General features: G+C 62.5%; 50 protein-coding genes and 1 pseudogene. 33 read left to right on the forward strand and 18 right to left on the reverse strand.

All coding sequences use genetic code 11. The features are described 5' to 3' along the window. The 3 genes from CHB90_RS16910 to CHB90_RS16920 all read right to left on the reverse strand — a co-directional run. Positions 1-281, reverse strand: a 281-nt coding sequence (locus CHB90_RS16910; RefSeq protein ID WP_170941098.1) for a transposase, incomplete at its 3' end; no start/stop codon positions are given. A 23-nt stretch (positions 282-304) separates the two neighbouring features. Beyond that, positions 305-664 carry an acyltransferase family protein gene (locus CHB90_RS16915; protein WP_089279038.1) on the reverse strand — a complete coding sequence of 120 codons (360 nt, stop codon included), beginning with the start codon at positions 662-664 and terminating at the stop codon, positions 305-307. A gap of 325 nt (positions 665-989) precedes the next feature. After that, on the reverse strand, positions 990-2,765 hold the full coding sequence (locus CHB90_RS16920) for an SLC13 family permease (RefSeq protein WP_089279039.1): 1,776 nt from the start codon (positions 2,763-2,765) through the stop codon (positions 990-992). 345 nt (positions 2,766-3,110) lie between these two features. Here CHB90_RS16920 and CHB90_RS16930 point away from each other — a divergent pair, with 345 nt between their 5' ends. After that, on the forward strand, positions 3,111-4,127 hold the full coding sequence (locus CHB90_RS16930) for a class 1 fructose-bisphosphatase (RefSeq protein ID WP_089279041.1): 1,017 nt from the start codon (positions 3,111-3,113) through the stop codon (positions 4,125-4,127). Between the two features lie 58 nt (positions 4,128-4,185). Here the strand turns inward: CHB90_RS16930 and tal are convergent, their stop codons facing one another. The 5 genes from tal to CHB90_RS16955 all read right to left on the reverse strand — a co-directional run bounded on the left by tal (position 4,186) and on the right by CHB90_RS16955 (position 8,610). Further along, positions 4,186-5,133 carry a transaldolase gene (gene tal / locus CHB90_RS16935; RefSeq protein ID WP_089279042.1) on the reverse strand — a complete coding sequence of 316 codons (948 nt, stop codon included), beginning with the start codon at positions 5,131-5,133 and terminating at the stop codon, positions 4,186-4,188. Between the two features lie 164 nt (positions 5,134-5,297). After that, positions 5,298-6,044 carry an amino acid ABC transporter ATP-binding protein gene (locus CHB90_RS16940; RefSeq protein ID WP_089279043.1) on the reverse strand — a complete coding sequence of 249 codons (747 nt, stop codon included), beginning with the start codon at positions 6,042-6,044 and terminating at the stop codon, positions 5,298-5,300. Positions 6,045-6,056: 12 nt separating this feature from the next. After that, a complete protein-coding gene (locus CHB90_RS16945) occupies positions 6,057-6,950 on the reverse strand; it encodes an amino acid ABC transporter permease (RefSeq protein ID WP_089279081.1) in 894 nt (297 codons plus the stop codon). Between the two features lie 4 nt (positions 6,951-6,954). Further along, positions 6,955-7,710, reverse strand: a complete 756-nt coding sequence (locus tag CHB90_RS16950) for an amino acid ABC transporter permease (protein ID WP_089279044.1) — start codon at positions 7,708-7,710, stop codon at positions 6,955-6,957. Between the two features lie 66 nt (positions 7,711-7,776). Then, on the reverse strand, positions 7,777-8,610 hold the full coding sequence (locus tag CHB90_RS16955) for a transporter substrate-binding domain-containing protein (protein ID WP_089279082.1): 834 nt from the start codon (positions 8,608-8,610) through the stop codon (positions 7,777-7,779). Between the two features lie 754 nt (positions 8,611-9,364). On the opposite strand from CHB90_RS16955, the gene CHB90_RS16960 reads away from it, so the two are divergent. From CHB90_RS16960 to CHB90_RS16980, 5 genes are all read left to right on the forward strand, one after another. Continuing rightward, on the forward strand, positions 9,365-9,898 hold the full coding sequence (locus CHB90_RS16960; RefSeq protein ID WP_089279045.1) for a phage tail protein: 534 nt from the start codon (positions 9,365-9,367) through the stop codon (positions 9,896-9,898). 84 nt (positions 9,899-9,982) lie between these two features. Further along, on the forward strand, positions 9,983-10,522 hold the full coding sequence (locus CHB90_RS16965; protein WP_089279046.1) for a phage tail protein: 540 nt from the start codon (positions 9,983-9,985) through the stop codon (positions 10,520-10,522). An 89-nt stretch (positions 10,523-10,611) separates the two neighbouring features. Then, complete coding sequence (locus CHB90_RS16970; protein ID WP_089279047.1) at positions 10,612-11,142, forward strand: phage tail protein; 531 nt, start codon at positions 10,612-10,614, stop codon at positions 11,140-11,142. 29 nt (positions 11,143-11,171) lie between these two features. After that, positions 11,172-11,642: a DUF6916 family protein gene (locus CHB90_RS16975; protein ID WP_089279048.1), complete on the forward strand. Its 471-nt coding sequence runs from the start codon at positions 11,172-11,174 to the stop codon at positions 11,640-11,642. 10 nt (positions 11,643-11,652) lie between these two features. After that, positions 11,653-12,132: a GNAT family N-acetyltransferase gene (locus CHB90_RS16980; protein WP_089279049.1), complete on the forward strand. Its 480-nt coding sequence runs from the start codon at positions 11,653-11,655 to the stop codon at positions 12,130-12,132. On the opposite strand, the gene CHB90_RS16985 is transcribed toward CHB90_RS16980, so the two are convergent. Further along, positions 12,125-12,427, reverse strand: a complete 303-nt coding sequence (locus CHB90_RS16985; protein WP_089279050.1) for a DUF6916 family protein — start codon at positions 12,425-12,427, stop codon at positions 12,125-12,127. The genes CHB90_RS16980 and CHB90_RS16985 overlap by 8 nt on opposite strands. Before the next feature lie 146 nt (positions 12,428-12,573). On the opposite strand from CHB90_RS16985, the gene CHB90_RS16990 reads away from it, so the two are divergent. From CHB90_RS16990 to CHB90_RS17000, 3 genes are all read left to right on the forward strand, one after another. After that, a complete protein-coding gene (locus tag CHB90_RS16990) occupies positions 12,574-13,602 on the forward strand; it encodes a Hint domain-containing protein (RefSeq protein WP_089279051.1) in 1,029 nt (342 codons plus the stop codon). A 95-nt stretch (positions 13,603-13,697) separates the two neighbouring features. Beyond that, positions 13,698-15,536, forward strand: a complete 1,839-nt coding sequence (locus CHB90_RS16995; protein WP_170941099.1) for a tetratricopeptide repeat-containing sulfotransferase family protein — start codon at positions 13,698-13,700, stop codon at positions 15,534-15,536. Positions 15,537-15,539: 3 nt separating this feature from the next. Then, positions 15,540-18,371 (forward strand): tetratricopeptide repeat protein, encoded by a 2,832-nt coding sequence (locus tag CHB90_RS17000; RefSeq protein WP_089279053.1) that lies wholly within the window; start codon positions 15,540-15,542, stop codon positions 18,369-18,371. Between the two features lie 21 nt (positions 18,372-18,392). Here CHB90_RS17000 and CHB90_RS17005 read toward each other — a convergent pair whose 3' ends face one another. From CHB90_RS17005 to CHB90_RS17015, 3 genes are all read right to left on the reverse strand, one after another. Next, the gene (locus tag CHB90_RS17005) at positions 18,393-19,763 is read right to left on the reverse strand and encodes an MATE family efflux transporter (RefSeq protein WP_089279054.1); all 1,371 of its coding nucleotides are present in this window, start codon (positions 19,761-19,763) and stop codon (positions 18,393-18,395) included. Positions 19,764-19,852: 89 nt separating this feature from the next. Further along, positions 19,853-20,545: a GntR family transcriptional regulator gene (locus CHB90_RS17010; RefSeq protein WP_089279055.1), complete on the reverse strand. Its 693-nt coding sequence runs from the start codon at positions 20,543-20,545 to the stop codon at positions 19,853-19,855. Between the two features lie 82 nt (positions 20,546-20,627). After that, entirely contained in the window at positions 20,628-21,878 is a 1,251-nt protein-coding gene (locus CHB90_RS17015; protein WP_089279056.1) for an enolase C-terminal domain-like protein, read from the reverse strand. Between the two features lie 178 nt (positions 21,879-22,056). Here CHB90_RS17015 and CHB90_RS17020 point away from each other — a divergent pair, with 178 nt between their 5' ends. The 9 genes from CHB90_RS17020 (at position 22,057) to CHB90_RS17060 (ending at position 32,180) form a co-directional block, all read left to right on the forward strand. After that, positions 22,057-23,160 carry an ABC transporter ATP-binding protein gene (locus tag CHB90_RS17020; RefSeq protein WP_089279057.1) on the forward strand — a complete coding sequence of 368 codons (1,104 nt, stop codon included), beginning with the start codon at positions 22,057-22,059 and terminating at the stop codon, positions 23,158-23,160. Then, the gene (locus CHB90_RS17025; protein ID WP_089279058.1) at positions 23,157-24,152 is read left to right on the forward strand and encodes an ABC transporter permease; all 996 of its coding nucleotides are present in this window, start codon (positions 23,157-23,159) and stop codon (positions 24,150-24,152) included. The genes CHB90_RS17020 and CHB90_RS17025 overlap by 4 nt, the downstream gene beginning before the upstream one ends. A 13-nt stretch (positions 24,153-24,165) precedes the next feature. Then, on the forward strand, positions 24,166-25,047 hold the full coding sequence (locus CHB90_RS17030; RefSeq protein WP_089279059.1) for a carbohydrate ABC transporter permease: 882 nt from the start codon (positions 24,166-24,168) through the stop codon (positions 25,045-25,047). A 34-nt stretch (positions 25,048-25,081) separates the two neighbouring features. Further along, positions 25,082-26,644, forward strand: coding sequence for an extracellular solute-binding protein (locus CHB90_RS17035; RefSeq protein WP_170941100.1), 1,563 nt, complete (start codon positions 25,082-25,084; stop codon positions 26,642-26,644). Between the two features lie 105 nt (positions 26,645-26,749). Then, a complete protein-coding gene (locus CHB90_RS17040; protein WP_245823284.1) occupies positions 26,750-29,050 on the forward strand; it encodes a DUF4962 domain-containing protein in 2,301 nt (766 codons plus the stop codon). Between the two features lie 70 nt (positions 29,051-29,120). Then, on the forward strand, positions 29,121-29,453 hold the full coding sequence (locus tag CHB90_RS17045) for a cupin domain-containing protein (protein ID WP_089279061.1): 333 nt from the start codon (positions 29,121-29,123) through the stop codon (positions 29,451-29,453). Between the two features lie 39 nt (positions 29,454-29,492). Further along, positions 29,493-30,374, forward strand: coding sequence for an NAD(P)-dependent oxidoreductase (locus tag CHB90_RS17050; RefSeq protein WP_089279062.1), 882 nt, complete (start codon positions 29,493-29,495; stop codon positions 30,372-30,374). 96 nt (positions 30,375-30,470) lie between these two features. Beyond that, complete coding sequence (locus tag CHB90_RS17055) at positions 30,471-31,214, forward strand: SDR family NAD(P)-dependent oxidoreductase (protein WP_089279063.1); 744 nt, start codon at positions 30,471-30,473, stop codon at positions 31,212-31,214. A gap of 45 nt (positions 31,215-31,259) precedes the next feature. Beyond that, positions 31,260-32,180: a sugar kinase gene (locus tag CHB90_RS17060; protein ID WP_089279064.1), complete on the forward strand. Its 921-nt coding sequence runs from the start codon at positions 31,260-31,262 to the stop codon at positions 32,178-32,180. 11 nt (positions 32,181-32,191) lie between these two features. On the opposite strand, the gene CHB90_RS17065 is transcribed toward CHB90_RS17060, so the two are convergent. Next, positions 32,192-32,896, reverse strand: a complete 705-nt coding sequence (locus CHB90_RS17065; protein ID WP_089279065.1) for a winged helix-turn-helix domain-containing protein — start codon at positions 32,894-32,896, stop codon at positions 32,192-32,194. Positions 32,897-33,362: 466 nt separating this feature from the next. On the opposite strand from CHB90_RS17065, the gene CHB90_RS17075 reads away from it, so the two are divergent. The 13 genes from CHB90_RS17075 to CHB90_RS17130 all read left to right on the forward strand — a co-directional run bounded on the left by CHB90_RS17075 (position 33,363) and on the right by CHB90_RS17130 (position 46,432). Next, positions 33,363-33,683 (forward strand): hypothetical protein, encoded by a 321-nt coding sequence (locus tag CHB90_RS17075; RefSeq protein ID WP_089279066.1) that lies wholly within the window; start codon positions 33,363-33,365, stop codon positions 33,681-33,683. 268 nt (positions 33,684-33,951) lie between these two features. Continuing rightward, positions 33,952-34,428 carry an SsrA-binding protein SmpB gene (gene smpB, locus CHB90_RS17080; RefSeq protein ID WP_089279067.1) on the forward strand — a complete coding sequence of 159 codons (477 nt, stop codon included), beginning with the start codon at positions 33,952-33,954 and terminating at the stop codon, positions 34,426-34,428. Positions 34,429-34,512: 84 nt separating this feature from the next. Continuing rightward, on the forward strand, positions 34,513-35,784 hold the full coding sequence (locus CHB90_RS17085; RefSeq protein ID WP_089279068.1) for an alpha/beta fold hydrolase: 1,272 nt from the start codon (positions 34,513-34,515) through the stop codon (positions 35,782-35,784). 105 nt (positions 35,785-35,889) lie between these two features. Then, positions 35,890-36,180, forward strand: coding sequence for a hypothetical protein (locus tag CHB90_RS17090; RefSeq protein ID WP_212591615.1), 291 nt, complete (start codon positions 35,890-35,892; stop codon positions 36,178-36,180). A gap of 112 nt (positions 36,181-36,292) precedes the next feature. Beyond that, a complete protein-coding gene (sseA, locus tag CHB90_RS17095) occupies positions 36,293-37,153 on the forward strand; it encodes a 3-mercaptopyruvate sulfurtransferase (RefSeq protein ID WP_089279070.1) in 861 nt (286 codons plus the stop codon). 12 nt (positions 37,154-37,165) lie between these two features. After that, positions 37,166-38,350, forward strand: coding sequence for an amino acid aminotransferase (locus tag CHB90_RS17100; protein ID WP_089279071.1), 1,185 nt, complete (start codon positions 37,166-37,168; stop codon positions 38,348-38,350). A gap of 185 nt (positions 38,351-38,535) precedes the next feature. Beyond that, positions 38,536-41,532: an error-prone DNA polymerase gene (locus CHB90_RS17105; RefSeq protein ID WP_089279072.1), complete on the forward strand. Its 2,997-nt coding sequence runs from the start codon at positions 38,536-38,538 to the stop codon at positions 41,530-41,532. Positions 41,533-41,606: 74 nt separating this feature from the next. Continuing rightward, on the forward strand, positions 41,607-41,849 hold the full coding sequence (locus CHB90_RS26610) for a hypothetical protein (protein ID WP_170941101.1): 243 nt from the start codon (positions 41,607-41,609) through the stop codon (positions 41,847-41,849). Then, positions 41,846-42,460, forward strand: coding sequence for a CDP-alcohol phosphatidyltransferase family protein (locus CHB90_RS17110; RefSeq protein WP_089279085.1), 615 nt, complete (start codon positions 41,846-41,848; stop codon positions 42,458-42,460). The genes CHB90_RS26610 and CHB90_RS17110 overlap by 4 nt, the downstream gene beginning before the upstream one ends. 72 nt (positions 42,461-42,532) lie before the next feature. Further along, positions 42,533-43,714, forward strand: coding sequence for an ABC transporter substrate-binding protein (locus CHB90_RS17115; RefSeq protein WP_089279073.1), 1,182 nt, complete (start codon positions 42,533-42,535; stop codon positions 43,712-43,714). Further along, positions 43,711-45,417, forward strand: a complete 1,707-nt coding sequence (locus CHB90_RS17120; RefSeq protein ID WP_089279074.1) for an ABC transporter permease — start codon at positions 43,711-43,713, stop codon at positions 45,415-45,417. Before CHB90_RS17115 ends, CHB90_RS17120 begins: the two co-directional genes overlap by 4 nt. Beyond that, positions 45,414-46,064 carry an ATP-binding cassette domain-containing protein gene (locus CHB90_RS17125; protein WP_089279075.1) on the forward strand — a complete coding sequence of 217 codons (651 nt, stop codon included), beginning with the start codon at positions 45,414-45,416 and terminating at the stop codon, positions 46,062-46,064. The genes CHB90_RS17120 and CHB90_RS17125 overlap by 4 nt, the downstream gene beginning before the upstream one ends. After that, on the forward strand, positions 46,061-46,432 hold the full coding sequence (locus CHB90_RS17130; RefSeq protein ID WP_089279076.1) for a hypothetical protein: 372 nt from the start codon (positions 46,061-46,063) through the stop codon (positions 46,430-46,432). Before CHB90_RS17125 ends, CHB90_RS17130 begins: the two co-directional genes overlap by 4 nt. On the opposite strand, the gene CHB90_RS17135 is transcribed toward CHB90_RS17130, so the two are convergent. The 3 genes from CHB90_RS17135 to CHB90_RS17145 are packed head-to-tail and all read right to left on the reverse strand — an operon-like array spanning position 46,421 to position 48,865. After that, positions 46,421-47,242, reverse strand: a complete 822-nt coding sequence (locus CHB90_RS17135) for a C40 family peptidase (protein WP_089279077.1) — start codon at positions 47,240-47,242, stop codon at positions 46,421-46,423. The two genes, CHB90_RS17130 and CHB90_RS17135, sit on opposite strands and share 12 nt — an antisense overlap. Before the next feature lie 59 nt (positions 47,243-47,301). Beyond that, positions 47,302-48,291 carry a YeeE/YedE thiosulfate transporter family protein gene (locus CHB90_RS17140; protein WP_089279078.1) on the reverse strand — a complete coding sequence of 330 codons (990 nt, stop codon included), beginning with the start codon at positions 48,289-48,291 and terminating at the stop codon, positions 47,302-47,304. A 31-nt stretch (positions 48,292-48,322) separates the two neighbouring features. Then, a complete protein-coding gene (locus CHB90_RS17145) occupies positions 48,323-48,865 on the reverse strand; it encodes a hypothetical protein (protein WP_089279079.1) in 543 nt (180 codons plus the stop codon). A gap of 395 nt (positions 48,866-49,260) precedes the next feature. On the opposite strand from CHB90_RS17145, the gene CHB90_RS17150 reads away from it, so the two are divergent. Both CHB90_RS17150 and CHB90_RS26615 read left to right on the forward strand, forming a co-directional pair. Then, positions 49,261-49,794 carry a hypothetical protein gene (locus CHB90_RS17150; protein ID WP_089279080.1) on the forward strand — a complete coding sequence of 178 codons (534 nt, stop codon included), beginning with the start codon at positions 49,261-49,263 and terminating at the stop codon, positions 49,792-49,794. Further along, the gene (locus tag CHB90_RS26615; protein ID WP_170941102.1) at positions 49,791-49,934 is read left to right on the forward strand and encodes a hypothetical protein; all 144 of its coding nucleotides are present in this window, start codon (positions 49,791-49,793) and stop codon (positions 49,932-49,934) included. Before CHB90_RS17150 ends, CHB90_RS26615 begins: the two co-directional genes overlap by 4 nt. 30 nt (positions 49,935-49,964) lie before the next feature. Here the strand turns inward: CHB90_RS26615 and CHB90_RS17155 are convergent, their stop codons facing one another. Both CHB90_RS17155 and istB read right to left on the reverse strand, forming a co-directional pair. Further along, positions 49,965-50,543: a patatin-like phospholipase family protein gene (locus tag CHB90_RS17155; RefSeq protein ID WP_212591616.1), complete on the reverse strand. Its 579-nt coding sequence runs from the start codon at positions 50,541-50,543 to the stop codon at positions 49,965-49,967. 162 nt (positions 50,544-50,705) lie between these two features. Then, positions 50,706-50,923: pseudogene (gene istB, locus CHB90_RS17160) on the reverse strand (IS21-like element ISPkr1 family helper ATPase IstB); the annotation flags it as partial.

Raw genomic sequence — 50,923 nt, forward strand, 5'->3', positions numbered from 1 at the left:
CTGAAGTCGGGCACCGCCCAGTCGAGGCCGACCAGGCTCAGTAGGCTTTCAACGAACCCGGTCGTCTGCCGGAGCGCCATGCCGAAAAGGACTTTCATCGTCAGGCATGCCTGGATCGCGGCGTCGCTATAGAGCGGCTGCCGGCCTCGCTTGCCGGTCGGCGGTGGCACCCAGACCATGTCCGGGTCGAACCAGATCGTCAGGGAGCCGCGCTGCTTCAGCGCTTCGTTGTAGGCCGGCCAGTTCTTGGTCTTGTAGCTCGGCGGGATCGGTCTGCTCATGCAGGACAGCTACCACGCTGGATTCACGAGATGAATCCCTCAACCAGCCTTTGCGCAACAAAGCCGGTTGCGACTATTGATCTGCCGACCTCTTGTCGCTCTGCGTCGAACAGGAGCAAGTGGGATAGAAAGAAGGTTGCAATCAGAACGGCCGCAAGGGCGGGCAGTATTCTAAGGATGCGTCGTTTGTAAAACTTGAGAAGGGAATAATTTCCAGTCTCCACCTCATTCAGGAGAATTCCGGTAATCAGAAATCCGCTGATGACGAAGAACACGTCAACGCCAACATATCCGCCAGGAATCAAGGGGCTGCCCAGGTGGTATATCAAAACAGGCAGGACCGCGACGCTGCGCAATCCATCAATATGCGGTTGGTATTTCATTCAATTCGTCCGGGGAAAATTTCAAGAATTTGAGATTCAGGTGCTTATCCAATGGAGAGTGACGCGTTTCAAGGTTCGGCCTCGGCCTTTCACGGAGGGGTGGTGCACGATTGTCGCAAGCAGCCAACGCCTCTGTGTGCCGAACAAGGCCTCAAATCAAGGGATTTGGACGGTTTTTGAACGCATCGACAACGGTGGCACGAAAATGCGCAGTACCCGCCAAGGTTTTAGGCCGTCCCTGCCACATGGATACGGTCAATCGTGCGGGCCGGTTGCGTGCCAGCCGTGTGACGTGACCTCCACCCAAGGCCCATTGGGTCTGATCCTAAAGCGGCCAGACTACAAGAAGGACAGGCACAGCCACTGCAAGCACAAGCACCTCGAGCGGCAGCCCCATGCGCCAGTAATCCGAAAAGCGATAGCCGCCCGGACCTAGGATGATCGTGTTGTTCTTGTGTCCGATCGGCGTGAGGAACGCGCAGGATGCCGCCACGGCGACGCCCATCAAATAGGTGTCTGCGTTGGTCCCGGTCGCAGCTGCGATCGACAGGGCAATCGGTGCCGCGATCAGTGTTGTCGCAACATTGTTCAGGAAATCCGACATCGTCATCGTAACGACCATCAGAGCGGCCAGTGTGACCCAAGCGGGAAATCCCTGTGTCAGATTGGTGATCTGGTTGGCCAAAAGCTCTGCGCCGCCGGTGCGCTCAAACGCTTCGGCCAGCGGTATGAGGCTGGCCAGAAGAACGATCACCTTCCATTCGATAGAGGTGTATACCTCTCGTCCGTTCACCAGCCCCAAAAGAACGTAGGCGATCACGGCCGCCCCCAGGGCAACGGTCAACGACATCAGCCCCGCAACAGCCAGACCGACTGCGGCGAAGAAGATGCCAATGGACAATCCGGCCTTGGTCCTCTGGATCACCTCTGTCCGCCGACCCTCGATGGGCAGGACACCCAGCCAGTCTGTTGCCGCCAAAAGCCGTTGCGGCGTGCCCAGCAGCAGCAGAACATCGCCCGCCCGGATTGTCAGCAGGCGCACACGGTCGCGAAACCGCTGCCCTTCGCGCGCGACCCCAAGCAGCGTTACCGAGTGCCGGTTGAGCAATTGCAGGCCGCGCGCGGTCCTGCCCTCGATGCGGGCACCGTCGGGTACGATGGCTTCGGTCAGGGCCAGACCGGGGGCGGTGACGCCGCCTTCGTGTTTTTCGGAACCGGCAAATTCAAGCCCGGATTGCCCGGTAAAGGATTCGATGGCCTTGGGATCCCCCTCGACAACAAGGAAATCCCCCGCGCGCAATGTCTCATGCATGCTCAGGCCCGGCCGCCGCTTGCCGTTGCGAATGAGACCAAGGAGATGGACGTCGGCGGCGTCTGCCTTGGGATACAGATCCCGGACGATGAATTCGTCGCTGGACGACTGCTCACCGACCCGAAGTTCAGCCACATAGCGGCCTTGGCGGATGTCCTTTTCGAACTCTGCAATCGACCCGTGCGATGGCAGCAGACGCCAGCCAATGATGGAGACAAAGGAAATCCCGACAATGGCAACCGCCAGACCGACGGGAGCAAAGTCGAACATCGCAAACGGCGCGCCAACGGTGTCGTGCCGATAGGCAGAGATCACGATGTTCGGCGGTGTGCCGATCAGCGTGATCATCCCGCCTAGAATGGTGGCAAAGGACAGCGGCATCAGGCTTTGGCTTGGCGGGCGTTTTGCCTTGTTCGCGGCCTCGATGTCCAACGGCATCAAAAGGGCCAGCGCGGCGACGTTGTTGATGATTGCGGACAGGCCCGCGCCCATCGCGGCGATGATGGCGATATGCAAGGGCAGGGGGCGTTCGGGATCGACAAGTTTTGATGCAACCAGTTCCACCGCGCCCGACGAGGACAGTCCGCGGCTGACAATCAGGACCAGTGCAATGATCGCAACCGCCGAATGGCCAAAGCCTGAAAACACCTCCTCTGTCGGGATCAACCCAAGGGAGGCCGCTACGATCAGCGCGCCGAACGCCACGAGATCGTAGCGAAACCGCCCCCAGACAAGCAGGACGACGACGGATACGAGAAGGATGAAAATCTGAGTCTGATCACTTGGCATGAGGGTGAGCCTAGCACAAAGAAAAGGGCGTCGGCATCAAGTGTCACGCGCGGATCAGGAATGTCCATGGATCTCGAAACAGGGGGCCGCGTTTCGGGCATTGCCGCAGGACTGCGCCTGTCCATATGGCACGGTCCACCCGGGGGCCAAAGCCTGTTTGGTCAGGCAAACTGGCGGCGACAGGCCCGAGGGTGGCCTTGAATTGATGCCCAAAGGGGGGCAAGAAAGGGAGCCCGATCACGTCTCTTGGGTCTGCGACGGCAATGAGCGGCGGCGATGTGATCAGCATCGGGTCCGCGCAACGCCTTTGGATTTTGGTCAACCCTTACAGAAAGTGCGCCTCCCTTGGATGACAAAGCCCTTACACTCCGCGAGACCTTGCTGAACGCCTGTCGTTCCGACGGTCTGGACCCTGATCTTCTTCCGCTGCTCGAAGACATCGCCACCTCCTGCCGGGTGGTGTCGCATCTGGTGCAAAGCGGGGCGTTCACCGGCACCCTTGGCGGGGCCGGATCGACAAATGTGCAGGGCGAGGCACAGCAACAGCTGGACGTTCTGTCGAACGATGTCTTTGTGCGTCACTGCTCCAGCAGCGACCGCGTCGCTGCGCTGGTGTCCGAAGAGGTGGAAGAGGTCTATTGGCTCAAGGACAATCCGGGTCCGGGCGATTACATCGTCTATTTCGATCCGCTCGACGGGTCGTCGAACCTGGCGGTCAACATGTGCGTTGGGTCGATCTTTTCCGTGGTGCGTCTGGATCGTGAGATCGACGCCAGCGATGACAGGTCGGTGTTGTTGCCCGGTTCCAGCCAGATCTGCGCCGGGTATTCGGTCTACGGACCATCGACATCCTTTGTCCTGACCACGGGCAACGGGGTTACGGGGTTCACCCACCAGCCGGGCACCGGGGAATTCCGGGTGACGCACCCGGACATGAAGATCGGCGACACCGCCACCGAATTTGCGGTCAACGCTTCGCGCTACGCACTGTGGGACGCCCCCCTGCGGCGCTATTTCGACGAATGTCTTGCAGGGGAAAGCGGACCGCGCGGCCAGCGTTACAACATGCGTTGGGTCGCCTCGATGGTGTCCGAAGTGCACCGCATCCTGACCCGCGGCGGCGCGTTCATCTACCCTTGCGACGATGGCAACCGCGAACAGGGCGGCAAGCTGCGCCTGATGTATGAGGCCAATCCGATGAGTTTCATCATCGAACAGGCGGGTGGCCGCGCCTCTACTGGGCTGGAACGTATTCTGGACGTTGTGCCCACCTCACACCATCAACGAGTCCCGGTTTTTCTGGGGTCGAAGTCCGAAGTTGATGTCTTGGATCAGTATCACCGAGAGGCGCAGCAGGGCTGACGCCGGGGCTGTGGTGGCGGGGGCCGCCACCACAGGGCTCTGACGTGTCTAGGTGACGTCAGGCCGTCATGCGATCCGCGATCAACGAGATCAGCGTGTTGTGATCCTTGTCAAAGTTGCGGATGCCTTCGGCCAGTTTTTCGGTCGCCATGGCGTCGGCGTTCATGTCCCAACGAAACTGCGCCTCGTCCATCTTGATCGGGGCCACGCCGTTGGCGGAGTCGGGGGACAGCGCGCGGGGCAGGTCTGATGTGTCGGCGGCCAGCGCGTCCAGCAGCTTGGGCGCGATGGTCAGGTTATCGCATCCCGCCAGCGCCTTGACCTGATCGGTGTTGCGGAACGACGCGCCCATCACGACGGTCTTGATGCCGTTGGATTTGTAGTAGTCATAGATGCCGCGCACGGATTTGACGCCGGGATCTTCGTCGGGGGCATAGCTGTCGCGGCCTTCGGCCTTTTTGTACCAATCGGTGATCCGGCCCACAAAGGGCGAAATCAGAAAGGCCCCTGCGTCGGCACAGGCCACGGCCTGCGCCATCGAGAACAGCAGCGTCAGGTTGCAGTCGATGCCTTCGTTCTGAAGGATCTCGGCGGCGCGGATGCCCTCCCATGTCGAGGCCAGTTTGATCAGGATGCGGTCCTTGCCGATCCCACGCGCGGCATAATCTGCAATGATCTCACGCGCGCGCGTCACCGAGGCCTGCGTGTCAAAGGACAGCCGCGCATCGACCTCTGTCGAGACACGTCCCGGCACCAGTTCGGTCAGCTTGGCGCCAATCGCCACCGTCAGGGTGTCGGCCACGGCCTTGGCATCCAGCCCCTTGTCGCGCCCGGCGGCGATCTCGGCCGAGACCAGCTCCTCGGAGGCCGGGTCTTTCATTGCCGCCAGCACCAGCGACGGGTTGGTCGTGCAGTCCACGGGTTGATATGTCTTGACCGCCGCAACCTCGCCGGTGTCGGCGACCACGGTGGTCATCTCGCGCAGTTGATCCAATACGGTTGTCATGGTGTCTTGCCCCTTGCTGACCCGGGCGCTCTTTTGCGCCTGCGATGTTAGCGCCCTAAATGATACCGGATATAGGGTAAAGCGCGTTGCCGGTGCCGACAAGCGTCCGCGACCGGCCAGAGGCCGATCGCACCCCCCTCCAGACGGGGCCTTTGAGACCGTTCTCAGAGGATCTGGCTCAGAAATTCCTTGGTGCGCGGGTCCTTGGCATTGTCAAAGAAGGTCGTCGGCGGGCCATGTTCGACAATCACGCCCTTGTCGGTGAAATAGATGTGATCGGCGACCTCGCGTGCAAATCCCATTTCGTGCGTGACAAGGATGCAGGTCATGCCTTCGGCGGCCAGATCCTTGATCGTCACCAGAACCTCTTTCACCGTCTCGGGGTCCAGCGCTGCCGTGACCTCATCGAACAGCATGACGTCCGGATTCATGGCAAGCGAGCGCGCGATGGCGACACGCTGTTGCTGTCCTCCGGACAGCTCTCCCGGATAGCTGTCTTCCTTGCCCTCCAGCCGGACCTTTTTCAGCAAGGAGCGGGCGCGCTCGGCCACTTTGGCCTTGTCCTCTTTCAGCACCTTGACGGGGGCCATCATGATGTTTTCCAGAGCGGTCTTGTGCGGAAACAGGTTGTACTGCTGAAACACCATGCCGACCTTTCGGCGCAGGGCCAGCTTGTCGAGTTTGTGGTCGTGCACCTCCTGGCCCTCAACAGTGATCGACCCGCCCTGAATGTCGTTCAAGGCGTTGATGCACCTGATGAGCGTGGATTTCCCGGACCCGGAAGGACCGATGATGCAGATCACTTCGCCCTTCATCACGTCCATGGAAATACCCTTGAGAACCTTCAGGGTGCCAAAACTCTTTTCGACGTCGCGAATGGAAACAATGGGGTGGTCGGGTGTCCAGGTCATGTTCGGCCTCACTCAGAGTTTCACGGCAAACCTGCGTTCCAGACGGACCGTCAGACGGGCGATCGGATAGCAGTATGCAAAAAAGATCAGCAGCACGAACCCGTAGAACGGGATCAGCAGTTCGGGGCGGTTGTTTTCGGCCTCGATCGCCTGCCGGGTCAGGTTCAGGATCTCCTCAACCCCCAGGATCGACACGATGGGTGTGGCCATGGTCAGGATCGCGTACCAGTTCATCCAGGGCGGGATCATGCGTTTGATGCACTGGGGCAGGATGATCTGATACAGGGTCTGACGGCGCGTGAATGCCAGGCTTTCGGACGCTTCCCATTGCGCCGACGGCACAGACCCGATGGCACCCCGCACGATTTCAGAGATGTTGGCCATGACCGGCAAGGCCAGACCGATGACCGCCTTGGACCAGTCCGGCACCGGGATGGTCAGGCCGAACACCTCGATCCTGAACGGAAAGCTCAGCATCACGATGAACAGCAGGACCAGCCAGGGCGAATTGCGAAAGATCTGGGTGATCCAGTAGGACACCGACCGGATCGCCCTGTTCGGGTTGACCTGACCAATCCCCAGTATGACCCCAAGGATGGTGCCCAACAGCATCGTCAGCACCGAAATCAGTACGGTGTAGACAAATCCCTTGGTCACAAGGAACGGAATCCAGCGCAACAGGACGGTGAACGGGCTGTCCTTGGTCGTCGCGCCGTCCTGCGCCAGTGCAAGCGACGGCAACAGCATGGCCACCAGCACCAGCACAAAAGGTGCCCAGGGCGGGATCGATGCCAGCCAATGACTGAAATTCAATACGCCTGCGTGATGTCTTGGCGCAGGGGGCGGCAACAGCACGGGCAGATCGGTTTTCGCAGCAGCGGACAGCCCGGGAATATGGCGTTTCATGGCATCACACTCCATAGCCGGGGATGCGCATGGATCGCTCCCAAGAGTTCATGCCCATCACCAGAATGCCCACCAGCGACAGGTAGGCCACAAACAGAACCAGCATCATTGGGTTCTGCGCAGAGGGGAAATCGTTCCAGATGGTGATGGATTCATACAGCAGTTCGGGGACCGCAATGACAAAGGCCTGCGTGGTCGTCTTGACCAGGTTGACCAGATTGTTGTTCAGCGACGGGATCGACACCCGCAGCGCCAGTGGCAGCACGATATAGCCAAAGGTCTGCATCCGGGTGAACCCCAGCGCCTCGCTGGCTTCCTGGGTCGATTCCGGCACTGCCTCGACGCCGGCGCGAAAGATCTCGACGTTGAAGGCACCGGCGAAGAACGACAGGGAAATGATCGCCCAGCCGACGTTCGAGATGATGGGGATCTCCAGCCAGCCATCCGGGCTGTAGGTGGGGGTAAAGCTGCCCAGCGCAAAGTAAAAGAACAGCAGCTGCACAAAGGGCGGCGTGTTCCGGAAGAACTGGATGTAGGCATTGACGATGCCGCGCACGACCCGGCTGTTGGACCCCTGCATCGCGGCCCCGACAATCCCGATGATCACGCTGAAGATCACGCAGACAACTGACAGTTTTATCGTCATCCACAAGCCGCTGATGACCTGACCCCACTGGCGTTCTTCGTAGAAGAAGACAAAGTTCCATGCGGGATGGTCGGCAGCAAATGCGCGGAAGAAGTCCTGGAACGCGTCCAGCATGGAGGCCCCTCCTGATTGTGTGCCTGCCCCGGCGAACCAAGGCAGGCGAAAGCGTGTGGATCAGGATCAGTCGGACAGCCAGTCCTTGAACCGCTCATGCTGGCTGGCGGTATAGGCGGTGGACTGAATGCCCCACTTCTTCTCAAGCTCGACCAGGGTGCCGTCCTTGTGCCAGTTGTACTGCATGCCGGACATGAAGCGGCCAAAGACACAGTTCTCTTCTGCCTTCGGCACAGCGAGGCCCCAGGGGTTGTCGTCCTCGGTCGGCATCGGCATGCCGTAGTCTTCCCAATCACCCGACGCGAGATCGGCCATGATGGAACTGTCGTCATAGACAAAGCCCACGCATTTCTTGTCGCGCAGCGCCTGTTTGGCTTCGGCGTTGCCGATAAAGGCGACAACTTCGGCGCCGTAACGCTCTTCGACAACCTGATTGTAGAACGCGCCCTGCTTGCCGCAGACCGGGCGGCCGCGCAGTTCTTCCCATTCGGTAAAGTTCAGCGCCTTGGGGGCCAGCATGTTGGTGCCAGAGGTGTAGTAGTTCGGGCCGACGATGCCGACGATTTCACGGCGGTCCGCGCGGTCGGACATTGTCGCGATCATCAGGTCGATCTTGCCCTGCTCAAGGAACTGCATCCGGTTGGACGATTGCACCGCAACCAGTTCCAGATCGACGCCCATCGTGTCGGCGACGTCCTTGGCCATGTCGATTTCCATGCCGATCAGGTCGCCGTCGGTGTTGCGATAGCCCCAAGGCTTGTAGTCGGCCTTGACGCCAACGGTCAGCGTGCCGGACGACATGATGCGGTTCCATGCGTCGTTGGTGCATTCCTGTGCCGAAGCGGTGATGCCGGTCAGGCCGGTTGCCAGTGCTGTGGTCGCTGCAAGTAGTTTTTTCATGTAGTCCTCCATGTTGGTATCTTTCGCCCCATTCATTGGCAGAGCGAAGGTTTGCGCCGGGTGTTCCCCCGACCGGGCTTCGATTATCCCGTCATGTCCGGCTTAGGACACGGCGGTCTCGAATTTCCTTGAAAATTCCGCATTGGCTTGCGGTTTTTTGCGCTTTTCAAGTGGTATGCCATAAATTCCGGCAGCGCGGTGGTCCTCTTTTGGCGTTAACCCAAGACATGTGGTTTCCGGGTACTTGCTCTGCCTGTTGTTGATCGACGGGCGGCGTGAGTATTCCATAGGCGCCTGCCCGATGTGGTGCCCTTCGGTTGGGTCTGGAAGGTGAGGCGAAACAATCCGGGTGTGCAAGACCGTTCTTCCGGGGAGGCGCGCGCCCCGAGGACGAGGCTGTTCTGTCGTGGAACCGGGCGGACAGATACAGGTGTCGCTTGACACCTGCGGGGCAGGCGCGCCCGGACGGCCCGCCGCGCTGTCTGCCGCGTCAACCGGGGTGCAGGTGCCATCACTTCTGCCAGTCCGCAGCGACCCTAACGCATAAGTTGCGCATTTGTCCGGTCCAGCGCGGGGTTTGCGGTATTGAACCAGATCGCCGTTGGACGCGTGTCAAAATTGAGGGGCAGGGGCGTCCTGTAAGGCTGCTCCGCGCGTGGCGGTCCGATGTAACGTGCGTGTGATAGTTCTTTACAGAACGCTGTTCCCAGCCGTAGGCTTTCAGGAGACAATATTTAGAGCAGGGGATATTCACATGCCGGCAAACCCGTTTATAGCCCAAGTCATTCCTTTTGCGGGGAATTTCGCGCCACGCGGCTGGGCGTTTTGCGATGGGCAACTCTTGCCGATTAGCCAGAACACGGCGCTCTTTTCGCTGATTGGCACGATCTATGGCGGCGACGGCCGCACCACCCTTGCGCTGCCGGACCTGCGCGGTCGTGCAGCCATACATCCGGGACGCGGCCCGGGCCTGTCGACCTATCGGCTGGGTGAGAAGGGCGGGCAGGAGCGTGTGACGCTGAATACACTCGAGATCCCGCAGCACAACCATAGCGTCAGGTCGCTTGCGGAATCGCGTGGCGGCAACCTGACCGATCCGGGCGGCAACATGCTGGCTTCGGGGACGCCGATCTATCGCGCCAATACTCCAGCGGATGATGTGGATATGGACCCTTCGATGATCCGGCAGAACAATGTCGGGGGCGGTCAGGCGCATGAGAACAGGCCGCCCTTTCAGGCGTTGAACTATATCATTGCGTTGGTCGGCGTCTTTCCGTCGCGCAGCTAGGTCCGCCCGGACCGTCAGCCGCGCGTACCTAGGCCGCCGGGTCAACGACCCAAGAGAGCCATTCCAGATACAGAAAGTTCCACCATGTCCGAACCATTCCTTGCCGAAATCTCGATGTTCGGGGGCAATTTTGCCCCCCGCGGATGGGCCTTTTGCGACGGTCAGATCCTGCCGATCAACCAAAATCAATCGCTTTATTCGCTGTTGGGGACGACCTATGGCGGAGATGGGCGCACATCGTTCGCGCTGCCTGATCTGCGCGGACGTATCCCGGTGCACTCGGGAAACGGATCGACCGGGCCCGGCCTGTCGCCCTATGTGCTGGGGCAAAAGGGCGGCGTGGAGACGGTGACGTTGATCGTGAATGAGTTGCCTGCCCACAATCACGGTGTTGCGGTGCGCGCGGAATCCCGTGGCGGCAACCTCGCCGATCCGGGCGGCAACATGCTGGCGGCGGGGTCTTCGGTCTTTCGCGCCAATACGCCAGCGGATGACGTCGACATGGATGCGGCGATGATCCAGCAGTTCAACGTCGGCGGTGGTCAGGCGCACTACAACATGCCGCCGTTTCAGGTGGTCAACTACATCATCGCCCTTCAGGGCCTGTTTCCGTCGCGCAACTGACGGAACGCGGGGGCCGGTTGCGGCGCGGCAGGATGGCCGCTCAGCCCGATTCCCGCAGGATCGCACATATATAAAAAGGGAATTGCAAGATGTCTGAACCGTATGTCGCCCAAATCACGATGTTCGCGGGCAACTTTGCGCCACGCGGCTGGGCTTTCTGTGACGGTCAATTGCTGGCGGTCTCGCAGAACGATGCCCTGTTCTCGTTGCTGGGAACGATCTATGGCGGGGACGGGCGCACGACGTTTGGTCTGCCGGATCTGCGCGGACGCGCTGCCATGCATGCCGGCAGCGGACCGGGCCTGTCGACCTATCGCATTGGCCAAAAGGGTGGGCAAGAGCGGGTGACGCTGACCACGAACCAGATGCCCTCGCACAACCACGGCGTCACCATGCGCGCGGAATCGCGTGGCGGCAATCTGACCGATCCGGGCGGCAACATGCTGGCGGCGGGGTCGTCGATCTTTCGCACCAATACTCCAGCAGACGACGTGGGCATGGATGCCGCGATGATCCGGCAAAACAACGTCGGCGGAAGCCAGTCTCACAACAACTTGCCGCCCTTTTTGGCCGTGAACTACATCATCGCCCTGGTCGGCATTTACCCGTCGCGCAATTGATGCAACCCATTGACACAAAGGAGAGCGCCATGGGTGTTCTGAACAGTCTTTCACGGCGCGCCGTTCTGGCGGGCCAGGCGGCCTTGGCGGGCCTCACCGCGCTGCCAGGTGTCGCAATGGCGCGCACCGGGCCGGTCACACAAGCGCCCGAAGGGGCGGCCCCGATTGTCGCCCGCGCACCGCGCTGGCACGATGCCACCGCAGAGGAACTGGCCAGCCTGGTCGGAGAACGGTTCCGCGTCTCGACCAAGGCGCATGGGGACGTAGTCCTGAAGCTGGTGGCGCTGGAACCGGGCGCATCCGGCCCTGCGCGACCCGGCGATCTTGCCCGGCGCGAAAGCGTCACGGCATTGTTCGACAGCCCGGATGCCGGGCCGCTGGTGGCGGATGGTGACGGGCTGCACCGGGTCTGGCACCCGCGTATGGGCGCGGCGGATCTGTACATGACGGCAGTGCCGCGCCGGCATGGCGGTGCCGATATTGCCATCGTCCTGAACTGAGCCCGATTTCGTGAGCCTGATCTTGCGCCCGGTCCGTGCCGCGGACCGGGCGTTTCTATTGCAGCTGTTCATCCAGGTGCGTCCCGATCTTGCCGCGTTGCCATTGCCGGTCGAGGCGCGGCAGCACATGATCGACATGCAGTTTGACGCACAGGATCGCGGTTATGCGGACGGCTTCCCCCATGCCAGCCACGACATCGTGGTGGCCGGAGGGCAGGACGTGGGCCAAATGCGCGTCGACCGGGGCGCAAAGGCAATTCACCTGATTGATGTGTCCGTGCTGGTGGCGGCGCAGGGGCGGGGTCTTGGCACCAGCCTTCTCCACCAACTGCGGGACGAGGCGACCCGTGCCGGACTGCCGATCAGGCTGAGCGTTCAACATGGCAACCGTGCCGTGGATCTGTATCGGCGTTCGGGGTTCATGGTGACCGGGGACAGCGGCGTTCATCTGGTGATGGAATGGCGCCCCGCCGGTCTCGCGCCTAGTTGAAGATGATCTCGTAGCGGGTGGCGGTGTCGGTCTGGTCAAAGGGCGACAGAAACAGCGCGGCCGCGCCGAGGCCGGGCAGGGTGATCTCCCATGCGCCCTGTTCCAGCATGGGAGACTGCGGCCCACTGAGGGTCACGGTGAATCCTCCGCGCACTGCCGCGTCGGGGCGGCTGTCGCCGGAATGGGGCGCAACCGAATCGACTGTCAGCGCCAAGGCACCCTGAGACGTGGCGACCGAAACGGGCTGGCCGATCAGGGGTTCAACCTGTTCGGCGGTCAGTGTGGCAACGTCCATGGTCGATCTCCGTGCATCAGGCGACTTGGCTGGCCATCTTGCAACCTTATGAGGGCTTTTCAAGTTCCTGTTTGCAGCTTATTACTCGCATAACAGAGTTACTGTTAGTCTTTATTGACATAAGCACGGCGCAAAGGGTGGGCACCATGGCAACATTTGATTTCAATGATGGAGGCGTGGTGGTCAATGCCTCTTCGGTGGCGTTCAACGACACCGGCGTCAATTTTACAATCAGCACCGTGGCCAACCCGGGTGGCAACCAGATTTCCTACAGCCCGACAATCGCCCCGGACGGCTCTTTTACCATGTCCGACTTCGGCACACTCGGCGCGTTCACCTTTGACGTCGCAGGAACCGAACCGAGCCAGTTTTTTCAGGGCAACGGCCTGCAACTGGAGATCGGCACGATTTATTCTGGCAACTGGAACGTGACGTTTGTGTCCACCGCTGGCGACAACGTCACCAACAACGTCACTGTCGTCAATGTCACCAGCAACCAGATCATCGATCTGGGCGCCAGCTCCAAGGTGTTCTCGGAAATCCGCTTTACCCCTACCTCTGCGGGCGGCATGACCGTTGACAGCCTGAACGCCACGCTGCTGTGCTTCCTCGAGGGCACGATGATCGCCACCCCGGACGGGGAAAAGGCGGTTGAGGCGTTGCAGGCAGGCGACGTGGTCATGACCGCGACCGGCGGCACCACCACCGTTGCATGGCTGGGCGAACAGCCGGTGGCGACGGCAACGACAAACCCCGCCAAGGTCAACCCGATCCGCATTCGCGCCGGTGCGCTGGGCGACATGATCCCCGCGCGTGATCTGCTTGTGTCCCCCGACCACGCTATCGGCATCGACGGGTATCTGGTCAACGCCAGCGCCCTAATCAATGGCAGCACGATCACCCGTGAGGGCCAGATGCCCGGCGCGGGCTTTACCTACTTCCACGTCGAGACCGGCACACATGAGTTGCTGCTGGCCGAGGGCTGCCCGGCAGAAACCTATGTCGATTTCATCGGCCGCGACGGCTTTGTGAACTGGGCAGAGCGTACGGACGCACCGGCGATCGCTGAAATGGCCGCACCGCGCATCAGCGCCGCGCGTCACCTGCCGGCACCGATCCGCGCCCGTCTGGAAGGCCGCGCAGAGGCGTTGGGATTGAACACCCGCGCCGCCTGACAGCGACTATTTCAACGTGACATGCGCCGCGCCCGGGGGATTGACTTCGCCGGGCGCGCTTGCCTTTCTCCGGGTGCCGAATGGGAGACCCCGACATGACCAGCCCCGCCGCGCCGACCGATGCTGCCGCCGTCGAAACCGTCAACGCCGAATTGGCCCGCATTGCCCGTCACCAGAACGCTGGGCGTTTCGCCGAGGCCGGTGCCGCTCTGGACCGCTTGCTGGAACAGTACCCCGGACACCCCCGGTTGGTGCATCTTCAGGGGCTGAACCTCGTCCACCTTGGGCAGACCGAGGCGGGCATGGCACTGCTGGATGAGGTGGTGGCGCATAATCCTGAGGATGTGACCGCGCTGGTCGATATCGGCACGCTTCTGGCGCAGCAGGGCAAGATGGATGACGCCCGAGAAAAGTTCCAGACCGCGGTTGAGGTGGCACCGAATTACGCGCTGGCCCATGCCAACCTGGGGGCGGCCCTGGTCGTGGCCAGGGACTATGTGCGCGCCATCCCGCATCTGGACCGCGCCATCGCGTTGGACCCGGGTGTTCTGGACGTGCATCTGAACCTTGCACAGGCCTGCCTGCGGACCGGGCATTTTCAGCGCGCAGTCGATGCTCTGTTCAGGGCACTGGCCATTGATCCGCAGTCGGCCGCGGTGCACGTCAATCTGGCGCAGGCGCTGTTCCGGCGCGAACGGCACGAGGCGGCGGAACACCACGCCCGCCGCGCCATCGAACTGGCACCGCAGGCCGGTGAGGCCTGGCTGCATCTGGGCAATACGCTGGCCGCCTCGGGACGGATGGACGAGGCCGCGCAGGCCTTTCTAAAGGCGGCAACGCTGCCAGGCATGGCGCTGACGGGCTTTTCGCGGCTTGCGAATTTGCGCAAGACCACGCCCGACAGTCCCGAATGGCAGGGGTTGCAGTTGCTGGCGGAGAAGGCTGATCAATTGCCCGATGAGCCGCGCGTGACGTTGGAATTCTCTCTTGGCAAGGCGCGCGATGATCTGGGCGATCACGATGCCGCCTTTGCCCATTACGCCGAAGGCAATCGCCTGACCCGCACCCTGTATCCCTATGACCGCGCCGTGAATGTCGCCCGCGCCGAACGGATACGCGCGCTGGTCACGCCTGCGCTGCTGACGCGGCACGCCAAAGCCGGGCTGCGTGGTGTCGCGCCGATCTTTGTCTGCGGGCTGCCGCGTTCTGGCACCACCTTGATGGAGCAGATGCTGTCGCGCCATCCGGACGTGCAGGCCGGGGGAGAGTTGCCAGCGGTGCAGCGTGCCTTTCAGGCCAATGCGCCGCTGCGCGCGGTGATGGAGGAACGCAGCCCCGATGACGCCCTGACCGATGATGACCTGACCCGACTGGGCGAAGACTATCAGGCCTATCTGCATGGCGAAGGGCTGCGCAGCCTCCATATCACCGACAAGATGCCGGGAAATCAGCTATACGCCGGTCTGCTGGCGCTTGCGCTGCCAGAGGCCAAATTCCTCATCATGCGGCGGCATCCGCTGGACGGTCTGGTGTCGAATTACCTGCAAAACTTTGGTCAGAACCAGCCGGTCTCGACCGATCTGGAGGATCTTGCGGAATCCTGGCGCCAGTTCGATCAGAACGCAAAACACTGGGCGGCGCTGTTGCCGGACCGCGTGCATGAGGTGTCCTATGAGGCGCTGGTTGCCGACCCGGAGGGGCAGGCCCGCGACGTGCTGGAATTCCTCGGACTGGACTGGCATGCCGACGTGCTGGACCACACCGCGTCCTCGCGGCAGGTCAATACCGCCTCCGTGGCGCAGGTGCGTGCGCCGATCTACGGCACCTCGGTCGCCCGCTGGCGGCGCTACGGTGCGCATCTGGCCCCGCTGGCGGCGGCGCTGGGGGACGCGCTGACCGAAGAAGAACGTATCGCGTGCGGGCTGGACGCCTGACCCTTGAACGCAAAGAGCATCCCTGAACTTCTGGCCCAGGCACGGACGCTACATACCGGCGGCGACCCTGACGGCGCGGACCAGTTGTATGATCAGGTTCTGACTCTGCGGCCCGCTCACGCCGGGGCCTGGCTGGAACGGATAGAACTGGCGTTGGGGCGTGGCCTGGCCGGTCAGGTGCTGGACCTGTGCGATAGGGCGGCGCCGCTCTGCCCCGATCATCGGGTGGCGCTGCAATCCAAGCGCGCCCGCGCGTTGGAGGCACAAGGCGCGCGTGAGGCGGCGTTGGCCTTGTTGTCCGATCTGCGCAGCGATGCGCCAGAGGATCTGCCGCTGGCCGCTGTCACCGCAGGGATGTGGCACCGGGCGGGTGAATTGGAACAGGCCGAACAGGTCTATCGAGACGTGCTGACCCTGCGGCCCGATCACGCGGGGGCGTGGCTGACCGTGGTCGAGATTGCTCTGGTCCGTGGCAACGCCGAACAGGCGCTGGCCCTGTCCACGGAGGCAGAGAAACATTGTCCCGCGCATGTGGTTCCGTTGCAGATAAAGCGGGTGCGCGCGCTAGAGGCGGTGGGGCAGGCGGATGCCGCCCTGGCGCTGACCGTGTCACTGCGCGCCACCGCTCCGGAGAATGCCCAACTTGCGCTGATAGAGGCGCGGATCCGGCGCAAGTCCGGCGATCTGGTTGCAGCGGATGCCGCCTATCGTGATGTCTTGCAGCGGCAACCTGATCACTTCGGGGCCTGGCTGGGCCGGATCGACATTGCCCAGACCGAAGGTGATCCCGATCGCGCATTTGCCCTGGTGGTCGAGGTACAAGCGATCCGGCCCGGTGATCCCGCCCTGATCGCCCGACAGGCCGGGTTGTTGTTGCACATGGGGCGGCCAGAGGCCGCCATTGACCGTCTGACCGCCGCCTTGGTCGAGGTGCCGCAAGAGGCGCGCCTGCATCTGGAACTGGCCCGCGCAATGATGCAGGCAGGCCGAACCGAAGAGGCCGAAAAACGCTTTGCCGATTGCCTGACCGCCGCCCCGGACAACGCTGACGTGCGGCTGGAACTGGCGCAGGCACAGGCGGCGCGCGGGGCACCAGAGGCGGCGTTGGCCACATTGGAGGGGCATGCCGACGGCAGTCTGGCGCTGGATCTCAAGACCGCCGAGCTTTTGGCGCTTGCAGGGCAGGGCAGCCGCCTCGCCGCGCTGCTGGATCGTCTGGCGGCTGCGGTCCCCCGGATGAGCGAGGCAGAGCTGTTGCGGCTGTTCAAGCTGGGGGAGCAATCCGATCATTCCGCCGCTGCGGTGGCCGTGGTGGGCAATGTCGCCGCCCGCACCGCGCTTTCGCCGCTGATCGCGCGGTTTCTGCTGACCCGGGCGCGGGTGATCCTGCCGCCCGAGACGGTGACAGGGGTGCAGGATGCGCTTGAATCCCGACTGCCCGCGTCACGTTTGCCAGAGTTTCGCGCCTTTGCCACCGGGTTGCTGTTTGGCCCCGAGGCAGCGCTGACACGCGCCCGCGCCGATCTGCCCGCCCGCCGTGACACGCAGGGCGCCGTGCTGTTGGGCGAACGTCTGCTGGACGCCGGTGAGCGGCAGATAGCGTTTCGATATCTGCGCGCCTGCGTCCGGCGTTGGCCTGGTGCGCCGCGTCTGCGCCGTCAGTTCCTGCGCGCGGCCATCGAGACCGGACACCTTGAGGCAGGGCACGCCTGGCTGGACGCGCTTGAGGCGCGCTTTGCCGGGCTGGACCTGGGGTTGGACCGCATGCATCTGATGGTGCAGGAGGGGCGGTTGACGGAAACCCGCGATCTGGCAGAGACCCGCGCCCGCGCCGGTCTGGCCACGCCGCCGCCGCGCCAGTTTCTGGATGTGGCGCTGGCGCTTGGCGATGTTGAGGCCTCTGCCGATCTGGTCCGACAGGTGCAGAGCGACCCCGAGGCCGGGCGGCAAAGCGCGGCGCATTTCTCGACCACGCTGCACGGTGCGCAGTTCAATGAATTGCGCCTGTTCTGCGACGCGCGGGATCAGGCAGAGGCCACGGGCGAGGCGCCTGAACAGGCGCGCGCCCGTTTGGCGCAGGATTTCTTCTTTCCTGCCGCGCAGATCGTTGCCGGGCATGTCGGGCGGCTGGGGCCACGGCCCGGGTCATCAACGGTGCCGCGAAGGATCTTTCAGTACTGGAACACGCCCAAGGTGCCCGAAGAGGTCGCCAGCCTGATGCAAAGCTGGCAGGGCGCGGCGGGGTTCGATCATCAGCTTTATGACCGGTCCCGGGCGATGGTCTTCTTGCGCGAACACTTTGGCCCGCGCCATGCCCGCGCCTTTCAACTGGCGAACTCCCCGGCGGAGGAATGCGATTTCCTTCGGTTGTGTCTGCTGTACCGCCATGGCGGGATCTATGCCGACGCGGATGACAAGCTGGCCGGAAACCTGGAGGCGCTGATCTCCGAAGGGCCGGGGATGATCGTGACGCGTGAGCTGTGGGGCGCTGTCGCCAACAACGTGATTTGCGCGCCCGAAGGTCATCCGCTTGTGCTCTGGGCGTTGCAGTCGGCAGGGCGGTCCTTGTTGGCGCGGGAAAACGATGGCACCTGGTTCAAGACCGGACCGGGGCTGATGACCCGCGCGGTGGCCAACTGGCTGGGGCAGGCCACCCCGGCAGAGGCAGAGGCGGGTCTGACAATCCTGACGCAGGCGCAACTGGCGGCCCACGTCCAGCCTCATGTGCGCCTCAGCTACAAGACCTCAGGCCAATACTGGAACGCGCGGGACCGCCACGCGCCGCAGGCGTTGGTTGCCGCCTTTGGCAGGTTGGCGGACTCGACCCGCGCGTAGCGGTCCGACGCGCCTGACCCGCTATCCGAGATCCAGCAGCGCCGCGCGTTTCCAATCCCCCCGGATCAACCGCAGGTGAAAGGCGGGAAACTTCACCAGCTCCTCCAGCAGCAGAACCGCCAGAACCCAAAAGGCAGGTACGTCGAAATACAGGATCAGGATAGCTGTTGCCGGGACGCGGAACAGCCATTGCGACCAGACAAAGACGTGCATGACATAGACCGTCTCACCCGCCGCGCGCAGCGTGTTGCCACAGATCGCATTCGATCCCTTGGGAAAGGGCAACAACAACAGGATCGGCCAGTAGCCAACAAATGTGGCCAGCGTTTCCGCGTGCAGATCTGGATAGATCCACGGCGAGAGCGCGCAGATTGTCATGTAGAACAGGGCCACCAACCCTGCTGCCACAACCGCCGCGCGCCATGCCCCGGCAAGGAAGGCGTCGAGTGCGTCCCCGGAGACGTTGCGCCCCAGCATTTGCGCGACGTAGATGCCGGTCGCCTGCGCCCAGGACATGCCGAATGTTCCGGCGACCATGATCCAGGGCATGATCAGCGTCATGGCCGCAAATTCATTCACGCCCAGACGGGCATACAGCAACATGCAGACGTTGCTGGCCACCGTCGCGCTGATAAAGGTCGCAGCAATAGGCGCGGCAAAGCCGAGGTGGCGTTTGACAGAGGCGGCGAAAGTGCCGTTGCGCCAGCCGATGACATGCCGGTAGGCGCCGGTGCGGCGCAAAACGCTGTAGGTCAGGAACCCCGCCTGCAGCAGCGCGCCAGTGGCGCTGCCGATTGCCGCGCCAACCACGCCCATCGCCGGGACACCCAGCCAGCCGTTGATAAAGATCAGGCTGACCACGACGTTGACCGGCACACCGATCATGTAACCAAACAGCGGAATGCGGGTGTTTCCGGTGCCGTTGAAATAGCTCGACAGGCATTGCCCCACCGCCTCGGCGGCGATGACGATCGCAAAGACCGTCAGATAGCGCCGCGCCTCTTGCGCGATCCAGGGATCATGGGCCAGAGCGTCCAGCAGATGGCCACCGCCCGCCCCCAGCGCCAGCAAGCCAACGGCACAGATGGAAAGGCTGATGGCCATCCCGGAATAGAGCGCGGATTTCAGGAACACCGGGTCACCGCCGCCATAGGCCTGTGCAATCCGGATCTGGGTTGCATTGGCAAAGGACAGCAGCACTCCCAGCAACAGGCCCGCCACGGCGCCTGCCAGTCCCAGCGCCGCCAGCGCCGGTTCGCCCAGGGGCGACACAAGGTAGGCGTCGATCACGACAATACCGTGCAACATGATCGCTTTGAGGGTCATCGGCCAGGCAAGGCCAAAGACGTCCCAGGTTGTGGGGACCGCCACAGCGGACGTGGAAGCGCGCATAGGGTGTAAACCAATCAGATACAGCGCACGCCACAGCGCGGGGGCGGGCCGCGCATCAGCGCCGCACCATCCCTGCGCCTATGGCGGACTCAGGCGGTTTCGGAATCGAAATAGTTGGCGTTGGTGGACGAAATCCGCTCGATCGTATCGTCCAGTCGGGACAGGTGCAGCATGCCCGCCGCGATGGCGCGATCCGGGTCATGCGCCTTGACGGCTGTTGCGATCTCTCGGTGATCCTCGACCAGTTGCGGCATGCGGTCCTCTTTCGACAGACCCAGTGTACACAGGCGGTCGACCTTGACCTTTTCGCTCTGGATCACGTCAAAGGCGAACTCTGCCTTGGCGATCTGGCACAGCGCCTGGTGGAATTCGTAGTCGAGTGCGCCGAACGCGCCGAAATCCCGCGCCTCGATTGCCTCGGTCTGGCGAGCAAGGCAGGCGTCCAGCAGCGCCGCGTCGGATACGTCGCAGAACTCTGCGGCGCGACTCAGCACCTCTTTTTCGATGGCCGCCCGGACAAAGCGCGATTTTTCGATCTCACGAGAGGAAAAGCGTTTCACCTCTGTCGCGCGTTGCGGGCGGATCAGCAAAAGGTCAAGGTTTGCCAGCCGGTTGAAGGCGTCGCGCACGGGTTGCCGCGACACGCCGAACCGGGCGGCAATGTCGGCCTCCGAGATCTTGTCGCCGGGGCGCAGCCGCAGCGAAAGGATCTCGTCATGGAGATAGTCGAAAATATCGTCGACCGCCGTCCGGCGATCCCGAATGTTGTTCACCTGAGCCATTGCTCGTCCTCCATGACGTTGTCCCAATAACGATGTTCTTGCAGATTTGCCAGTTCAAGCAGCGGCCGGGGCGTGTCGTGACCTACCATCGCGGCACTTTTCGCACATAATCGGGCACATACTTTAACATCTCGTCGGTGTCGTCGCGGTCCCGCACCATGGCCTGGTTGTAGAGGTCATGCAGCTCTGCGACCGCCTCATGGTCCAGGTCGACACCCAGTCCCGGCCGCTCGGGGACGCGCAGCGTACCGTTCTCGAACACAGGCCGCCCGGACGTGACGATTTCCTTGGTCGACCACGGGTAATGCGTGTCGCAATCATAGGTCAGGTTCGGCGTGGCCGCCGCGACGTGGCACATGGCGGCCAGCGAAATCCCGAGATGAGAGTTGGAGTGCATCGACACCCCCAGACCCGCCGCGCGGCAGACCTCTCCCAGATGGATCGCGCCGGTCGGGCCGCGCCAGTAGTGGTGGTCTGACAGGATGATCTGCACGGCGTCCTTGCGTACGGCCTCAAAGATCTGCTCGAACTCGACAACCACAAGGTTGGTGGCCAGCGGCATGTCGATCTGCGCTGACAGTTCCGCCATGGCATCCATGCCGCGACAGGGGTCCTCAAGGTATTCCAGCACCCCGTCCAACTGGTCGACGATCTTTTTCGCGGTGGGCACCGTCCATGCGCCCATCGGGTCAATGCGCAGCGCATGATCGGGAAAGACCTCGCGCAGTTTCAGCATGGTCTCGACCTCGGCGTCCGGCTCCAGCACGCCGCCCTTCAGCTTGAGCGACCGGAACCCGTAAGCGCCGACAAATTCACGCGCCTGCGCCACCATCGCGTCGGGCGTCATGACCTCGCCCATGATGTCGGGGCCAAAGGTCAGATCCTGCTTGGCGAACTTGAAAAAGAGATATCCGCCAAAGCCGATCTGTTTGCGCACCGCGCCGCCCAGCAGGTCGTAGAGCGGACGACCGACCTCCTTGCCGCGCAGGTCGAGGCAAGCCAGCTCAAACGCGCTGTAGACCACGTCGACCAATTGGTGATCGGCCAGCGCTGTGGGCGCATTGATGCCACCGGCATCGGGCAGGGCGGTTTCGATGCGACGCCGCAGATCGTGCAGATCGTAGGGATCCAGCCCCTCAAGCGCCAAGGCCGCCTTGCGTAATCCGTCCAGCGTTCGTTTGGCGCCATAGGACTCGGACAGTCCGACCAGCCCTGTTTCTGTCCGCATCTCGATGACAGAGCGCAGAAAGACCGACTGGTGCACCCCCTTGGTATTGGCAAGCGGTACATCGGGGACCGCGATGGGGGTGATGGTGATTTCCGTGATCCGCATACTTCGCCTTTCGTGCCTGTGGCCTGGCAGGATTCGCCGTGCCGCCGTTCATTTCAATACTAGTATTCCAGATTTATTACTAGTATACCAGTTGAAATTTCCAGCCGAATCGCCAGGCCGATCGGCGCGGGAATTGAACGGGATCAGGCCTGCCACTGGCAGGAGAAGGGGAGGAGGAATGGCTGGTGTTCAGCTCAATGGTATCGTCAAGGCGTACGGTGCCGTGCAGGTCGTCCATGGGATTGATCTGGAAGTGAACGAACAGGAATTCGTTGTGCTTGTCGGCCCGTCAGGATGCGGCAAATCCACGACTCTGCGCATGATTGCAGGGCTGGAAGAGATTTCCGACGGCGATCTGACAATCGACGGCCGGCGCGTCAACCGCGTCGCCCCCAAGGATCGCGACGTGGCGATGGTGTTTCAGAACTACGCGCTCTATCCGCACCTGAACGTCGCCGAAAACATCGCCTTTGGCCTGCGCATCCGCAAGGAAAGCAAAGAGGTGATCGCCTCTTCGGTCGAAGAGGTGGGCAACATCCTTGGCCTGACGCCCTATCTGGAGCGTCGCCCCGCCGACCTGTCGGGTGGTCAGCGCCAGCGCGTTGCCATGGGCCGCGCCATCGTGCGCCGCCCCAAGGTGTTCCTGTTCGATGAACCGCTGTCCAACCTCGACGCCAAGCTGCGCACGCAGATGCGCGCCGAGATCAAGCGCCTGCACAAGCGTTTGGGCGTGACCAGCATCTACGTCACCCACGACCAGGTCGAGGCGATGACGCTGGCGGACCGGATTGTCGTCATGAACGACGGCAAGATCGAACAGGTCGGCTCTCCGATGGACCTGTTCCTGAACCCGGCCAATACCTTTGTCGCGGGCTTTCTTGGCTCGCCGCCGATGAACATGGTTGCGGCGCAGATCACGTCGGGCGGCGATGCGCCGGTGGCAGAGTTTGGCGGTCAGCGGCTGACGCTGGCACCGCTGCCCTCGCTGCAAAACGCCGTGGGCAAGAACGTGATCCTGGGCATCAGGCCGGAATTTGTCCGGATCGCCGACGACAGCGCGGCGGACAGCGTCAAGGTGGAGGTCGATCTGACCGAAACCCTGGGCTCCGAGGCGTTGATCCACGCCAGCCTGAACGGCGAACCCTTTGTCATCCGCACCGAAACCGTGGGCCAGATGAACGTTCTGGACGGGATTTCGGGCTTTACCATCGCGCCGAACCTGATCCGCGTCTTTGACGCAGAAACCGGGGTCGCGCTGCCGGGACAGGTGACAGAACAATGAGCAGCGATCCCGATTTCACCGGCCCCAAGACCGAGGAATTGGTCATCGAGGCCCGCGAGGCGCAGCGAGAGCGCAAACCCAGCAGAATGAACCGTGTCGGGGACCACCTGAAACGCGAATGGCAGCTCTATGCCATGTTGATCCCGACCATCCTGTGGCTGCTGATCTTCCTCTACAAGCCGATGTACGGCCTGCAGATTGCCTTCAAGGACTATTCGATCTTCCGCGGTGTCGCGGGCAGTCCCTGGATCGGGTTCGAACACTTCGACGCCCTGTTCAACAACGATCAGTTCCTGCGCGCGTTGCGCAACACCATCATCATCAGCATGTACGGCCTGCTCTTTGGCTTTCCCATGCCGATCCTGCTGGCGCTGATGTTCAACGAAGTGCTGCACAAGGCGTTCAAGAACACCGCGCAGACCATCGTCTACCTGCCGCACTTCATCTCTTCGGTGATCATCGCGGGGATTGTCATAACGGCCTTCTCTCCATCTGCGGGTATCGTGAACACGATCCTTGGATGGTTCGGGATGGACTCGATCTACTTTCTGACCAAACCGGAATGGTTCAGGCCGATCTTTGTCGGTACGGGCATCTGGCAAGAGGCGGGTTTCCAGTCGATCGTCTACCTGGCCGCTATCGCCGGTGTCTCCCCCACGCTGTACGAAAGCGCGGTCGTGGATGGCGCCAGCCGCTGGCAGATGATGTGGAAGATCACGATCCCGTCGATCATGCCGACCATCATCATCATGTTGATCATCCGCATCGGCAACATGCTCGAAGTCAGCTTTGAGATGATCATCCTGCTGTACCAGCCCGCAACCTTCGAGACCGCGGATGTGGTGAACACCTTCATCTATCGCCAGGGCATCCAGGGCGGTCAGTACGACCTTGCCGCGGCTGCGGGCCTGTTCAACGCGGTGGTCGCCTTTGTTCTGGTGATGACGGCCAACACGATCTCAAAGCGCTATTCGCGCACGTCGCTGTGGTGAGGGAGCAAGCAACATGGCCAACATGAACCTCTATTCGCGCGGTGACAAACTCTTCGTCATCATCAACATGGTCCTGATCGCACTGTTCACGATCTCAACCCTCTACCCGTTCATCTACATCGCGTCGCTGTCGCTCAGCACTGGCTTTGAGGCCCGCGCCGGCAACGTGATCCTGACGCCGGTGGGCTTTACCCTGGAGGCCTACAAGCAGGTCCTCAGCGAGCCGATGTTCTGGACCAGCTACAAGAACACGTTCATCTACACGATCGGCGGCACGCTGATGAGCCTGCTGTTCATCATTCCGGGGGCCTACGCCCTGTCGCGTCCGCAACTCTACGGTCGGCGGTTCTGGAACCTGATGGTCGCCTTTACCATGTGGTTCCACGCCGGGATGATCCCCTTTTTCCTGAACATGCGGGATCTGGGACTGCTGGACAGCTATTTCGGCATCATCATCGGCTTTGCGGTCAACGGCTTCAACATCATCCTGCTGCGCAACTTCTTCGAGGGCATTCCGCAATCGTTCGAAGAGGCGGCGCGGATGGACGGCGCCAACGAATTCCAGGTGCTGTGGAAGGTCTTTGTCCCGCTGTCGAAACCGGCCATCGCCACGGTCGCATTGTTCTGCATCGTGTCACGCTGGAACGGGTTCTTCTGGGCGATGGTCCTCTTGCAGGACGACGAAAAGATCCCGCTGCAGGTCTACCTGCGCCACGTCATCGTCGAACTGTCCGACGATGAGGAATTCGCCAGCACCCTGATCAACGCCACCTACTCGTTCGAGACGGTCAGCGCCGCGATCATCGTCTGCTCGATCATCCCGATCCTGATGATCTACCCCTTCCTTCAGAAGTACTTCAGCAAGGGTATCCTGCTGGGTGGGGTCAAAGAGTAACCGACTAAACTGTTGTCGCAACTGGGAGGAAACCATGCGAAAACTATCCTTGGCCTTGACCATTCTGGGCACCACGTCCCTGACTGTTCCCGCCTACGCAGAAAGCCATCTGCAAGTCGTGGATAAGCCGGTCGAACTGACGATCCACATGCACTGGCCACGCGCGCAGGGCTATATGGTGCCGAAGTCCGGTGAGCCCTATCCGGTCGAACTGGAAGCTCGCAAGCTGACCGGTGTCTCGTTGATCGACGCCACAGCCGGACGCAACTCCACCGACAGCAACGAGGCGATGAACCTGCTGATCGCTCAGGGCAAGATGCCCGACATCGTCGGCGGTCACCTGATCCAGCAGCCGGTCAACGAATACGGCCCGCAGGGCGCCTTTGTGCCGCTCAACGAACTGGTTGAAGAGCATGCGCCCAACATCGCGAAGTTCTGGGAGGACCATCCGGGCCTGAAAGAGGCGATCTCGGCCTTTGACGGCAACTACTACTACATTCCCTACCTGCCCGACGGCAAATATGGCCGGGCATGGTTCATCCGTCAGGACTGGCTGGACGCACTTGGGCTGGAACAGCCGCAGGACGTGGATGAGCTGTATGACGTGATGGTGGCGTTCCGCGATCAGGACCCGAACGGCAACGGTCTGAAGGACGAAATTCCCTACTTCGCCCGCCAGTGGGAAGAAGTGAACCGCCTGCTCACCCTGTGGGATGCGCGGTCGTCCGGGTCGGACACCTACCATGACTTTTACGTCAATGACGAAGGCAAGCTGGTGCATCCCTACGCCCAGGTCGCTTATCGTGACGCGCTGGCCAATGTCGCCAAATGGTACGCCGAAGGCCTGATCGACCCCGAGATCTTTACCCGTGGTTCGTCGTCGCGTGACTACCTGCTGTCCGAAAACCTCGGTGGCATGACCCATGACTGGTTCGCTTCGACTTCGGGCTACAACGACGCCCTTGGCGACAAGATCGACGGCTTCAACTTCATCCCGTTCCTGCCGCCCGCGTCTGCCGGTGGCGTGCGGATGGAAGAGCACCGCCGCATCCCGATCAAGCCGGATGGCTGGGCGATCAGCCACCAGGCCAAAGACCCGGTCACGGTCATCAAGTACTTTGACTTCTGGTTTACCGAAGAGGGCCGCCTGCTGTCCAACTTCGGCGTCGAAGGCAAGACATGGGACATGGTCGACGGAGAGCCGGTCTACAAACCCGAAGTGCTGAACAGTGACAGCCCGGTCAACAGCCAGATGTATCTGGAAGGCGCACAGATCCAGCGCGGCTACTGGCAGGACTACCGCTACGAATGGCAGTGGACGTCCGAGGCCGCCCGCAAGGGGATCGAGCTGTATGACACCCACGATCTGCTGATCGACCAGTTCCTTGGCGTTGCGCTGAACAAGAAGGAACAGGCTGTCTTTGACCGTTACTGGCCGTCCCTGCGTACCTACATGCTGGAGCGCCAGCAGGCCTGGATCCTCGGATCGGGCGACGTTCAGGCAGATTGGGACGACTACACCAAGACGCTGGACAAGATGGGCTATGCGGACGTCATCGAGGTCCTGAACACCGCCTACGAGCGTCAGTACAACTGATCCCGTCCAGACCCTTGAAAACACCAAGTGCGGCCGATCCAGGCCGCGCTTTCCCCGACCGCCAACAACAGGAACACCGGACCGATGCCAGGCCAATCCGCCCCCATGCTCGACGAACCCAAGACAGGCCGCCTGACGATCCAGTATGGACCGGACGTCAGTACCGACATCGTCGAGAACCCGCCGCGTTTCACCTGGTTGCCGGTGATCGAGGAAGAGGCGCAATACGTCCTGCGCGTCTCGACCGATCCTGCCTATCCCAGCAGCGGCACGCATTATTTCACCCGCATCCCGCTGAATTTCTTCACGCCGAACATGACGCTGGAGCCGGGCGCGTATCACTGGTCCTACGCCGTCTGCGATCCCGACACCGGCAAACCCGCCACCAACTGGAGCGTGACCCGCAGCTTTACCATCACCGAGGGGTTGCCGGACTCGCCGCTGCCCTCGCGCAAATCCCGGTTTTGCAACTCCGAACGCGCCCATCCGCGCCTCTGGCTGACCCCCGACCGGCTGACAGAGTTCCGCGCCGCGGTAGAGGCGGACCCGACCCATTGCACTTGGGAGACGTTCTACCGCGAATCCGTCCTGCCGTGGATGGACCGCGAGGTCATGTCCGAACCCGCAGGCTATCCCGATCACAAGCGCGTCGCCCCGGTGTGGCGGCAGACCTACATCGACCTTCAGGAACTGATGTACGCGATCCGCCACCTGGCCATCGGCGGTCAGGTCACCAATGACGCCGCGATGCTGGACCGCGCCAAGGATTGGTTGCTGGAAGCCGCGTCATGGGACCCGATGGGCATCACCTCGCGCGCCTACACCGACGAATGGGCCTACCGCGTGTGCAACGCGCTGGCCTGGGGCTATGACTGGCTGTACGACCAGATGACCGACGAGGAACGCGCCAAGGTGCGCGCCGCCCTGTTGGAACGCACCCGCGACATCGCCGAACACGCGATCCTCAACGCCAAGATCCACCTGTTTCCCTACGACAGCCACGCGGTACGGTCGGTCTCTCTGACGCTGGTCCCGGCCTGCATCGCCCTGCTGGGCGATGATGAGGGGGACGAGGCCCGCGACTGGCTGAATTACTGCATCGAGTTTCTGGCCGGTGTCTATTCCCCCTGGGGGGACAGCGATGGCGGCTGGGCCGAGGGCACAAACTACTGGATGATGGGCATGGCCTATCTGATCGAGGCCGCCAACCGGCTGAAATCCTTCACCGGCATCGACCTCTACAAACGGCCCTTCTTTCGCAACACCGGGGATTTCCCGCTGTTCTGCAAGGCGCCCAACACCCGCCGCGCCACCTTTGGCGACGACAGCACACAGGGCGATCTGCCGTGTATCAAGACCGGCATCAACCTGCGCCAATACGCGGGCGTCACCGGCAATGGCGCATATCAGTGGTATCATGAGGAACTGGCCCGCCTGAACCCCGGCACCGAAGGCGCGTTCTATAACTGGGGCTGGTGGGACACCAACTTTGACGAACTCACCTACCTGACCGACTTCCCGCAGGTCGAGGCGACGGACCCACCGTCGGGCATGCGCCATTTCAAGGGCATCGGCTGGGTTGGCGTCCAGCACGAGATGGCCGACCCGGATCAGCACATTCAGTTCGTGATGAAATCCTCTCCCTTCGGGTCGATCAGCCACAGCCACGGCGACCAGAACGCATTCTGCATGGCCGCCTACGGCGAGGATCTGGCGATCCAGTCCGGCTATTACGTTGCCTTCAACTCGACCATGCACCGGCTCTGGCGGCGCCAGACCGTGTCCAAGAACGCCATCCTGATCAACGGCAAGGGCCAGTACGCCGACAAGGACAAGGCCAAGGCCATGGCCGCCGCGGGCAAGATCCTTGCCGCCGAAGAGCATGAGGATCACATCTACATCAAGGGCGACGCCACCGCCGCCTATCAAAGCCTGTCGCCCGAGGTGACACTGGCCGAGCGTGAGGTCTATTTCGTGCGCGGCAGCTATTTCGTCATCGTCGACAAGGTCGATGCCGAAACCCCTGTCACCCTCGACTGGCTGCTGCACGCCAACGCGCCCTATGACCTTGGGAAAACCACCTTTCGCTACACCGGCGAACGGGCCGGGTTCTACGGGCAGGTGGTCTGGTCAGAGGCGGGCAAGCCGGTCCTGACCCAGGAAACCGGGTTTCCGGGCGTCGATCCGGCGGATTACGAGGGCCTGCCCGTCAGCACCTGCCTGCACGCGCAATACCCCGCCGCCACCCGCCACCGGATTGCCACCCTTCTGGTACCCTACCGTCTGGCAGAGCCGAAACGGATCTTCAACTTCATGGATGATCAGGGGTATGACGCCGATCTCTACTTCACCGACACCGATGAAAACACCTTCAAGGTGGTGATGAAGAAGCTGGCGAACACCTGACCTGTCGCGATCAGCGGCACCGGGCCATTCGTCCGGTGCCAGACCGAACTTTACTGCGTGGATATGTGAAATGACTGTGAAAAACTTCTTTCCCGGCAACGAAAACAGGCTGTTCGACGCGGGGGGCGGGCTGACCAGAAAGGTTGCCGCGCACAATGACAACGTGATGTGTGTCGAGGTGCATTTTGAAACCGGCACCGTGGCGGCCCGTCACCACCATCCGCATGAGCAGGTCACCTACGTCATCTCGGGCAAGTTCGAATTTACCGTCGGCGATGACACCTATGTCATCGGCGCGGGCGACTCGCTGTACAAACAGCCCAACATCGAACACGGCGCGACCTGCCTGGAGGCCGGCACGCTGTTGGATATCTTCACGCCGCACCGCGAAGATTTTCTCTGAATCAACAAACATCATAAAAAAATCAAGGGAGTACACGGCATGACCAAACCCGTCATCGGATTCATCGGCCTCGGCCTCATGGGCGGCAACATGGTTGAAAACCTGCAAAAGCGGGGGTTTGAACTGGTCGTGATGGACCTCAACAAGGATGCCGTGAAGGCAGTGATCGACCGTGGCAACGCGCGTGAGGCGACCTCGCCCAAGGAACTGGCAGCGGCCAGCGACATCGTGATGCTGTGCCTGACCACCTCTGACGTGGTGGAAAAGCTGGTTTACGGCGACAACGGCATTCTGGCCGGCATCAAAGAGGGCGCCGTGCTGATCGACTTCGGCACCTCCATCCCGGCCTCGACCCGCAAGATCGGTGCCGATCTGGCCGCCAAGGGCGCAGCCATGCTGGACGCGCCGCTGGGCCGGACCCCGGCGCATGCCACGGACGGGTTGCTGAACATCATGGTGGGTGGCGACAAGGCGACCTTTGAAAAGGTCAAGCCGGTGCTCGAAGAGCAGGGCGAAAACATCTTTTACCTCGGCGCGCTGGGCAACGGTCATGTGACCAAGCTGGTCAACAACTTCATGGGCATGACCACCGTCTGCACCATGAGCCAGGCCTTTGCCGTGGCCGACCGCGCCGGTGTCGATCGTCAGCAGTTGTTTGACATCATGTCCACGGGTCCGTCCAACTCGCCCTTCATGGGATTCTGCAAGAACTACGCCGTCGACGGGGTCAGCGATCTGGGGTTTTCGCTGAATAATGCCAACAAGGATCTGGGGTATTTCCTCAAGATGGCAGAGGATCTGGGCACCCGGGCCGAGATTGCCGAAGGCACCTCGCATAACCTTCAGGCCGCTGTGGATGCGGGCATGGGGAATGGCAACGTCCCGGAAATATTCGACTATTTCCTGAAGTTGGCCAAGTGACCCACGCGACGATTGTCTAGCTGGAGACAATTCAGCAGACCACACGCTGACCCGCTGCACGCAGCGGGTCAGTCCATAGGGCAGGAAGGAAAGACCATGAAACTCAACGGAAAAACCGCCATTGTCACCGGCGGGGGCCGGGACATCGGCGGCGCATGTGCCAAACGTCTGGCCGCCGAAGGCGCACATGTCGCAATCAACTATTTCGCCAGCGATGCCGGGGCCAACAAGGTTGTCGAAGAGATCACCGCCAGCGGCGGCACGGCCTTTGCCCTGCAGGGCGATCTGACAACACCAGAGGGCGTCTCGGCGCTGGTGGACCGGACAGTCGCAGAGTTCGGCGGTGTCGATATCCTGGTGAACAACGCGGGCGGGCTGATTGCCCGCAAGACGATCTCTGAGATGTCGCTGCAGCATTGGCAGGCCGTGATGGACCTCAACCTGACCAGTACCTTTCTGATGATCAAGGCGTGTCTGCCGCACATGAAAACGGGCGCCATCGTCAACCTTGCCAGTCAGGCCGGACGCGATGGCGGCGGCGGCGGGGCGGTTGCCTATGCCACGTCCAAGGGCGCGGTCATGACCCTGACCCGTGGTCTGGCCAAGGAACTGGGGCCAGACATCCGCGTCAACGCCGTCTGCCCGGGCATGATCGACACCGATTTCCACAACATCTTTACCAAGGACGAGGCGCGCCGCGCGCTGGAGGCCACGGCACCTGCCCGGCGCCAGGGCACCTCTGACGATGTGGCCGAACTGGTGTGTTTCCTGGCCAGCGATGCTGCCGGGTTCATTACCGGCACAAACGTCGACATCAACGGCGGCACGCTGTTCAGCTGACCGCTTTGCCCCGGCGCGGCGGCACAACTCTATATGTGAGGGATCATGACCCAGAGCACCACACCCGCGCCTCTGCGGTTTCTTGCGATTGGCGAATGTATGGCCGAACTGGCCCCCGGCGAATCCGCTGACCAGCTACGGTTGGGGTTTGCGGGCGATACGTTCAACACCGCCTTCTATCTGCGTCAACTAGTGGCAGAGGCCGAGGTGCGGTATTTCACCCGCGTGGGGCAGGACAGCCTGTCGGATCGCATGGTGGCGATGATGCGCACCGCCGGGGTCGACACGACCCATGTCGCCCGCGACCCGGAGCGGTCGGTGGGTATGTATCTCATCAGCCTCAAGGATGGTGAGCGCAGCTTTTCCTATTGGCGCGACAGTTCTGCCGCGCGGCTGCTGGCCTGCGACCGGGGGGCGCTGGACCGCGCCATGGCGGAAACGGGCCTGATCTATTTCTCGGGGATCACGCTGGCGATCCTTGACGCCGCAGGGCGGGCGACGCTGCTGGATGCTGTCGCACAAGCCCGCCGGGCGGGGCGCACAATTGCCTTTGATTCCAACCTGCGGCCCCGGCTCTGGGCCACGGCACCAGAGATGACGCAGACCATCATGGCCGCGGCGCAGGTCAGCGATATCGTGCTGCCGTCCTTCGACGATGAGGCCGTGCATTTCGGGGATGCCGATCCGGACGCCACGGCGGACCGCTATCTGCGCGCCGGGGCCGAAACGGTCATCGTCAAGAACGGCGCCGGGCCGGTTCACTATCGCAGCGGTGGTGGGCAGGGGGTGGTGACGCCGCCCGTCGCACAGGTGGTGGTCGATACGACCGCTGCGGGCGACAGTTTCAACGCCGGGTTTCTGGCCGGGCGCGCATCGGGTCTGCCAGTGGATCAGGCCATCCTGTCCGGCGCGCGGGTGGCGGCCAGGGTGATCGGCCACAAGGGGGCGCTGGTGCCGCTGACATAGCGGCAGCGGCGCTAGACCATCTCGATCACACCCTTGTCGATGGCCAACATATAGCCGCGCCGGGCGATGTTCTTGACCAACAGTTCGCTGACCATCTGGTTGCCCAGCCCGTCGCGCAGCCGCTTGATCCGGGTGGCGCCTGCGGCCTCATCGCAGTCGGCCTCGGCCTTGCCGGAAATCATCGATTCGATCTGGCTGCCGGACAACATCTCATCGTCCAGCCGCGCCTCTGCCAGCACCGACAGCGTTTCCATCATCGCCTCGGTCAGCTTGAACCCCATGGTGTTGAGGTAAACCGTGTTTTCCTCACGCGAGATGATCAGCGAACTGACCTCGATCCCGGACCGTTCGATCTGCGCCATGCGCCGGTTCAGCGACACCAGCATGACCAGAAAGACCAGCGCCGCCACCAGCAGGGCGGCGGCAAACACCAACAACAAATAGATCACCAACCGATAGCTGGCCAAAACGTCGGAAAACGCGGTGCCGGATTGGGCGAGGATCTCCAGCAGCGTCACCTCGGCCCGGCTGGTCAGGTTGTCGTTCTCGATAAAGATCCGCTCGACCCGCCCATTGAACGCGTTGGCGTCGGGCAGGGTAAAGATCAGCAGCACCCCGGCTATCGCCAGAATCGCCACGATGGCAATGATGCCCCCGGTTACGATCCGTGCGCCCGAGCGGCGGCTTTCGCTAGCGGTAATAGTGTGAGCCTGCACTGCGTCTTTCCGATGAACTTGGAGAAGAGGTCGTTACCTTTACCACGTTCAATATGGTCCAGCCACCGGAGGAAATCCGGGACTGGACAAGCGCGCCGGGCGACGACGGGCATCCCCCGGACACCCGAACGATTCCATAGTGCAAGCCGTATGGATTGGTGCGCTTGGCCTTGTAATGCACATAGCAGTCCGCAGCCGCGGCGCTGGGCAGCGCAAGTGTGACAAGCACCAAGGCCGCCAAAAGGCGGCGCAAGAGGGTTGAAGGCATGATGATGCGACCAATCTGGAACATTGTTTCAACCTGCCCTCTCAACCTGAGAAATTCAATAACCAGAAGGGGCTGGCACAGCGGTTATCCAATATCAGGGGCCTGATATTGCCCAGCCGGACAGATCGGAGCGAGCGTGGGGTGCGGAGTTCCTGACTTGACGGATCTCCCATGCATTCAGTCGAAAGGAATTGACCCATGTCTGCACGTTTCATCACCTCCCTGCTCGCCGCTGGCGCGCTCGTCATGTCGCTGGCCGCAGCCTCGCCGGTTGAGGCCGGACACAACAAGAACGCCAAACGCTTTGTCGGGGCCGCCATCGGACTCTACATCCTTGGTCAGGCGCTTGAAAACAACAATCGGGGCCGCGTCGTGCGTCAGCACAACACGCACCGCAAATACAACAACCACCGCAAGGTCTACCGCCACAACCACCGCAATGGCGGAAAATGGAACCAGCGGAACGGGCGTCGCGACAACTGCCGTCGGGGCAACGGTCGCCACAACCGCTGCTGGTAAACCCAGCCGACAGATTTCGAGCAGCCCCGCGCAAGGCGGGGGAACGGCTCCGGGCGTCACCGTCCGGGGCCTTTGCTTGTCGGATGCAGGGCCCCTTGATCCCTGATCAGGTGCCGATCCGCTTTGGCATGGCGCAGCAGACACAGTTCGCAGCAGGCACAGTGCCATGTGCCGATACTGGCGCTTTGCGGTTATTCGACCGGCCGCAGCAGGTGACGGCATGGCAGCCAGTGGACACGCCCGGTATCCGTGACTATCTAGACGGACCATGGCCAAGAAACCCAAGTCCGACCCGAACTACAAGGTAATCGCCGAAAACCGGCGCGCGCGTTACGATTACGCGATCGAGGACGATATCGAATGCGGTATCATCCTGACCGGATCAGAGGTGAAATCCCTGCGCGAGAACACCACCAACATCGCCGAAAGCTATGCGGCGGTCGAGGATAGCGAACTGTGGCTGGTGAACGGGTACATCGCTCCGTACGAACGGGCCATGTTCAGCCATGAGGAACGGCGGCGGCGCAAGCTGCTGGTCTCCAAGAAAGAGCTGTCGCGGCTGTGGAACGCCACCCAGCGTGAGGGTATGACGCTGGTCCCGCTGGTCATGTACTTCAACCACAAGGGCATCGCCAAGATGAAGATCGGCATCGCCAAGGGCAAGAAGAACCACGACAAGCGTGAGACAGAGGCCAAGCGCGACTGGGCCCGCCAGAAACAACGCCTTTTGAAAGAGCGTCACTGACTCTCCTTGACGTTGAGTGGCGTCAGGTGATTTCCTGTCGGTGAGCCGTTGGCACAGGTGCGAACGATTTGGGGCGCTTTGGCATTGAGACATTTCCTGTTTGTCCTTTTGACGCTTTTGGCCACGCCGGTGATGGCGCTGGATGAAACCACGGTCCTGGAAAAGACGGTGGCCTATCTTTCGCGGGATGCCGATTGCACGCAGGTCAGCACTGAACCGGCCACCACCCTGCCGGGTTGGGAACGGCGCGTTCTGACCATGCACCACGACGGCTATCGCCTGCGTTACAGCCGCTTTGGCTGTGCGCCGGGGGCCAAGGGCGCGCTGGTGATCGCGCCGGGCCGCAGCGAACCATCGTATGAATATGCCGAAACCGCGATTGATTTCATCGCACGCGGTTTTGCCCCGGTCTATGTGATCGACCATCGCGGGCAGGGCCTGTCGCCGCGCCTGCTGGCGGATCCCGACAAGAGCCACGTCGAGGATTTTGACGACTACATTCTGGACTTTGCCCAGTTTGTCGCGGCGGTCGAGGCTGATTTGCTGGCGCTGGGCGCGGCGTCTGACCTGCCGTTGTTCCTGACCTCGAACTCCATGGGAGGGGCCATCGCCATCGGCTATTTGCAGCAGGTCGGCGGTGACACACCCTTTGACGCCGCTGCCCTCGTCAGTGCGATGATCCATGTGAACTACATCAGCTACACCGACAAACCGCCCCGATGGCTCAACCTGCGGATCTATTCCGAAACCGGCGTGGCGGTGCAGGGCTGGTGGCGCTGCGCGGTGGCCTGGCTGTGGAATGGCGCATTGTGCCGCGACTATGCCTCGGCCCGGACGTTTGGCGCCTATGAACCCGGCACCCGCCGTTTTGAGCCGGACGCAGAGGAAATGATGACCCGCAGCCGCGCCCGCTTTGCCCTGCGCACCCGAATGTGGGACAGCTTTGACTGGAGCGGAATTCGCGCGGAGGAATACGCCGGTGAGAACTGGGACGGGCCGCAGATCGGCGGCACCACCAACAAATGGGCGCGCGGCTCTGTCCGGTTTCTGCGCGACATGCGCGCGCCCGAAAACTTGGCGCGCATGGTCGATACCCCGATCCTGCTGCTGAGCGGCACGCGGGATCTGCGCGCCTACCGGCAATACCCCGGCGTGTTTGATGCGCCGCCGGACCTGTCCCGCCACACCGGGTTCTGCGACGACCTGAACGCCGCCAGCCTTGCGGCGGACAAGGGCTATGCCTGCCAGTTCTCGGCCATCAACGGTGCCTTCCACGAGATCTACAAGGAACGCGACCGCGAACGGAATGCCGCGCTGGACATGGTCGAGGGCTTCTTTCTGCGCCACGGACGTTGACGTGGGCCCGGTGCGGGGAAAGCGCAGTCTGCATTCCCGTGCCGTGCGATACCGCGTCGGGATAGGCATGCCGTATCCCACGGTGGGACAGCAGAGGGTATGGATATGGAACTGATTATTGCACTGATCTCGGGCGCGGTGGGTGGCAACGTCGCAGGCGGAGTGGTCAAGAACATCAACCAGGGCACGCTGATCAACTCGATCTCGGGCATTGTCGGCGGTGGGCTGGGCGGCACGCTCCTGGGGATGCTGGGCGCACCCGATCTGGCCGGAGCGGCAGGCGGCGCGGGCGGTCTGGACATCGGCGCAATCATCGGTCAGGTCGCCGCCGGCGGTGCCGGGGGCGGCGTGGTGCTGGCGATTGTCAGCGCGCTGCGCGGCATGCTGAGCAAGTAATGCCTGCCTCCGGGGCGGCATTTCCGCCCCGGGGACCGGATGGCAGGCGCGACGCGCTTGCAAGCACCTGCCCTCTTGCCTAATCACATGGGTATCACGGTGAGGGAGACCCATGTTCGTTGACGATCCCAAGACGCTTGTCTCGACCGAATGGCTGGCGCAACACTTGAACGACCCCGATCTGCGGGTGCTGGATGCCAGCTGGTATCTGCCTGCCATGAACCGGGACGCGCGTACAGACTATGCCGCCGGGCACATCCCCGGCGCGCGCTACTTTGACATTGATGATGTGTCCGATGCCCGGTCGGACCTGCCGCACATGGCCCCGCCGCCGGAGAAATTCATGTCGCGCCTGCGCGCCATGGGCGTCGGTGACGGCCATCAGGTGGTGGTCTACGACGGTTTGGGGATGTTTTCCGCGCCCCGCGTCTGGTGGCTGTTCAAACTGATGGGCAAGGACGACATCGCCGTGCTGGACGGCGGCTTTGCCAAATGGCAGGCCGAGGGCCGCCCGGTCGAGGATATGGACCCGATCGTGCGCGACCGTCACATGACCGTCCGCCGACAAGCCCACCTTGTGCGCGACGTCACGCAGGTGTCCGCCGCAGCCAAGCTGAAAAACACCGAGGTGATCGACGCCCGGTCCCCGGCGCGCTTTGCCGGGACGGCACCAGAGCCGCGTGAGGGCCTGCGCGCGGGCCATATCCCCGGATCGAAAAACGTCTACTTCCAGGATTTGCTGGCGGACGACGGCACGCTCAAGAACAACGATGCCCTGCGCGCGGTCTTTGACGCCGCGGGCGTCGACCTGTCGAAACCGGCGATCACCACCTGCGGGTCGGGCGTGACGGCGGCAATCCTCAGCCTTGCGATGGAACGCATCGGCAAGACAGACCATTCACTTTATGACGGCTCGTGGGCAGAGTGGGGCGCATTCGCGACGCTGCCCGTCGCCACGGGGCCCGCCGACTGACCGGAGAAAAACATGTTCGAGACGATCAAGGAACAACCCGCCGACAAGATCCTGATGCTGATGCAGGCGTTCCGCGAGGACCCGCGCGACGGCAAGATCGACCTTGGCGTCGGCGTCTACAAGGACGCAAGCGGCAACACACCGATCATGCGCGCGATCAAAGCCGCCGAACAGCAGCTGTGGCAGGCGGAACAGACCAAGGCCTATACCGGGCTGGCGGGTGATCCCGGCTTTGCCGATGCGATGGTGGCGCTGGTGCTGGGCGATGCGGTGGCGCGCGACAACGTGGCGGCGGCGGCCACGCCGGGCGGCACCGGCGCGGTGCGTCAGGCCTTTGACATGGCCAAGATGGCCAACCCCGATGTGCGGGTGTTCGTCAGCGACCCGACATGGCCAAACCACCTGTCGATCCTCAAGCACATGGGGATCGAGACGGTGATGTACCGCTATTTCGACAATGACACCGGCGGCGTGAAATTCGACGGCATGATGGCGGATCTGGCGCAGGCGGGCAAAGGCGACATCGTGCTGCTGCACGGCTGCTGCCACAACCCCACGGGCGCCAACCTGAACGTGACCCAATGGCAGGCGGTGATCGACCTGCTGAACCAGACCGGCGCCACGCCGATGGTGGACCTTGCCTATCAGGGCTTTGGTGACGGGCTGGAGGAAGACGCGCAGGCGGTGCGCATGGTGGCCTCGTCCGTGCCTGAATGCCTGATCGCGGCGTCGTGTTCGAAGAACTTTGGCATCTACCGCGAACGCACCGGCCTGCTGATGGCCGTGGCGCAGGACGGGGGCGCGAAAAAGCTGAATCAGGGCACGCTGAACTATCTCAACCGGCAGAACTTTTCCTTTCCGCCGGACCACGGCGCGCGTCTGGTGACCATGGTGCTGACCGACGACGCGCTGCGCGCCGACTGGAAAGCGGAACTGGAAGAGATGCGCACCGGGATGCTGGCCCTGCGCGAAAAGCTGGCAGGCGAGTTGCAACGCCTGTCCGGGTCGGACCGGTTCGGCTTTCTTGCCCAGCACCGCGGCATGTTCTCACGTCTGGGCGCCAGCCCCGAGCAGGTCGAGACGCTGCGCGCGGACTCGGGCGTGTACATGGTGGGCGATTCGCGCATGAACATCGCCGGTCTGAACGCGCAGACCGTGCCATTGCTGGCCGAAGCAATCATCAAAGCGGGCGTCTGATCCAAAGGGGCGGGGCCCTGCGGGGCCCGCGCTTGATATCTCGTTGGCGGCCTTTGGCCGCCTGCCTCGGGGTTTGCCTCCGGCGGGGATATTTTTGGACAGAAGAAACTGGGGTCTGACCCCGGGGCTGTGTGGTGATTTTTGGAGACTCGAAATGAGAACAAAACGGGAATATATGTCCTGTCATGTTCGCCGAGCTTTGCATCACCTCGAATTTCACCTTCCTCACCGGGGCATCGCACCCGGAGGAATATATGGAGCGGGCTGCCCTGATGGGGCTGTCCGCCATTGCCGTGGCGGATGTGAATTCGGTTGCGGGGATTGTGCGGGCGTTCAGCGCGGCGCGTGAGATTGCGCGCCAGGTGGCCGAGTTGGAGCAGTTGGAGGCGGAGGGCGGGCTGATTGGTCCGCCGGCGCCGCCGGGTTTGCCTGCGCCGCCGCGTGCGCCGGTGCGCAATGTGCCACGGCTGATCCCTGCCGCGCGGTTGGTGTTTGAGGAAGGGGTCGAGATGACGGCGCTGGCGGCCACGCGCGCCGGGTGGACGTTGTTGTGCCGGATGTTGTCGGCGGGGCGTTTGCGGGCGGCTAAGGGCGATTGCCGGTTGCGGCTGTCGGATCTGCCCGAGGCGGCGGAGGGGATGGCGTTTGTTCTGCATGTGCCGGTTGTCCCGGAGGCGGGCTGGCGCGATCGGGTGGCGGGCTTGGTGCGGGTGCATCGCGGGCGGATGCATCTGGCGTTGGCCCCACGGTATGACGGGGAGGATCGGGGGCGGTTTGACCTGTTGGTGCGGTTGGCCGAGGGGTTGGGTTTGCCGACCGTGGCAACAGCCGCGCCGGTCATGCACCACGGGCGCCGCCGCCGGATGGCCGATGTGTTGAGTGCGATTCGCACCGGCACGCGGGTAGAGCGGCTGGGCCGTGCCGCGCTGGCCAATGGCGAACAGCGGCTGCGCTCGGAGGCAGAGATGCGCCGCCTGTTGGGGGCGCATGAGGGGGCTGTGGACCGTGCCGGTGCGCTGGCTGCACGGTGTGGTTTTGACATCGGGTCGTTGCGCTATGAGTACCCGTCCGAGATCACCGGCGGCGAGACGGCGGGCGGGCGGTTGGCGCGTCTGGCCTATGAGGGGCTAAAGTGGCGCTATCCGCAGGGGGCGTCGGACAAGGTGCAGGCGCTGTTGCAGCATGAATTGGCCCTGATCGGCAAGCTGAACTACGAGCCCTATTTCCTGACCGTCCGTGACATCGTCGCCTTTGCCCGATCGCGCGGGATCTTGTGTCAGGGGCGCGGGAGTGCCGCCAATTCCGTGGTTTGTTATTGTCTTGGCGTCACCTCGGTCAGCCCCGAAATCGGCACCATGGTGTTTGAGCGTTTCGTATCAGAGGCGCGGGATGAGCCGCCCGACATCGACGTCGATTTCGAACATGAGCGGCGGGAGGAGGTGATCCAGCACATCTATGAGACCTATGGCCGCCACCGCGCCGGCCTCTGCGCCACCGTCATCCATTACCGGGGCAAGCGCGCCATTCGCGAGGTCGGCACCGCCATGGGCCTGTCCCAGGACACCATCGGTGCGCTGTCCTCACAGCTCTGGGGGTTCTTTTCCACCAAGGGGCTGGAACGGCAGCGCATGGCCGAGATCGGCCTTGATCCGGATGACCGCCGCCTGCAACTGACCATGGAGCTGATCTATGAGATCATCGGCTTTCCCCGCCACCTGTCCCAACATGTCGGCGGCTTCATCATCACCGAGGGGCGGCTGGACGAACTTGTCCCGATCGAAAACGCCGCGATGGAGGGGCGCACCGTCATCTGTTGGGACAAGGATGACATCGACGCGCTGGGCATTCTCAAGGTCGATGTCCTCAGCCTTGGCATGCTCACCTGCATCCGCAAGGCGTTCGACCTGATCGCCACCCATCACGGGCCACGCCACACGCTTGCCACCCTGCCGCCCGAGGATCCCGCCGTTTACGACATGCTCTGCCGCGCGGACAGTGTCGGTGTCTTTCAGGTCGAATCCCGCGCGCAGATGAACTTTCTCCCCCGCATGCGGCCGCGCAACTTCTACGATCTGGTGATCGAGGTCGCCATCATCCGCCCCGGCCCGATCCAAGGCGACATGGTCCACCCCTACATCCGCCGCCGCAACGGTGAGGAGCGCGTCGAATTCCCCTCCGATGAGTTGGGAGAGGTGCTGGGCAAGACCCTCGGCGTTCCCCTCTTCCAAGAGCAAGCCATGCAGATCGCCATTGTTGGCGCGGGCTTTACCCCCGAACAGGCCGACCGCCTGCGCCGCTCCCTTGCCACCTTCAAGAAGCACGGCAATGTCAGCGAATTTCGCAACCTCTTCCTGCGCGGCATGGCGCAAAAGGGCTATGACAGCGGCTTTGCCGAACGCTGTTTCAGCCAGATCGAGGGCTTTGGATCGTATGGCTTCCCCGAAAGCCACGCCGCCAGCTTTGCCCTGCTGGTCTATGCCTCTGCCTGGCTCAAATGCCATCATCCGGGGATCTTTGCCTGCGCGTTGCTGAACTCGCAGCCGATGGGGTTTTACGCGCCCGCGCAGATCGTCCGCGACGCCCGCGAACATGGGGTGCGGGTGCGGCGCGTCTGCGTCAACCACAGCTATTGGAACAACGTGATGGAGCCGGACGGCAGCGGCGGCCTTGCCCTGCGCCTTGGGTTTCGCCAGATCAAGGGCCTGTCGGAGGAGGACGCCGCATGGATGACGTCGGCGCGCGGCAATGGCTACCGCTCGGTGCAGGACGTCTGGCGGCGCGCGGGGCTGCAACCCTCGGTGTTGGCGCGACTGGCAGAGGCGGATGTCTTCGCCGACCTGAACCTGACCCGCCGCGCCGCCCTGTGGGAGGCCAAAGCCCTGATAAAAGGCGGAGATCTGCCGCTGTTTTCCCGCGACATGGACGGTGAGGCGATCCCCGAGGTCGCCGCCCACCTGCCCGAAATGACCGAGGGCGAACAGGTGGTCGAGGATTACGTCGCCATGCGCCTGACCCTGCGCGCCCACCCCGTCGCCCTGCTGCGGCACATCCTGACGCCCGAAATGGGCAAGCCAGAGGTGACTGAGGCCGAACCCACCGCCGCCGAAGTTCGGGCAGACCTCGCCCGCAGCAGGCCGAGACACCCGAGGGATTTGCCCAGCCCGTTGGACAGGGGGGAGTGAGGGGGAGACGCCGGAAGTGGGCGCGTTGGGCGGGAAACGGAAGTTCGCTGCGGCAGCGTAAGCTACATCGCCGAATGGCTGAAGCCGACATTCAAATGACCTCGAAACTGGATATTTCGGCTCAAGAAAGATCTGTAACGTTTCCGGATCTCATCCGTCCTCATGAAACGATGGAAAAAGAAGAGGCATCGCTGACAGTGGCGCGACATGTTTCAAAACCAATACTGCAATATCTGGTCAAAAGCCGTTGGCGCGCGCATCTGAACCCAAGGGGGCCAGCCCGGATGAAACACTTGCACTACAGGAGATCGGGGTGATCGACGCGGCACTTCTACCCGTCCAGCGGCATGTGCTGGCTCCGCCCGCCCGGTGGCTGACGGCTGGGGGTATCCACGCCGACCACCTGACATTTGCGGGATTTTCCGTGGGCGTACTTGCGGTCCCAGCCCTGGCCTTCGGTGCCTTTGGCCTGGCGCTGGCGCTTCTTGGCCTCAATCGTCTGGCTGATGGGCTGGACGGAGCCGTGGCGCGGATGACCAGCCCCACAGATCGCGGTGCTTTTCTGGATATAGCGCTCGATTTCGTCTTTTACGCACTGTTTCCGCTGGGCTTTGCTTTTGCCGACCCGGCGACGAATGGCCTGCCTGCCGCGGTGCTGATCGCGGCCTTTGTGGGAACGGGGTCATCATTCCTGGCGTTCGCAGCCATTGCGGCTAAGCGCGGGGAAAGCGCTGAGGCCTATCCAGCCAAGGGTATCTATTACCTTGGTGGCCTGACCGAAGGTTTTGAAACCATCGCCGTCTTTGTGGCGATGTGCCTGTTTCCGAGTGTCTTCCCGATGCTGGCCTATGGCTATGCCGTCGCCTGTGCGCTGACCACAGTGCTGCGCTGGCATCAGGGCTGGCGGGCGTTTTCCCTGCGAAATTGATCGATAGGTTGTAACAGATTGCCAGTTGGGCAGTCTTTGACCAAACACACTGTACCACATTCCGGTGACCTGATGAAACTTTCCCTCGCTCTCGTCCTCTCATTGCTTGCACCTCCGGCCCTCGCCGATTGGCAACAGACCCTGGATGCCGCCCGTGGCCAGACCGTCTATTGGAACGCCTGGGGTGGCGATGCGCGCACCAACGCCTTTATTGCCTGGGTTGGCGAGCAGACCGAGACGCACTACGGCGTCAGCGTGGTTCAGGTCAAGCTGAGCGACACCGCAGAGGCGGTAACCCGGGTGATTTCCGAAAAGGCCGCCGGTCAGGATGCGGGTGGCAGCGTTGATCTGATCTGGATCAACGGGCCGAATTTTCTGGCGATGAAGCAACAGGGGCTGCTGCACCGGCCATTCGTGGCCGACCTGCCCAATGCGCGATATCTGAACCTTGGGCCGACATCGCCCGCCTCGGTCGATTTCACCGTGCCGGTGGACGGCATGGAAAGTCCATGGCGGCTGGCGCGGTTCGTCTTCACCTACGATTCCGCCCGCGCGTCCGAGCCGCCACGCACAATGGCGGGTTTTGTAGATTGGGCAGCCGCTAATCCGGGGCGCGTCACCCACCCGGATCCGTCGAATTTCATGGGGGCGACCTTTCTCAAGCAGGCGCTGATCGAGCTGACACCCGATACGACCGCGCTGCAACAACCAGTCACGGATGCGGCTTTTGACGCGGCAACCGCCCCGCTCTGGGCGTGGTACGATGCGCTGCGCCCGAACCTGTGGCGCGGCGGCGAAACCTATCCGGCGAACGAGTCCGTGCTCCAACAGTTGCTGAACGACGGTGAGGTGGACATTGCGATGTCCTTCGATCCCGCCTCGACCGCCGCCGCCATTGCCGATGGCCTTCTGCCCGACACGACTCGAGTCTTTGTGCCCGTGGGGGGCAGCATCGGCAACATCAGCTTTGTCTCCATCCCTTACAACGCGGCGAATGTCGAAGGAGCGGAAGTTGTGGCGAACTTCCTGCTCGATCCGGCGACACAGGCGCATATGCAGAATATCGAAGTACTGGGGGCGTTCTCGGTGCTCGACCCGGCGCGTCTGGATGAGGCCGCCAGCAATGCCTTTGCCGCCCTGCCGACGGCTCCGGCGCTGCCAACCCTGGCCGACCTTGGCCCGACGCTGCTGGAGCCGCATGCCAGTTGGATGACCCGGCTGACCGAGGAGTGGGCGCGTCGCTACACGAAATGAGCCATGAAGGCCGCCTGCTGCGCGCTGGCGTTCTGGCGGTGGTCGGGCTTGGCCTGATCACCCCCATCGCCATTGGCCTGTGGCAGACCGGGCGCGCCGCATTGGGCATCCTGCCCGCCTTGGGGCGGAACGTGGCATCGCTGGACTCGTGGCACGAGTTGGTCGCTCTGCCGGGTTTTGCCACCAGCCTGCGCCTGACGCTTGTCACGGGTCTTGGATCAACCCTTCTGTCGGTGCTGCTGGCGACTGGGTTCTGCGCGGCGGTTCATGCCCGGATGACCTCTGCGTCAGGGGCGCGGATGCTGACGCCGTTTCTGGCCATTCCGCATGCGGCCATGGCGGTGGGGCTGGCCTTTGTCATGGCCCCATCGGGTTGGATCGCTCGGATGATGGCACCCGTCGCCGGGTGGGATCGCCCGCCGGACTTCGCTACGGTCAACGATGGCTGGGGCCTTGCCCTGACGTTCGGGTTGATGGTCAAGGAGGTGCCGTTCCTCTTGCTGGTGATCCTGTCGGCGCTCAGCCAGATCCCCGTGGCACGCCAAATGGCGGCGGGACGCGCGCTGGGCTACGGGCGCGGGATCGTCTGGATCAAGATCATCATGCCACAGGTCTGGCCGCTGATCCGGTTGCCGGTCTGGGTGGTGCTGGCCTATGCCCTGTCGGTCGTGGACATGGCGATCATCCTTGGCCCGTCGAACCCACCAACGCTGGCAGTGGCGGTGACACGCTGGTTCACGGATGCCGATCCGACGATGATCCTGCCCGCGTCAGCCGGGGCCATCCTGCAAGCGATGATTGTCGGGCTCGCGGTGGCCCTGTTGCTGATCGCAGAGAAAGTGGGCAAGAGGCTGGGTCGCTGGTGGATCAGGCGCGGTGGGCGCGGGTTGTCGGCAGAGCCGGGGCTCTGGGCGGCCAGCGCGGTGGTGATGGCGATGATGGCGGTCGGTCTGCTGGCGATGCTGTCGCTGGTGGTCTGGTCGCTGGCCTGGCGGTGGTCGTTTCCGCAAGTCCTGCCGGAAAGCTGGTCGCTGAAACCGTGGACCAACGCGCAGGGGGGCTGGATGCGGGCGTTGTCGACGACGCTGCTGTTGGCCGGGGCGACGGCGGGGCTGTCGCTGGCGCTGGCGATTGCCTGGCTCGAAGGCGAGGACAGAGCCCGCCGGAGCCGCGCCCCCTGGGCCGAGGCGCTGATCTATCTGCCGCTACTGATCCCGCAGATCGGTTTTCTCTACGGGTTGAATGTGGGCTTCCTGCAAATCGGCCTGTCGGGCGGCATCACGGCGGTGATCTGGGCGCAGGTGCTGTTCGTCTTTCCTTACGTGATGATCGCGCTGTCGGACCCCTGGAGGGCGCTGGACCCGCGCATGATCCACGCCGCCGCGGCGCTTGGCTCGGGGCGGGGGCGCAGGCTCTGGGCGGTCAAGCTGCCGGTGCTGATACGACCGATCCTGACCGCGACCGCCATCGGCGTGGCGGTATCGGTGGCGCAATACCTGCCGACGCTGTTCATGGGCGCGGGCCGCGTCGCGACGCTGACCACCGAGGCGGTGACCCTGTCCTCGGGGTCCGACCGCCGGGTCACCGGCGTCTACGCGACGCTGCAGGCCGGACTGCCCTTTGCCGCCTACCTTGCCGCTTTATTGATCCCTGCGATCCTGCACCGCAACCGCCGCGCCCTGTCCGGAGCCTCCGCCACATGAGCCTTGATCTTGACGCACTTTCCATCCGGTCGGCCCATGGCGGCGCGCTGTTTTCGCCGCTGAGCCTGCAAGTTCCGGCGGGCCATGTGGTCACGGTGATGGGGCCGTCGGGCGTGGGGAAATCGACGCTGCTCGACGCCATCGGCGGGCATCTGGCGCATGGGTTTCACCTGACGGGCACCGTGCGCCTGAACGGGTGCGACGTGACGGGCCTGCCCGCCGAGGCGCGGCGGATCGGCTTGATGTTTCAGGACGCGCTGCTTTTTCCGCATCTGTCGATCGGGGACAATTTGGCCTTTGGTCTGCCACCCAGCCTGCGCGGGCGCGCACACCGGCGTGCAGCGGTAGAGGCTGCGCTGTCTCAGGGAGGTCTGGCCGGACTTTATGAACGCGACCCGGCCACATTATCGGGCGGTCAACGCGCCCGAGCGGCATTGATGCGCACCCTGCTGGCCGAGCCTGCGGCCCTGCTTCTGGACGAGCCGTTCTCGAAACTCGACGCTGGGTTGCGCGGCGAGATGCGCCGATTCACTTTCGATCATGTAAAATCTCGGGCTGTTCCGACGCTGATGGTCACCCACGACCCCGACGATGCCGCAGCCGCTGGAGGGCCCGTCATTGCCCTGAAAGGACTCATATCGCCATGAATGCTGAACTCGCAACCGCCTTGATCATCGCCGCCATCCTGATTGCGGGCAGCGCGTTTGGGCTGCCCGAAGCCTTGGGCGCGCATCCGTTCTGGGCGGTCAAAACCGGAGCAATCGGCAGCGTAGCGGGTCTGCTAGCGTATGGCGGCTTGCGATGGGCCGGAATGCGGTCCGGTCGCATGGCGGCTCTGGGTGGGCTCACGCTGATCCTGGCAATGGTGGCAGTGACACAGGGCAAGAGCATTTTCGCTGCATCCTATGCCGAAAATGCTGTTGCCGGGCTGGTCTGGTTTTTCGGTTGGTTTGTCGTCATGGCCGCGCTCTGCATGACGCTTTGCGCGCTGGCGGCCCGCGTTCTACGCCGCTGAAATATCCACCTGCTCTGGTTCCGGCGCAGGTTGTGCAGACCACTCCAGCAGATGAGGGTCGAAGCCCTCGGCCAGATGCGGCTTCACGATCTGGAAATAGGGTGACAGATCGAAATCGCGTGGCGCAAACAGGGAGTGGTGGCGAATGTGCAGAATTTCCCGACGCGCATACCTGGAACCGCTGCGCGCTTTCACCACACGCATATCGGGCAGGATCGGATAGCGGACTGACTGAAATGCCTGCGCGATCAATGACGAACAGATGGCCCGCGTCGGGTCGCCTGATCCGAAGGCCAGCATGCGCCTGCGCCAGCGCACCGGCACCGGCGGCGTCGGAAAAAAGTAGCGCAACAGATCAAAGACGTTGCGCAGATCGTATTTCAGGCCAATGCGCGCGGTCATGAAACCGGTCACAGCCCGGCGTTCGTCGGGCGTCAGACCGATTGGACGGCAGATCCGTGTGTTGAAAAGCGCGTATTTCGACAACGGCGCCGAGACGCAGCCTTCGCCCAGATTGACCTCAATCAGGCGATGAGGCTCGGCGGTACCAGGTGCAACAGGAAGGCTGTCCCCCACGTACATCGCGGCATGTGACCATGTGGATTGGGTCAGGTACTTGATGGCGTTGGAAACCCGTTCCTGACCCTCGACCAAAAGCACATCGCCGGAGCGTAGCGTGCGACACAGCGTGTCAAAATCAGAGGGCGTAAAAGGCGTATAGCCAACACTCGGACGGTTCAGGTAACCGGCCAGACGTTGACCAACCCCGCTCAGAAACGAATTGCAACTGTCTCTTACCGTGGCGGACATCCAAACCTGCCTTTCATGGGCCGTGGCCGTGCGAAGGAGACTCCGCTTGTGATGAAATGTTACAATCTGGCGCAGCAGATATCACCTTCGCAAAAGATGACCGGGATCGGCCGACCAGCCAAGCGCCTCAGGATGAGGGCTAGTGCGACACCGGCAATGATCGCCAGCCAGCTTGACAGCGCATGAGGCGCCAGAGCGGGCAGGCCGAACAGGATCAGGCCGTCATTGCCTCCGGGGATCAGGGCTGCACCCGCGCCCATGACGACCCCGGCCAAGCCGTGGCGCAAAGCGGCCTTGATGCGAATGCGGCGCAACTGGTACGATCCGCGCAGGACGGCAGAGCCGATCATCCCCAGGACCGCCGCCCCCGAGACCAGCCACAAGGACGTGCCTTGTGCGCAGCCGGACAAGGGCGCGGCCTGCACCGTGCAGAGCATTGTCGACGTGAACGACCAGGTTGATCCGGAAGCGAGAATCGCGAAATTCGCCATCGCGATCAAGGTCACGGACAAGGACAGGGGCCACTGCGCAGCACGCAATTGCGCCCATCCTTCGTCGCGCAGACGCCGCAGGATGTGCAGGCCCTGCCACACCATCCAAGGACCGATGGCGACCAGAAACCAGACCGGGGCGCCGGGCGCCTGGACTGGCGGCTGGTGCAGCGCAGGCCATAACAGATGCACGCCGAGCATCCCAAGCGGCCAGCCCGCCAGCGTGAACAGCATGACGAAATGACCATCGGCCAAGCGCACGAACGTCGAAAAGCTACACGCCCCGTTTGCTCCGGCTCCGAGACCGAAGATCAGGCCACCCAGCACAGCAGTCGCGCTCATTGGCCAATGCCGCAGCGCTATGCCGTCAGTAAGCGTGTTCGCAACCGCGGCGAAACCGAAGACCCACATTGAGGCCTTTAGAAACGACCACAGAATCCAGCCGCGGCCCGAGGTCATCACCTCCGCCACCGCCTTGACGGCGCATAGCCCGGCCCGATGCGCCGAGACCCCGAGGATCACGCCCATGAGCAGGGACAAGAGCAAGATTGATGTCATGAGATCCCGGTGCGGGTTGGCTCACTCTGGCTTAGTTCGCCAAGTGGTCAGAGGTGAACACCATGTCGTCACCCGCCCCCTGATGGCAGGCGATGCAACCCTCATCCATGCCCTTGGCCACTTGTCCGGCCATTGCCATGCCATCGGGCGTCTGGTCCAGAGATCCGTCTGGCAGGTATTTCACCCAGAACCAGTCCCCGTTTTCGGGATCATAGCCCGCCTCGCGGCGAAACATGATGGTATGGGCGGCGAGATGGGTATCCGGGTCGCGCAACACCTCATCCTCGGTCACGCCGACTGGACCGAAGTTGCGTTTTACGATCAGGTCACCTTCGCGCCCGTTGATCGTCGCCGTGGTGTAGAACGTTTCCAGCATCATGCCATGCGGGTCGGTTCCCTCATAAGGAGAGGTCCGGATCATGTTCGGCCCGGCCAGTTTGCTGTCCTGCATGTAGGTCCAGATCTCTGCGGCATAGTCACGGTCCGCATCGGAGCCAAAGGCCATGTCCTGCGCCAGACCCGCTGTACCACCCAGCGAAAACGCCAATGCGGCCGAAATTAATGAATGTTTCATTTGATATCCTCCCGTTTGTCATAGTTCGGTGACGACCGGGAACGCCGAATGTTACACTGAAGGGCAACACAGGTTCGTGAGGTCGCTGGCCTTTGGAGAAACCGTTTCAATCTCGCTCACATTGCCAGGAATACGGGGGCTTGTTCTTTACTTCCCATAGCGAATGGACACTGAATGCAGATTGGGAGGATCTCCATGAAGCATTTCATTCCATGCCCGGTTCCTGTGGAACTTTCGCATTTTGCGTCGGTCACGCCTGAATTCTGCACAGGCATCGCCGCCTCGGGCAGGGAACCTTTCGCCGATGGTCACCCTGTAAGGCTTTGCCATGGACCGTGATCCAAAAGGCAATCCGGACGTGATCGACGCGCCTTGCCTTCGCATTTCGGGCCCGCATGGGTGATTTCCCCGACAGGCCACAGGACTCGGCGATTGCCCGCGTATTCCGGGTCGTCCGGCGACTGACCCTTTTGCTGATCCTCGCTTACGGCGTCCATCTGTTGATCGGCTGGTTTTCCGCGCGGTCTTCGGACATCCATCCCGGTGCACAGCTTGGCATGTTGATTGCGCTGCTGCTCGCCTATGCGCTTCTTCTGGCCATTCCCTTTGCGCCAGGGATCGAAATCGGTTTGATGCTGCTTGCCGTCGAGGGGGCGTGGATCGCTCCGTGGATCTATCTTGCCACAATTGTAGGCCTGTTGCTTGCCTACGCGGCCGGTGAATGGGTGCCCTATGTGCGCCTGCATCGGATATTGGCCGATTTGCGCATGCGCCGTGCCTGCGCCTTGCTTGAGAACATACACCCGCTCAGCCGAGAGGAACGGGTCATGCTGCTGCGCGACCACGCACCAAAATGGCTGCGCCCCGTGATCTCACGGTATCGCTATCTGGTTCTGCGACTATCGTCAATCTGCCGGGGAATGCGGTGATCGGCGGTGGCGGCGGCATCCTGTTCCTGACCGGGTTGAGCCGTCTCTTCAAACCCGCGGCAGTGGCCTTGACTGTTGCGTTGGCGGTCATGCCGGTGCCGCTGGCGGTCTGGGTCTTCGGTATCGACATACTCCCGTGATCAAAGGCCCGCACGTCCATTGCGTCGCGGCTACCCCTGATGTTGCGGCCCGATCCCCTGAAACATCCGGCGCAGATCCACGGTGCTACGTGTGCCGATATCGGCATGGTTCCGGTCCAGCCAGGACGCGGCCGTCTCACGCCCCAGATCGCGCAGGTGGGTCAGAAACGCCCACTCGGCATTCATTTTTGACGACGCCCCCATCTTCATCAGCGCCGTTTCATTCTCGATGATGTGGATACGCTCCAGACGATAACGGGACTCGTCCAGCTTGCCATCTTCTATCAGCCGCGCCACGAAATCGATTGCCCGCAATTCCTTGAGAAGGCTTGAGTTGAAGCTGATCTCGTTGACGCGGTTCTGAATCTCCTGAGCTGTTCGCGGCACACCCTTGCGTTCGATCGGATTGATCTGCACGACGACGATGTCGCCGGTGTCGGAACCGGCATGAAACGGAAACAGGGCCGGGTTGCCGATATATCCGCCGTCCCAGTAGGGCACACCGTCGATGATCACCGATTTGAAGATATTGGGCAGACAGGCCGAGGCCATGACCATATCTGCCGTCAGCAAGCGGCTGTCGAAAACCTGAACCTTGCCGGTTTCCACATTGGTGGCCGAAATATAAAGCTGGATGCTGTGTCAATCGGCACGCAATCCTGACCCCCTATCGGCGCCCAAAAATGACCCCCTTATTTTGCGCAGGGGTAGCTGGCCCGATGCGGTGTAGCCATCACACAGCGCAGCCGCGTCGGGCCAGCGGGGCCTGGGTTACTCCCTGGTCTTGAAGCGCCAGCTCTCGTTGCCGGTTTCGACGATGTCGCAGTGGTGGGTAAGGCGATCAAGTAGCGCTGTCGTCATCTTGGCGTCTCCGAAGACCGATGGCCATTCACCGAAGTCGAGGTTGGTCGTCACGATGATGGACGTGCGCTCGTAGAGACGACTGACGAGGTGGAACAGCAGCTGGCCGCCGGTCTGAGCAAACGGGA

This window comes from Antarctobacter heliothermus (assembly GCF_900188425.1).
GTDB classification, from domain to species: domain Bacteria; phylum Pseudomonadota; class Alphaproteobacteria; order Rhodobacterales; family Rhodobacteraceae; genus Antarctobacter; species Antarctobacter heliothermus.

What these genes read in the sequence shown, in the direction of transcription:
- CHB90_RS16915 (WP_089279038.1), bottom strand. Translation starts at nt 664, where the DNA reads ATGAAATACCAACCGCATATTGATGGATTGCGCAGCGTCGCGGTCCTG.
- CHB90_RS16920 (WP_089279039.1), bottom strand. Translation starts at nt 2,765, where the DNA reads ATGCCAAGTGATCAGACTCAGATTTTCATCCTTCTCGTATCCGTCGTC.
- tal (WP_089279042.1), bottom strand. Translation starts at nt 5,133, where the DNA reads ATGACAACCGTATTGGATCAACTGCGCGAGATGACCACCGTGGTCGCC.
- CHB90_RS16940 (WP_089279043.1), bottom strand. Translation starts at nt 6,044, where the DNA reads ATGACCTGGACACCCGACCACCCCATTGTTTCCATTCGCGACGTCGAA.
- CHB90_RS16945 (WP_089279081.1), bottom strand. Translation starts at nt 6,950, where the DNA reads ATGAAACGCCATATTCCCGGGCTGTCCGCTGCTGCGAAAACCGATCTG.
- CHB90_RS16950 (WP_089279044.1), bottom strand. Translation starts at nt 7,710, where the DNA reads ATGCTGGACGCGTTCCAGGACTTCTTCCGCGCATTTGCTGCCGACCAT.
- CHB90_RS16955 (WP_089279082.1), bottom strand. Translation starts at nt 8,610, where the DNA reads ATGAAAAAACTACTTGCAGCGACCACAGCACTGGCAACCGGCCTGACC.
- CHB90_RS16960 (WP_089279045.1), top strand. Translation starts at nt 9,365, where the DNA reads ATGCCGGCAAACCCGTTTATAGCCCAAGTCATTCCTTTTGCGGGGAAT.
- CHB90_RS16965 (WP_089279046.1), top strand. Translation starts at nt 9,983, where the DNA reads ATGTCCGAACCATTCCTTGCCGAAATCTCGATGTTCGGGGGCAATTTT.
- CHB90_RS16970 (WP_089279047.1), top strand. Translation starts at nt 10,612, where the DNA reads ATGTCTGAACCGTATGTCGCCCAAATCACGATGTTCGCGGGCAACTTT.
- CHB90_RS16975 (WP_089279048.1), top strand. Translation starts at nt 11,172, where the DNA reads ATGGGTGTTCTGAACAGTCTTTCACGGCGCGCCGTTCTGGCGGGCCAG.
- CHB90_RS16985 (WP_089279050.1), bottom strand. Translation starts at nt 12,427, where the DNA reads ATGGACGTTGCCACACTGACCGCCGAACAGGTTGAACCCCTGATCGGC.
- CHB90_RS16990 (WP_089279051.1), top strand. Translation starts at nt 12,574, where the DNA reads ATGGCAACATTTGATTTCAATGATGGAGGCGTGGTGGTCAATGCCTCT.
- CHB90_RS16995 (WP_170941099.1), top strand. Translation starts at nt 13,698, where the DNA reads ATGACCAGCCCCGCCGCGCCGACCGATGCTGCCGCCGTCGAAACCGTC.
- CHB90_RS17005 (WP_089279054.1), bottom strand. Translation starts at nt 19,763, where the DNA reads ATGCGCGCTTCCACGTCCGCTGTGGCGGTCCCCACAACCTGGGACGTC.
- CHB90_RS17010 (WP_089279055.1), bottom strand. Translation starts at nt 20,545, where the DNA reads ATGGCTCAGGTGAACAACATTCGGGATCGCCGGACGGCGGTCGACGAT.
- CHB90_RS17015 (WP_089279056.1), bottom strand. Translation starts at nt 21,878, where the DNA reads ATGCGGATCACGGAAATCACCATCACCCCCATCGCGGTCCCCGATGTA.
- CHB90_RS17020 (WP_089279057.1), top strand. Translation starts at nt 22,057, where the DNA reads ATGGCTGGTGTTCAGCTCAATGGTATCGTCAAGGCGTACGGTGCCGTG.
- CHB90_RS17025 (WP_089279058.1), top strand. Translation starts at nt 23,157, where the DNA reads ATGAGCAGCGATCCCGATTTCACCGGCCCCAAGACCGAGGAATTGGTC.
- CHB90_RS17030 (WP_089279059.1), top strand. Translation starts at nt 24,166, where the DNA reads ATGGCCAACATGAACCTCTATTCGCGCGGTGACAAACTCTTCGTCATC.
- CHB90_RS17035 (WP_170941100.1), top strand. Translation starts at nt 25,082, where the DNA reads ATGCGAAAACTATCCTTGGCCTTGACCATTCTGGGCACCACGTCCCTG.
- CHB90_RS17040 (WP_245823284.1), top strand. Translation starts at nt 26,750, where the DNA reads ATGCTCGACGAACCCAAGACAGGCCGCCTGACGATCCAGTATGGACCG.
- CHB90_RS17045 (WP_089279061.1), top strand. Translation starts at nt 29,121, where the DNA reads ATGACTGTGAAAAACTTCTTTCCCGGCAACGAAAACAGGCTGTTCGAC.
- CHB90_RS17050 (WP_089279062.1), top strand. Translation starts at nt 29,493, where the DNA reads ATGACCAAACCCGTCATCGGATTCATCGGCCTCGGCCTCATGGGCGGC.
- CHB90_RS17055 (WP_089279063.1), top strand. Translation starts at nt 30,471, where the DNA reads ATGAAACTCAACGGAAAAACCGCCATTGTCACCGGCGGGGGCCGGGAC.
- CHB90_RS17060 (WP_089279064.1), top strand. Translation starts at nt 31,260, where the DNA reads ATGACCCAGAGCACCACACCCGCGCCTCTGCGGTTTCTTGCGATTGGC.
- CHB90_RS17075 (WP_089279066.1), top strand. Translation starts at nt 33,363, where the DNA reads ATGTCTGCACGTTTCATCACCTCCCTGCTCGCCGCTGGCGCGCTCGTC.
- smpB (WP_089279067.1), top strand. Translation starts at nt 33,952, where the DNA reads ATGGCCAAGAAACCCAAGTCCGACCCGAACTACAAGGTAATCGCCGAA.
- CHB90_RS17090 (WP_212591615.1), top strand. Translation starts at nt 35,890, where the DNA reads ATGGAACTGATTATTGCACTGATCTCGGGCGCGGTGGGTGGCAACGTC.
- sseA (WP_089279070.1), top strand. Translation starts at nt 36,293, where the DNA reads ATGTTCGTTGACGATCCCAAGACGCTTGTCTCGACCGAATGGCTGGCG.
- CHB90_RS17100 (WP_089279071.1), top strand. Translation starts at nt 37,166, where the DNA reads ATGTTCGAGACGATCAAGGAACAACCCGCCGACAAGATCCTGATGCTG.
- CHB90_RS17105 (WP_089279072.1), top strand. Translation starts at nt 38,536, where the DNA reads ATGTTCGCCGAGCTTTGCATCACCTCGAATTTCACCTTCCTCACCGGG.
- CHB90_RS26610 (WP_170941101.1), top strand. Translation starts at nt 41,607, where the DNA reads ATGGCTGAAGCCGACATTCAAATGACCTCGAAACTGGATATTTCGGCT.
- CHB90_RS17115 (WP_089279073.1), top strand. Translation starts at nt 42,533, where the DNA reads ATGAAACTTTCCCTCGCTCTCGTCCTCTCATTGCTTGCACCTCCGGCC.
- CHB90_RS17120 (WP_089279074.1), top strand. Translation starts at nt 43,711, where the DNA reads ATGAGCCATGAAGGCCGCCTGCTGCGCGCTGGCGTTCTGGCGGTGGTC.
- CHB90_RS17125 (WP_089279075.1), top strand. Translation starts at nt 45,414, where the DNA reads ATGAGCCTTGATCTTGACGCACTTTCCATCCGGTCGGCCCATGGCGGC.
- CHB90_RS17130 (WP_089279076.1), top strand. Translation starts at nt 46,061, where the DNA reads ATGAATGCTGAACTCGCAACCGCCTTGATCATCGCCGCCATCCTGATT.
- CHB90_RS17135 (WP_089279077.1), bottom strand. Translation starts at nt 47,242, where the DNA reads ATGTCCGCCACGGTAAGAGACAGTTGCAATTCGTTTCTGAGCGGGGTT.
- CHB90_RS17140 (WP_089279078.1), bottom strand. Translation starts at nt 48,291, where the DNA reads ATGACATCAATCTTGCTCTTGTCCCTGCTCATGGGCGTGATCCTCGGG.
- CHB90_RS17145 (WP_089279079.1), bottom strand. Translation starts at nt 48,865, where the DNA reads ATGAAACATTCATTAATTTCGGCCGCATTGGCGTTTTCGCTGGGTGGT.
- CHB90_RS17150 (WP_089279080.1), top strand. Translation starts at nt 49,261, where the DNA reads ATGGGTGATTTCCCCGACAGGCCACAGGACTCGGCGATTGCCCGCGTA.